Origin of the sequence: Spirosoma spitsbergense DSM 19989 (genome assembly GCF_000374085.1) — a bacterium.
Taxonomy (GTDB): Bacteria; Bacteroidota; Bacteroidia; order Cytophagales; family Spirosomataceae; genus Spirosoma; species Spirosoma spitsbergense.
The window spans coordinates 57,672-100,696 of sequence record NZ_KB893422.1 but is presented as its reverse complement, the minus strand read 5'-3'; the positions used below and the strand labels follow the sequence as shown (position 1 = coordinate 100,696).

Below are 43,025 nucleotides of genomic sequence, written 5' to 3'. Positions count from 1 at the left end.
TCTTGACAGATGAACTGGCGGATACGTATGTGCAACCAGACTTGGCGGCCCGACATATCTAGATCGCGCACTTGCCTGGTTAAGTACTGATTGAGTTGGGTGGTTTGCTTGAGACAGGAAGGGCAGGCCTGGCTGTTGGTTTGGAGTTGGCAAAATAGTGTAATTCGAGTCGGTGTATATTCGACCCGCTGCACCTGCAAATCAGGCAAGGCTAAAAGCTGTTGGTAGAAGTCGGTTTCCTGCATAGACCAAGTTAACCACAAGAATTGTCAGAGTACCACTTAATTTAGTGTGAAAAATTATTATTGGCAAAATTATTGTATATAAAAATTGTATAACGTATATTAAAAGTTTAATAAAAAGGTAAAAAGATGGGTAAACTGACGAAAGCGATCCTGCTAAGCCTATTATTGCTGAGCCGACTGGTGAGTGCACAAAATGCGCCTGCTGCGCTGGAGCAGGACCCGGTTTTTAATCAGACTATTGTCCAGTGGATACACTATCCTGCCGAACCCGCTTCCAGAGCTGTTTATGGTCGTTTCTATGCCGGATTCAGTATCGACGAAACGGGGCATATTCGGGATGTTTCCGTGCTTTATCCTAAAATGAGCACCCAAATGAGTAAGAACTATAGGTTTGATTATGAGATAGAAGCGGGACTGAAGCACATGCCGCCCCTGAGTCCTGCACTGGCCGGAAAATACATCCTGCCCATTGCTTTTTGCTTTACCCATTACCGGGAAGGGCCCAACCCTATTGTGCCGACCAATGTGCTACCCCGGAGTTATGATAATAAGGAACGAATTTTGCTAAGCGAAGTGAAGGTATTTGCGTTCAGTCCCGGCACGCTACAGGGAATCAACGCCATGCCAGCCAGCAGACAGGTGAAATAACAGGCGGTGAATGTAAACTTTGACCGCTTTACCTTTATTTATTTTTCTGGCATAAAAGTAACTATTCGGAGCAGACACTGGGATACCTACTGCGTTCTCCGAATAGTCGACTAGTATGCCGTCGAAAAGTCGTTTTTACCAACTACTATTTTTCGCTCTATTATACTCACTCCTGCCTCCGTTAGGGCCATAACGGGCCGTCGTTAATTCCGTATTCGCATAAATTAATCAACCGCTCCGGTTGGTCATTACGGCCCTGATACAACTTTATCTTACATTCATCTTCTGTCCCTTCGGTGGGAGGAGCAGAAGGTAAATAACACGAAATCATTAGTGCCGATAGCATTAAAGGAGGTTTGTTTGTACTTATTGGAAGTAACTCCGGTGCTTATGCCTTTTATCGGACAAATTCGTCGATTTTTGCAGAATAAAGCAACGAATGCCAGTATCACTTGACGAGTACTCCACCCTGATAAAGCCCTTTCTGACACTCTGCCGTTAGGATGCAGCACCGCCCGGTGACTGCTGAGCGTTCGCATAGTTTTTTGCCCGATTAACCACCTGACTGCTTCATTCTTTACCGATTGCAACCTGCCAGTGCTAACGCATGGGGGATTTCTTTCTGTTCATCCAGTGCCTTACGGCCCTGGTCTTGTTCGATACAAATATCCTGTAATCATTTCGCAGTTATTACACCCGGTAATCTTGCTATTTATTCATTGTAATTGATAAAACCAGTATGCATTCTTATCTCAATCTGTTTGATTTCAAACAGCGTGTCGACTATAAAAACGAAGTACTTTCCGGGCTTACGGTAGCACTGGCCCTCATTCCCGAAGCGGTTGCGTTTGCGCTGATTGCCGGCCTGTCTCCGCTTACCGGCCTGTATGCCGCTTTCACGATGGGCCTCATTACCTCCATTCTGGGCGGGCGGCCTGGTATGATTTCCGGGGCTACCGGGGCGGTTGCTGTGGTGCTGGTGAGCCTGGTGCTGGAGCATGGCGTTGAGTATGTATTTGCCGCCGTTATACTGGCAGGGCTGATGCAGATTGGGGCGGGTCTGCTACGCCTGGGGAAATTTATCCGGCTGGTGCCGCAGCCCGTTATGTTTGGGTTCGTCAACGGACTGGCCATCGTTATTTTTCTTTCGCAGATGGCGCAGTTCAAAACGGCCGATGCATCGGGTGCACAGCATTGGCTGTCAGGCACCCCGTTAGTTACCATGCTGGGGCTGGTTGTTTTGACGATGGGTATTATCTGGGGATTACCCCGGCTAACGAAAGCCGTTCCATCATCGCTGGTGGCTATCATTGTGGTGTCGCTGATTGCTATTGGCCTGAACATCGACACGCGCACCGTGGGCGACATTGCCTCCATTGAGGGGGGCTTTCCGCCATTCCACATTCCCGCCCTGCCATTTACGCTGGAAACGCTCTCCATCATTTTTCCGTACGCGCTGATTGTGGCCGGAGTAGGCCTGGTAGAAAGCCTGCTGACACTCAATCTGATCGACGAAATTACCAACACCCGGGGCCGTGGAAACAAAGAGTGTGTGGCCCAGGGTGTTGCCAACGTAACCAGTGGCTTTTTGTCGGGCATGGGGGGATGCGCCATGATTGGCCAAAGCCTGATTAATATTTCGTCGGGTGCGCGGGCCCGGCTGTCGGGTATTGTTGCGTCGGTTATGCTGCTGGCGTTTATCATGTTCGGTGCCCCAGTCATCGAAAAACTGCCGATGGCTGCGCTGACCGGCGTGATGATTATGGTGGCTATCGGCACCTTCGAGTGGGCCAGTTTGAAAACCTTCGGCAAAATGCCGTGGCACGATGTGATGGTGATGGTACTGGTGGCGGGCGTAACGGTTCTGTTCCATAATCTGGCACTGGCGGTGCTGATTGGTGTTATTATTTCAGCCCTGGTATTTGCCTGGGAAAATGCCCGGCGTATTCGCGCCAGAAAGCACATCGACGAAGCAGGCGTCAAGCATTATGAACTGTACGGACCACTGTTCTTCGGCTCAGTGACGGCCTTCCGGGAGAAGTTCGACGTAGCCGGTGACCCCGACGAAGTTATCATTGATTTTCAGGACAGCCGGGTGGCGGATATGTCGGGCATCGAAGCACTGAGTAAACTCACGGCCAGTTATCAACAGGCCGGCAAAACCGTTCACCTGAAACACCTGAGCCCCGATTGCCGCCGACTTCTGACGAATGCTAAAAGCCTCATTGAGGTGAATATCATGGAAGACCCGGAGTATAAAGTGCTGATCGATGACTAAGCCGGTATGTATCAATCAACAACCGTCGCAATAACGCGTCGATAACGGGTTAGGGCCGGGGTTCCTTTATCGGTCACTTCCAGAATCAGGTGAATGGTTTGCCCGGCTGACGCATCTCTAGGTACGACAAACGATGTTTTTGCCTGATCCGGCTGCTGAATCATTACGTTACCCGGGTACGAGTCCACTTCTTCATACTGCCACCACCGATAGCTAACCGGGTTGCTGTCGGGGTCGGTGGCGGAGCCGCTCAGGGTTACGCGATGCCCCGGTTTCACCCGCAGGTCGTGGGCATGCGTGAGGCTGACAACGGGTGGGTGATTCGCTTCTGTATAGGATTTCACGCACCAGTCGGCGCGGGCGGCAAAGTCGTTTTGCAGGGCCGGAATCCAGCGTGTTTGCGGGTAGGCAGCATCCTGTTTTTTTGTGTACGGGTCGTAGTCGGTTACGGTTTTGCCATCTTCCCAGCGGTAAGGATTGGTTGCTGACCGGATCATGCGCCCACCCCAGCCCCCGTACGAAACGTCTTCCTTGCTGCGAAGGCCCACATCAATCAGGTAGAAAAACGCGGGTGAATCCCCTTCCGAAATGAAGTCATACTGGTTCAGTTTGTATTTTTTGGCTTCTTCCGGATCGCCATGCGTGTGTTCGGGATCACCCGCAATTTTCTGACCATCGCCCCAGAGGTAGTAGGCACTTAGCAACGGCCCGTGGTTAAATTTGATGTGTTCGGCAAACCACTTTCCACTCAGGTAGGTCTGCAATTCGGCTGGAACAACACGGGGCCACAGGTAGGCAAAACTCCAGAACTGATCGGCATTGTACAGCACTTTGATGTGCGGCCAGTTCGGAGCCACGTATGTCTGGTAGGTAGCATCCTGGTCCAGTACGGCGTAGATGATGGCTTTGTCACTTACTTTTTTGGCGATTGTCGGCCAGTTGGGCGTATTTTTATACTGGTCTTCAATGGATTTCAGGGCGCGGGCCACGGTATTGGTGCCGCCCCAGATTTGGAGGTAAACTGGACTGGGATCATTATCGAGCAAAATGGTCTTGATAAAATCCGACCCTTCCGTATCACGGTTCATCTCGCCTTCGAAATCAATGTTGCCGATTCGTACGAGACTCAGCAGATAATCGGGCGTGGGGTAGCCTTTTGCATGTTTGGTCAGGTTAGGATACACCTCCCGGTACTTGTTGATGTACTCCTCCATCCAGGTAGTGCCGGGCCAGCGTAGCTCCGTGAGTTCGCCGTATCGTTTTACAGTACTGGCCATCTCGGAGGTGAATTTGGTGCCTTTACCATCCCCTTTGTAGTGCCACTGCGAACTACTGTACACCAGCCCCACCACATTAAACTCGTTGCTATACAGCAACATCCGGATAAACGTGTCGACATCATCGACCTCGCCATCGGTCGTAATGATAGTGCGTGGCTTGGCCGATGTTTTAGCAACCGGCTGCGCTATCAGCGATGAGGAAATGCACAGGAAGACGAAAACGGACAGGATGAGGGTTTTTATCGTCATGAGGTAACCGGTTAATTTTAGCGTACTTATTACGGATGCTTATCGGCTCAGAAAATACGCCCGGAATTCGGCCATTCCCCGCTCTTCTACCTCCCGGTATTTCCCGAATAACTTATCACCCACCTGCTCTTTAAGCGCGGAGATACCCGCGTCTATTAATCGTAAACCCCGGTCGGTCAGAAACACGTTATCGTATCGCTCACCCGTTTGGTCAGATGGGCGACGAATATCGCGGTGGACAAACCCGGCCTGATGAAGGGTACGGAGTTCGTCTTCAAATACGTCCAGAAACAGTTCCCGTATGCTGATTTCCAGACTACGAAAATCCAGCGGATAGAGCCGTTCCAGAATGAGCATATCCCAATCCTTTTCATCATCGTAATCGAGCCGAATGAAGTGAACGAGCAGCTCGTTGATGCCGTTGGCTACTTTCAGCTTCTCTGCTTCCGAACCAATATCCGAGCGCGTGTCGCCCCGGAAAACTTTGGCTACTTCGGTAGCCGATAAAGCGACTACCAGGTTATTAGCCCCGTAGGAGAGTTGATTATCGTAGCGTTCTGCCATGCTGTAAACCTACGTAAATTCGGCCTTTTTGGGCCTTTCTATACTGGAAAAAGCTGGTACAGCGTTTGATAGGAAACGTATGAACATAACCACTAACATATTATCATGACTATTCCCTACGCCGTACGTTCATTGCGTACTTCGTTACTGGCTTTACTTATTATTGGCTCGCTGACTACCGCCTGCAAAAAATCGGGCGGTGTCGATGGCGTTGACCCCCGCGATCAATACGTTGGTGTGTATGATGGTGGCTATCAGGCATCGACACTGGTCAACAATAGCCTGGAATCGAATCGTGAAAGCGGAACGGTAAAGATTACCGTCTCGAAAGCACAGGCTATGAATCAGCTTTATCTTGAATTGTTCTTTAACAATGCAACCAAACAGAATGTAACGGCTGAGCTGAGCGAAAAAACGTTTACAGTCATTGATAAACAGACTGAGTCGCTGGTCTTCGACGGTAAAACGTATGCTAATGCCAAATACACTGCCACTGGTCAGTTTATCGATAAAACCATTGTGATGAATACCACTACCGAAACCCTGCAAAGTGGTGTCACACTTTCCCGGCAGGGGAGCATAACGGGTACGATGAAATAACTAACTTCGTGCCGGTTCTTAAACTCCGGTCTTTTATGAAAATATTCGTATTAACCGGCCTCGTGGCCGGTTTTTTTAGTACAGCTACCCCACAAATTACGATTGCCCAATCAACGTCGGCAAATCCGGTTCTGAAAGAAGCAGCCGCCGAAACGGTGGGCATGAGTACGTCCCGGCTTCAGCGCATGGACGGCGTCATCAATGACTATATCGCCAAAGGGCGGCAGGCAGGAGTAGGCGTGCTGGTGGCCCGTAACGGCCGTATCGTGTATCACAAAGCCTATGGCCTGGACGACATGCAGGCCAAAACCGCCCTCAAACGCGACGCGATTTACCGGATTGCCTCCCAAACGAAAGCCATCACCAGCATCGGGCTGATGATGCTCTTTGAAGAAGGTAAATTCCTGCTCGACGAACCCATATCCAAATACATTCCGGCGTTCAAAAGCCCGAAAGTGGTGGATAAATTCAACGAAAAAGATACGACGTTTACCACCGTACCGGCCAAACGGGAAATTACGATTCGGCAACTGCTAACCCACACGTCTGGCATTAGCTATCCGGGTATTGGTTCCAAAGAAGCGGTGGCCCTGTACGCCAAATACGGCATTCCGAGTGGTATTGGTACGCCCGGTGGTACGCTGGAAGACGCGATGAACCGGCTGGGAGCGTTGCCCCTGGTGCACCAGCCCGGCGAAAAATGGACCTACGGCCTGAGCGTCGATCTGGTAGGGCGTTTGATTGAAGTACTGTCCGGTCAGTCTCTCGACCAGTTTCTGCGCACCCGCCTGTTCGATCCGCTGGGCATGAACGATACCTATTTCTACCTGCCTGCCCCTTTACAAAACCGTTTGACGAAGGTGTATACCGAAGATGCTGAAAAAGCGATTCAGCCAATGCCTGCCCAGGGGGGTATATCGGCCGATTATCCAAAACTGGCAGGTACGTACTATTCCGGCGGAGCGGGCCTATCGTCTACCCTGTACGATTACGCTATCTTTCTGCAAATGATGCTGAACGGTGGAGAATACAACGGTAAGCGGATACTGAGTCCCACCACGGTACGGTTGATTACCACCAACCAGATTGGGGAACTGAACCAGGGAAACAATAAGTTCGGGCTGGGCTTTGCCATCACGTCCGAGAAAAGTGCGGCCCAGTTACCGGTTTCGCAGGGTAGTTTTGACTGGGGTGGTTTCTTTGGTACTACGTATTGGGTAGACCCAAAAGAAGGCATCGTTGCCCTGATTTACACCCAGAAAGTGCCGAATAGTTACGGCGATTTGAGCGACAAATTCAAAGTGCTGGTCTATCAGGCCATTACGCAGATGCAAGCCCCGAAGTGAACGCCTGCACAAAGGCATGAATTATTTTCTGTTCAAAGCATAATCCCTTAAAACTATGAAAACCCTCGTTGTCCTTGCCCTGATCTTAACGGTCTCATTCGCCCGGGCGCAGACACCGGTATCACCGTCTGCGGGAGCCCTGGCGGTCAAAAAGAATAGCTCCGGCGTAGAGAAGGCCGTACTGGCAGCGGAAAAACAACGGTTCGAAGCGCAGGTGAAGAAAGACTACGCCATGCTGGATCGCGTGCTGGCCGATGACCTGGTTTACAATCACTCGAACGGAAATACCGATACCAAGCAATCGTATATTCAGTCCATCCGGGATGGAAAATCGAAGTACGATTCTATCGAGAGCCAGGAGCAGGAGGTGCGGGTGTATGGCAACACGGCCATCATCAATGGAAAATGCCTGATCAAGGCAACCAACAACGGCGAAACCATCAACACTACGCTCAAATACACCGATGTATATATCCGCAAGGGAAATCAGTGGCAAATGGTTACCTGGCAATCGTTGAAGGTGCCGAATTGAGGTAGGCGGTTTACGGTTTGAGGTATTCGGTTGGCTGACGCCCAATTATGATGCGTCAGCCAACCGAATACCGTAAACTTCAAACCTGTAAAAACTCCCGCAATTCCGTCGCATCCGTCGGGTTCATACGCCCGGCCAGTACCAGCCGCAACTGCCGTCGGCGCAGGGCACTTTTGTAGCGGGCTTTCTCATCATCGGTTTCGGGGATAACGGCGGGCACTTCGATGGGGCGCCCACTCTGATCGACCGCCACGAATGTGTAAAAAGCACTATTGGTGCTGACCCGAATACCCGCCGGAATATCTTCAGCCCAAACATCAATAAATACCTCCATCGAGGAGTTGAACGAGCGGGTCACCTGCGCCTGCATGGTTACGATATTGCCCAGGCGGATAGGCTGGGCGAAGGATACATTGTCGACAGAGGCCGTAACAACAATGCGGTTGGAATGCTTTTGGGCGGCAATTGCCGCGGCAATGTCCATGAAGTGCAATAGCCGCCCACCCATCAGGTTATTTAGCGTATTCGTATCATTGGGGAGTACCATTTCGGTCATTACCGTGGTCGACTCCCGGGCAAATTTAGGTTGGGGCATTCGTTTTACCGGGTGTTGTTGAGAAATGTATCGTACCCCGGATTTTGCCCGACGCACGATACGCAGTCAAAATAACGGAATAAATTCCAACTGACTTCCCTGTTTCTATGGTTTCTTTCGTGGATTATTCACTGGGCCAGTTCCGCGTTTACTGCGTACCAAATGGCTGACGTTTGTGGAACATATAGTTACAGGACGGGCAGGAACAGACTTTTGTCGATCAGAATTCCAGCGCTGCTGGTAACCGCTTTGGCCGGGCTATCCGGTCTACGTAAGGTAGGTACACAACGCCGTTACCAGCACTGCGCGCGTGGGAGTTTTTTCAAAAACGCCCTTGTAATCGGGCTCAAATCTGTGTAAATTAGCCAGATTATCAACGCGGCTAATGAACTTCAAATTAACCTCAGAATTTCAGCCTACCGGCGATCAGCCGAAGGCTATTGAACAACTGGTAAAGGGTACCAATCAGGGCGAACAATCCCAGGTTCTGCTCGGCGTAACGGGATCAGGCAAGACGTATACCATCGCCAACCTGATTGCGCAGACTAACCGACCAACGCTGGTAGTCAGTCATAATAAAACGCTGGCAGCCCAGCTCTACGGCGAATTCAAGCAGTTCTTCCCCGAAAACGCCGTCGAATTCTTTATCTCCTATTACGACTATTACCAGCCCGAGGCATACATCGCTACCACCGGTACCTACATTGAGAAAGACCTGGCTATCAACGAAGAAATTGATAAGCTGCGCCTGGCTGCTACGTCGGCCCTTATGAGTGGTCGGCGGGATGTGATTGTGGTGGCCTCCGTATCCTGCATTTATGGCATGGGTAACCCCGAAGAATTCAAGCGAAATGTGGTTCGGATTGGGGTAGGGGAGCGGATGAGCCGTAATCAGTTTCTGCATCAGCTGGTCAGCATTCTCTACAGCCGGACAGAAGGTGATTTTGAGCGGGGCAACTTCCGGGTGAAAGGGGATACGGTCGACCTGTATGTGGCCTACGCCGACTTTGCCTACCGGGTCATTTTCTTTGGCGATGAAATTGAAACGATTCAGCGCATCGACCCCGGCACAGGCCGCAAACTGTCGGACGAAACTCTGGTGACTATTTTTCCGGCTACCCTGTTTGTTACGGGCCGTGACACGTTGAACGGAGCTATTCATCAAATTCAGGATGACATGGTGTCACAGGTGCGGTATTTTGAGTCGGAGTTTCGCGAAATGGAAGCGACGCGCATTCGGGAACGTACTGAATTCGACCTCGAAATGATGCGTGAACTGGGCTATTGTTCCGGCATTGAAAACTACTCGCGGTATTTCGATAAGCGTCTGCCGGGTCAGCGACCCTTCTGCCTGCTCGACTATTTTCCGGATGATTACCTGATGGTTATCGACGAAAGCCACGCGACGCTCCCGCAAATTCGGGCTATGTGGGGGGGCGACCGTTCCCGAAAAACGGCACTGGTCGATTACGGTTTCCGGTTGCCCAGCGCGATGGATAACCGCCCGCTCACCTTTCAGGAATTTGAGGATTTGTCGGGCCAGACCATTTACGTATCGGCCACCCCATCGGACTACGAACTACGGAAGAGTGAAGGCGTTGTAGTAGAACAGATTATCCGCCCAACTGGTCTGCTCGATCCCGAAATCGACGTTCGGCCGAGTTTGAACCAGATCGATGATCTGCTCGATTCCATTGAGAGCCGGGTCAAGCAGAAAGAACGGGTACTGGTCACCACGCTGACTAAACGGATGGCCGAAGAACTCACCAAGTACCTGGACCGCGTGGGTATTAAAACCCGGTACATTCACTCGGAAGTGAAAACCCTGGATCGGGTTGAGATTCTGCGCGACCTGCGCCTGGGTAATTTCGACGTTCTGGTAGGCGTCAACCTGTTGCGCGAAGGACTCGATCTGCCCGAAGTGTCGCTGGTGGCGATTATGGACGCGGATAAAGAGGGTTTCCTGCGCGACATTCGGTCCCTGATTCAGACGATAGGACGCGCTGCCCGGAATGCCAACGGTAAGGTAATCATGTATGCCGACCGGATTACCGGCTCGATGCAGAAAGCAATTGACGAAACCAACCGTCGTCGGGCGATTCAGATGCAGTACAACACCGAGAATGGAATAACACCCACAACGGTACTGAAATCGCGGGAGTCTATCATGGGGCAAACCAAAGTGGCCGACTCGAAGGTAAAACACTTTTACGTGGAGCCGGAAGAAATCCGCATTGCTGCCGATCCCATCGTTCGGTACATGGGCAAGGGCGATCTGGAGAAAATGATTAACGAAACACAATCGAAAATGGAGCGGGCCGCCAAAGACCTTGACTTTCTGGAGGCCGCCCGTTATCGGGATGAACTATTCCAGCTACGGGACAAATTAAAGAAAGAAACTGCCTGAGTTGCCCTGCCAGACAGACCAATCGCTGTATAACGAACGAAGCGGCAGGAGCAATTTAATGCTCCTGCCGCTTCGTTCGTTATTTACCAACCATCAATACCCCGGATTCTGTTTGATCTTGGTGGCGTTAATGTCGATCTGACTTTGTGGAATGGGGAAAATAAGATTGTTCTCCGTGAGCACAGTTTTTATGCCGATGGCCGTCGCTTTAGCCTGAAGAACAGGCAACGCCCGTCCCGTGCGAACAAGGTCGAACCAGCGATGCCCTTCAAACGCCAGTTCCACCCGCCGTTCCTGCTCGATGGCCAGACGTAGATCCGCCTGTACGGTTGTCGTTTTATCCACCAGCCCCACCCGCTTCCGAACCTGATTCAGGTAGGGTAATGCGTCGGCTGATTTACCCGTTTCGTTCAGGGCTTCGGCATACATGAGCAGCACATCGGCGTAGCGCAGCACATACCAGTCATCGCCCGAATCACCATTGACGACTGGTGGATCGGCGTACTTTTTGATGTAGTAATAGTCGATTTTTGCGCCACTGCTATTTATGTAACTAGTCGCCAGCGACACGTTTTTGCGTGGGTCGTTTGCTTCGTAGCTTGTCGCCAGATCGGGTGTTGGGTGGTTGTTTCCGCCCCCCCCAAAAGCAATCACCGCATTACCGGAATTTTCGGGCGCGTAGGTGTTGGCATACCCGCTTCCCTCGCCAATGTTTCCTTTTTTGTACTGAACCTCGAATATCGACTCTTTGCTGTTCTTGTTGGCGGCCACAAATAAATCGGCGTAGTTCGGCAGTAGCGCATACGTGCCCAGGTCGATTACTTCCTTCAGTTTCGCAGCGGCATCGGCATAGCGCTTTTGGGTTAGGTAGACTTTACCCAGCAAACTTTTGGCGGCTCCGCTTGTAGCCCGCCCCACATCGGAAACGGCATAACTAATGGGCAGGGCTGCTTCGGCATCGCTCAAATCCTTAATAATCTGGGCGTACACATCAGCCACCGGCGCACGACCATAGTCGTATCCCTGCAGTGGGTCCGTGATTTCGGTGAGTACCAGGGGAACATCACCAAATACCCGGACCAGGTTGAAATACATTAGTGCCCTTAGAAATTTGGCTTCGCCCACGATGCGCTTTTTGATCGTTTCGTCCATTGTAATCCCGGCAATTCGCTCGATAACAGTGTTGCAGCGATAAATGCCCCGGTAACCATCACTCCAGCGGGCCAGAATGTACGGATTCGTGGTGCGGACGTAGAATTTATCGAACTCGTCCTGGTCCGTGACCGAACCCGAAAGCACCGGGCTGGTATCGTCGGATGGAATTTCGGCCACTACATACAGTTGACCGTATTGTCCGGCGAATTGTAATGCACCGTAAGCACCGTTCAGGGCCGTCAGAATATCCGACTGGGTTTTGAAAAAGTTAGAGGTGCCAACGGAAGAGACCGGAGAAAGATCCAGAAATTGCTCTTTACAGGCAGTCAGGGTGAGCGTTAGCAAGCCGACAAGAATATAGTTTGTTTTCATGGGGATCGGGGTGAAGGGTTAAAAGCCCAGGTTTAAGCCAATGGTGTAGGTACGTGCTAACGGATAGGACCCGTAATCGACGCCACCCGTCAGGGGCCCTTCGTACCCGCTTACTTCGGGGTTGTAGGCCAGGTATTTGGAAAACGTAACGGCATTCTGCACACCCGCATACACCCGCAGCGACTGTACTTTAATCTTTTGCATGACGGTACGCGGTAAGTTATAGCCTAGCGTAATGTTACGAATCCGAAAGTATGAAGCACTTTCCACCCACCGGCTCGATACCTGGTTGTTGTTGCCCGTACTACGGGTATTGGCCCGTGGCGTTTGGCCATTGCCGGGGTCTTGTGCCGAATGCCAGCGATTCAGTACGGTTGTCAATTCATTGGCATTGCCTTCCAGATTCTCGTAGAAACGACGGGATAAATTCAGAATCTGTCCGCCCTGAACGCCCTGTGCTACAATACCCAGATCGAACCCTTTGAACGAAAACGAGTTGGTGATACCATAAATAAAGTCCGGTTGGTTATTACCAATCGTTGTCCGGTCGTCGGCGGTAATCTTGCCATCCCCGTTTACATCCTCAAACTTCACATCGCCGGGGCGGCTATCAGAGAAGTGCGGATACCCGTCCAGATCGGCCTGACTCTGAAAAATGCCCAACTGCCGGTAGCCAAAGAAACTCCCTAATGGCTGCCCGATTATAGTAATGTTGGTCTCGCCCACGCCCGTACCGCTACGGATAGGATCGCCCGTGGGTCCGAGGGCCAGCACTTTGTTCCGGTTGAAAGACAGGTTGAGGTCGGTTGTCCAGGTAAAGCTGCCCGCGCCTGATCCGTTGATGTTGCGGGTCGAGAGAGAAAATTCCATCCCTTTATTTTCAACCTGACCGATGTTCCGAACAGCGTTTGAGAAACCGGTCAGCGTGGGCACCTGGACGGAAAGCAGCAGGTCTGTCGTAATCCGTTTGTAATAATCGACCGTGAACAGGATGCGGTTCTGAAAAACGCCCACATCGAGACCAACATCGGTTTGGCGGCTCTTCTCCCAACCTAACTGAGAGTTGGCAATGCTGCTGGTTGCCAGCCCGTTGGCTAACGTGTTGCCCAGTACGTAATTATCTTTACTGAGTACGCCAATGGCCGGGTAATTACTGGTAAAGGCATTATTACCTGCCAGGCCATAACTGGCTCTCAGTTTAAGTTCTGAAAAAACGGGGAGCGTTTTCATGAATGGCTCTTCGATAATGCGCCAGCCGATGGAGGCTGAAGGAAACGTACCATAGCGGCTAACGGCTCCGAAACGGGACGAGCCATCGCGACGAACGGATGCGTTGAACAGATACCGATCCTTATAACTGTACGTGACACGGGCAAAATAGGATGCCAGCGACCACTGATCCTGATAGGATGTTCCACCGATAATCGTACCCGCATTGACCGTCCGCACAATGTCGTTCGGAAAGCTGTTGGCATTCACCCGGTTTTCCTGGTAATCATTCCGCTGCGATTCAAGGCCTACCAAAGCCTCCAGATGGTGAGTTGTACTCAGGTCAAGCGTATAGTTGAGGGTGTGGTTGGTTACCCAGTTGATGTTCTGGTTGGTGTAGGATGACCCCGTGCTGACGTTTGGGGGTAATAACTGATTTAGGGGTAACGCCGAGGTCTGGTACTGATTCTGGCGCAGGTAATTCAAATCAGCCCCAATCGTGCCCCGGTAGCGCAGACTTTTCCAGATCGATAGTTCGACGTAGGCATTACCTAGTAACCGGAGTTGCGTTACTTTATTGTCTACTTCGGTAATGTTGGCAACCGGGTTCGTAATGCCGGGCCAGTCGTAGGGAGCCGCATAAAAAGCCTGAGAATTGTAGGTAACACCATCTGCCTGGTAAATGGGGATGAATGGGGGTAAAGACAGGGCGGCATTGATTACGCCGTTGCCCGCCCAGTGTCCATCGGAGTTAACTCGGTTTTCAGTCATGAACGATGGGCTGAAACTCAATCCAACTTTGAGTTTGGACGACAGCTGCGCGTCGATATTAGAGCGAACAGTGTAACGGTCGATGCCTGATTTTTTGATGATACCATCCTGTTTGAGGTAGTTGCCGGATATGAAATACTGTACTTTTTCGGTCCCTCCTCCGGCTGACAACTGATAATTGCTGATGGGAGCTTTCTGAAAAATCAAGTCCTGATAATCATAGCTGGTCAAACTGGCTGGGTTATCAAAATCAACGCCGGGAAATTCGCCCCGTGGGTATCGGTAACGCTGTCCGGACGCACGGACCGAATTCGGGTCGCTCGCCAGCGAACCCGGTACGCGCTCTAAATAGGCGGTGTTGAAGGCTTCTTTCGAGTAGTCAGCAAATTGCTGGGCATTGAGCATATCCATTTTCTTGCTGATTTCCTGCGTACCCGTGTAAAAGTCGAAATTGATACGGCTCTGCCCCGATTTACCCCGCTTGGTCGTCACCATTACTACGCCATTCGACCCCCGCGACCCGTAAATGGCCGTTGCGGACGCATCTTTAAGTACGTCGATTTTCTCAATGTCATTTGGATTAATCTGATTCAGCCCACCCGCATTAGTTGTAGTGCCTGAATTTAACGGCTGGCCATCTACAACGATTAGCGGCCCATTCCCGGCACTGATAGACCCTAGGCCCCGTACTTTAATGGAAGGTGCATTTCCGGGTGCTCCCGTATTTTGCTGGATCAATACCCCCGGCATCCGGCCCGTGAGACCTTCCACTACATTCGTAACGGGTTGGTCTTTAATGGTCTGTGTTTGTATGGAAGCCACCGATCCGGTTAACTCACGCCGGTTTTGGGTGCCATAACCAACCACTACAATTTCATTCAGGGTTTTATCATCGGCTGCCATCGTCACGTTCACCGTGTTTCTGTTGCCCACCACTATTTCCTGAGTAGCGTAGCCAATAAAGGAGAAAACAAGTGTCAGCGTGTTCGTAACATTCTGCTCGGGTACCGTAACCCGAAAATTACCATCGGTATCCGTTGTGGTGCCCCGACTCGTTCCTTTCACCACAACACTCACACCGGGTAGTCCACCACCCATAGCGCCATCGGTCACCCGTCCATTTACCGTCTGATCGGTGGCAACAAGGCTCAGTTCCTTCGTTTTGAGCTGGATTGACTGAGCAGACTCTGGTTGGTCTTTAAGGAGCAGCGCAGGCGTAGACAAACGATCTATATCGTCGGTTAGCGTTAGCTTTCTGGTCTTGTTATCAGCCAGGACAGCATAAACGCCATACCTTATTTTCGTGAACCGAAGCCCCTTTGGTTTTAGTAGTTTCGTCAGGTTTTTTTCCAGCGAGGCCGAAGGTTCGATTATATCGGGATCAATCAGGTGGTCACTAACCAGGCGGTCCTCAAACAGGATATCAACCTTGTAGCGCGTTTTGAACTGGTTCAGCACATCACGTAGTAACAGTGCCTGCGGCTGTGCGGCCTGGTACGTTGTTCGGGGAAATGTGCTGGCCTTTGCCACAAACTGTGCCAGTCCGGGGTGACCTGCCGCTACCAGCGAACAGACCAGTGAGACAGATAATAAACGTATAGTGTACAGCATGTAATTAATTGGTTTTGTGGTTGGGCATTAACTAGTGAATGAAACGTGGTCGTTATCGCGGGCATAATTTATTTGAAGCAACTGGGCTATCAGTTGTAGTATCTCATTCGCGTTTCGGGCGGTGAATGAGCCTGAAATAGTACGATTGGCTAACTGTGGATTTTCAATGACTACGGTCAAACCATAATTTTCGTGGAGCATATTGGCAATTTCCCGAAGGGATGTCAGCTCGAAAGTAAAGCGATGGTTTTTCCAGGATGCCATTGTTTCCGGATGGGCCGTCCGGGTCAGGGCCAGCCTTCCCTGCTGGTTTAGTACGGCCAGGTCACCAGGGTGCATCAGTAGTGGCCGTTCATTTTTTCGCTGACTGCTCAATCGAATACTACCCGACCGGAGTACTACCCGGGTGGCACGCTCCCGGCTGAATACCGTAAACTGCGTTCCAAGCACGAGTATATCTAACCCTTTGGGCGTCATCACGATAAAAGGCTGGTGATCGGGCAAGTGCCGGATTGAAAAGTCGGCCTCGCCGGCCAGTTCCACGGTTCTTGGATTTTGATAAGAAGCATCAGTAGGTAGTGTCCATTCACCAAAGCCGAACCGCAGGAAGCGAAGTGACGAGTTGGCGTTGAGTACGATGGTCGAACCATCTGATAAGGTCAGGCTTTGGATCTCACCAAAGCCCGTGCGAACGGTTTTATAAAACAGGACATCGCGAAACAGCCAACTGCAAACAGCCAGGGTCAGGAGTAAGGAAGCGGCTATGAGCCAGCTTCGGTTTATCCACTGCCTTAGTGTGCCTATTTTCCAGTGGTTTGGCTGTTGCTCCTCCTGAGGTTCGTCTGTCGAATCAGTCAGTCGCGACATTGTTTTTTCGTACGCATACTGCCAGTTGGCCGTTACCTGCAAACGGCTCATTTCCCATTCGTGCAGCCATTGATAGTATAATTCACGATTACCGGGCCCATCCAGCCAACTTTCAACGGACTTTTTCTGTAATGGGCTCACACGACCGGAGAAGTAATCGAACAAAACCGCTTTGTTAACAATATCGTCCATAAAGGGTGGTTGATTGTTGGACACGGGGAAGAGATTGTATGCTAGGAAAAGACGACAAAAAGGATTGATCCTATCGTCAGAAAGACTCGTCGTAGTTGTTGAAGGGCACGAGCCATATGCGCTTCTACGGTTTTGAGGGCTAAACCCAGTTCATCAGCGATCTCCTGATTTTTTCGATTTTCGAACCGGCTCATCAGAAATATTCGCTGACATTGCGGAGGTAATTCGTGAATCACTTTTTCTATCCGCTGAAACAGTTCATCATATTCAATGAGAGTCTGGGGCGTCTCGTCCAGCCGACCGTCGTCTACCTGATCGAGCGAAGAAGCGGTACGGTTACCTGTCAGTTCATCGCGCAGGTAATTGTGCGCTCTGTGTCGTACGGCTGCGTAGAGATAGGTTCGGTAGGTATGCTGAATCGTAGCATAGGCACCGGTTTTCCAGAGTTGATAAAAAACGTCGCCTACTATATCTTCGGCAACCTCCTGTGTGTACACAAAGCGTACGGCATGACTGCAAAGGGGCAGATAGTATAATCGGAATAGGGACTCAAACCCCTTTTCGGGCGAATTGGCAAAGGCCGAGCGGATAATATGCTCGTTGTCTACAACCTGAGTCGTGCGGTCATGCTCATTCACAGGCCGAATTGGGTCCCCTTGATTAAACAACGGTTGGCCTTTGGATCCAGTTATCATTGATTGGGCGGTCAGGTACTGGAATGACACGAATATAAAGACTTACCCTTAGTCTGATCTATAATTTTTTTATAAAAAATCCTGATTAGTTTATAGTCTGTAACCAGCACACAGTACGGAGATAGCCTGGTAAAGTAGCTACCTGTCTCAACGCAAGAAGCCGCCTTTGTGAAAACAAAGGCGGCTTCTTGCATTTTTGAACACGACTGTCCTGATTAGGATGGATGGCTATTTTTATTAGTACTCGTCGGTCTCCGTATCGTCCAATGCAGTCACAAAATCACGAAACTTACCTTTTGGGAGCCAATAGGCCAGCAAACCGGTATAGATGGCTGCCAGACCCACCGCCGTCCAGCCAACAACAGGTTGTTTTTTCATCTGCCGAGTGGCAATGCCCGAAAAGCCAGCCACAAAAGGCGCCATGTACCAGGGGTCGTTTAGCCGTCTGGCAATAAGGTAACCGGCTCCCGCTGTGGCTCCCAGAATACCCGCAGCAATGGGGCCGTCGTGCTCTTCGTCGGGTTTCCAGGCGTTGAGCGTCAACACGGTGTTTGGCGTTCCTACCACCGTGGCGGCTGTGAGCCAGCCAGTATACAGGCTAACGGGAATCCGCAGGTACTTTTCGGTTCCCGATACCTCTGTCTTGCCTATTTCCAGACTCTGATGCAGACCCAGCGCAGCCGGTAAATTGAGTTTCGTTGTTATATCCGAGATAACAATGCTTTGTGGATCATTCTGTGAGAAAAAACGCCCGAATAGGGCGTTCAGTGCCCAGCTGGCCCACCACCACGGCATTGCCTTACTATAGCGCGGGTTATTCTCTTCCGAAGGGAGTGACTGATGAACCATAAGGGCGGTTAGCCCGGTATAAATGGCCGACCAGACAGCCGCAAAGGTCCAGCCTGCCGGTACAATCAGGTTCTTTTCAAACACCTTTTCGTACTCAACCGGAACATCATATTCATAAGCCAGACCACCTTTTTCGGATTTTTCGCGTTCCTCGTTCTGCTGGCGTGACCGGTTGCTGGATACTGTTGTGTAAACAATACTACCAACAGCCAGTACCGCCGTAGCGATTCTCCAAAATGATGAGTTTTTCATGATGTTATCTAGTTAGGCTACTAACTCCTCTGCCTGTTCTTTTAATTTCCCCCCTTTTTCTTTCAACTCTTTGCCCTTTTCTTTTGCCTGCTGTGTAAGGTCGATAGCTTCATTTTTAGTCGATTTGTAGGAGTCGACTATACTGTTTAATAAAGTATTTGCGGTCGACGATAACGCATCCGATAGCGCATTTCCGGCCGATTTTGCTTTGCTGCCGGCTGATTTCGCTTTATACTTATAGCGGGCCTTTTTAAAATCGCTGGTGTTTTTGTACCCTATTGTCAGGGCAATACCGGCCAGCACGGCAATCCCGAACCCAACGGCCCAGGCTACTGATACGGAGTCCTCTTTTTCAGCATCAGGCTCTGGCTTCTGGGCCATTTTACCGCGCATAGCAGCCGCCATAGCCTCCTGAGGAGCTACGTAGGCCAGTATTTCATACGACTTATTTTTCAGGCCACCGGGCACGATTTTATTTTTACCGGCCATTACGGCTGCGTAGCCGTCTTTAGCTACCATGGCGGGGTCCTGAAGCTCGTCGGTTACTTTGGTGTTCTCTGCACCGGCTTTATTAAAGAAATCGGTGTCGGTAGCGTTTGGCAACAGTGCCGTAACTGTAACGTTAGTGTCTTTTAACTCATTGATGAGCGACTGCGTAAAATTATACACGTACGCTTTTGTACCGGCATACACCGCCATCAGGGGCGAAGGGGTGATGGACAACAGCGAAGCCAGGTTCAGAATCTTTCCTTCATTTCGGGCCAGCATGTCGTACAAAAAAAGCTTGGTCATCTGCGTCAGGGTCAACACGTTCAGATGAATCATAGCCTTTTCCCGCTCCCAGTCGGTATCGGTACCGAACATACCATACAGGCCAACCCCAGCATCGTTGACCAGTACATCGACGATAATATCTTTTGCCTTCACCTGGTCGTACACGTCCTGAGCTGCGTCTTCCTGCGACAGATCTTTACCGATAACGGTAATTTGCTGGGTGTCGTAATTACTTTTGAATACTTCGGCCAGCCGGTCCAGTTTATCATCACTACGGGCCACCAGCACTAAATTATAGCCATCCTGAGCAAAAAGTTTGGCAAGTTCCTGACCAATACCACTAGAGGCACCGGTAATCAGGGCTGTTTTTCCTATTCCTGCGTTCATAAAATGTAGTTGGTTGTTGTGTAAAAGTTTGTCTTTAATCAACAACAGGTAGGGAAAGTTGTTTTGACGGGGGCCGGTTTTTGATAAAGTCGGTGACCTGTTCCTGTTCGTGAAAGCATGATCTGTCGATTTACCACCGTACCGTGATCGTATAAGTGATGTCGGACAGCAGGATCTTAAATTCCGCGGATTCTTCTATTCCCCGCCGAACTGTCTGAAGCGTGGCAAAAAAGTGTGGAAAAATATACTCATATTTTGTAGAATGGTTCTACAGGTAATCACCAGTTCCTATAGACTGGAAAAAGGGTTGTTAGGAAATAAAACAGGATAATAGGTTGATAGTTAATGAATTGGTGCTTGGTTGTGGCCGGTTTGTAGGTTCCAAAAGGGAAGTGGCATAATATAAGCTATAGTGTTGGTAACAAACCAGCTACAGCTATGTGGTCTACTACACACTTTCCGGCGGCCATGCGTTCGCTAAATCCAAGTACCCGCGCCAAGGCAATAGAAATTGCTAATCAATTGACGGAGCTGGGGAAAATGGACAAGCAGCGCATTGTCATGATAAGCATTGACGAAGCTCGTCAATGGGCACGCCGGGAGTGGAACAGGCAGGACTGGCCGACTTCCAGTGTGAAACAGTACATATAGGCAGTTAAACGTAAAATCCATCATTGCTTTAGTAGAAAATCTACTCCAGGCAAAACGCATAATTCACTAATAACTGAAGATACTGGTCAGGCGTTGTCAGGTAGGCGTAACACCCGGCTGGTACGCTCTGGCCAGTATTTTTTATACCCTTATGGAAACACAATCAACAGCTAGTGAGTCACTGAAGAAAGTGCATGATATGATTGAGGACATTCGTATCGCAATGATGACAACGGTTGACGGGCAGGGAAATCTGGTGAGTCGCCCCATGGCGGTTGCTCAGGTTGACGAGCACAACGATATCTGGTTTTTTACCAAACGCTCCTCCCCCAAAGTCGACCAAATCGACCAGAACAAACAGCGGGTCAATATATCCCTGTCCGACGTTGATAACGCCGAGTACGTTTCGGTGTCAGGTACGGCGCACGAGTTGGAAGATCGGGCCAAAATTGATGAATTATGGAACCCAATGGTCAAAGCCTGGTTTCCAGAAGGAAAAGAAGATCCCGACCTTACCCTCCTTTCCGTACACATTGATATGGCCGAGTACTGGAGTGCGAGTGATAGTAAAATGGTTCGTCTATTCCAGCAGGCAACCGCTGCCGTGACGGGAAATCCGCCAAAAATGGGCGAGAACGAGAAGGTCTATAATTAGTTCTAGACTTGATAATGAAGGGGTAGTCAGACTGATGGTCTTAGCAGACAGGTCAGTTGGGCTACCCGTTTTTTGTTAGAGGTAGCTGCAAAAGAATGGACGTTCAGGTCGGCCTGAGTTCATACTGCTGTCCTGGTTGTAAACGAATCAGCCCTTCCTGTTTGTCAGGAAGGGCTGATTCGTTTACCCGTCTACTGTACCGGATCAAACCAGTCGGAACAGCATGGACGACCGGGGTTGTATCATGTAGGTCTCGCCCCCATCGAATGGATTACTGGTTGGGTGCACGGTACCCATAAACGTGTCGACCACTATTTCCCACTTCGAGTTTTTGCGACCAACTTCAGGAAGTTTAAACGGAACTTCGCCCCAATAGGCGTTCAGGATCCAGAGTAGTTGCTCGTCACCAATATCCTGCCCATCCTCTGTTCGCTCGGTTACGCGCTGTCCATCAATAAATAAGGCCAGACAGTGGGTGCGGGGGTTGTTGAAATCATCACCTGTCATTTCTCCCCCTTCGGGCAACAGGTAAGAAATCTGGTCGGTACCAAAGAAATGTCGTCGGCTCAGGAGTGGAATTTCCCGACGCAGTCGCATCAGTTTACTGGTGAACTCAAAAAGGTCTTTTTGCTTCTTGGTCCAGTTCCAGTCCATCCAGCTAAGCTCATTGTCCTGATTGTACACGTTGTTGTTGCCATTCTGCGTCCGTCCATACTCATCGCCCATCACCAGCATGGGTGTGCCCTGACTGAGCATGAGCGTTGTGAGGAAATTCCGCTTCTGCCGTTCGCGTAGTTCGTTGATTGCCGCTTTTTTGGTTGGGCCTTCCGCTCCGCAGTTCCAGCTTATATTATCGTTGCTGCCGTCCCGGTTATCTTCGCCGTTCGCATCGTTATGTTTTTCGTTGTAACTGACCAGGTCATTCAGCGTAAAGCCGTCGTGCGCCGTAATCAGGTTAATACTGTTGGCGGGGGAGCGGCCGTCATTGGCATACAGGTCGGGACTGCCCAGCAGCCGGGAAGCCGTTTCGGCGGCTTTCCCTTCGTGCGCTATCCAGAACGCCCGGATTGTATCGCGGTACTTACCATTCCATTCCGACCAGGTAACGGGAAAGCCGCCAACGTGGTAGGAATGAATGTCCCAGGGTTCGGCGATGAGTTTTACGGGAGCCAGAATGGGGTCCTGTGCCACCGTATCCAGAAAAGACGACACGCTGCCAAACTCCTCATCGGTACGGATTAGGGCCGAGGCCAGGTCGAACCGGAAACCATCAACGTGCATGTCCGTTACCCAATACCGCAGGCTGTCCATAACCATCTGCAACACGCGCGGATGGCTGAGGTTAAATGTGTTGCCCGTACCCGTATAATCCATATAATACTCCGGGCTGTCACCCACCTGGTGGTAGTACACCCGGTTGTCAATACCCTGAAAAGACAGCGTAGGACCCATCTGGTTTCCTTCGGCGGTGTGATTGTACACAACGTCCAGAATAACTTCGATACCGGCTTTGTGCAGGGCTTTAACCATCTGCTTAAACTCAGTAACCTGCTCACCATTCATTCCCGAGGAGGAATACGTATTCTGGGGCGCAAAGAAGCCGATGCTGTTATATCCCCAGTAACTTTCGTCGGAAAACTGATGAACGGGTAGCAGCTCGACGGCGGTAATACCCAGTTTTTTCAGGTAATCAATGCTTTCCGGAGCGGCTAGACCTGCATAGGTACCCCGAAGTGACTCCGGAATAGCTGTGTTCTGGTGCGTGAACCCTTTTACGTGCATTTCGTAGATAATAGACCGGTGCAGGGGAATATCGGGTAACGAGTCATCCTCCCAATCGAACGTTGTATCAACGACCACACTCTTGGGCATGGTAGCACCACTGTCTACCTCGCTTCTTTCCAGGTACACCTCCCGGCCAAACTCACGGGAAGTTGCTTTTGCAGCGTCATAACCCAGCCACGAATCATCATGATTGACCGGAGCATTGATAGCGCGCGCATACGGGTCGAGGAGCAGTTTATTCGGGTTGAAAAAATGGCCTGCCTGTGGATTATAGTCACCATCGACGCGATAGCCGTATAACTGGCCGGGGTGCAGGCCCTCCAGGTAAATATGCCAAACCAGCTCGGTCCGTTCAGTGAGGGGAATGCGGTCGGTTTCGCGGGTGGGGTCAGCGGCATCGTACAAACATAAATAAACAGCCGTGGCGTTTTCGCTGAACAACGCGAAGTTGATACCGTCACCGTCGTAGGTTGCTCCGCGTGGATAAGGTTTTCCTGGTTTTGATACTAGTTGATCCGATACTATTTGGTCAGAAGGGTCTCCTTCTTTAGACGTTTTGCTCATAAACAGCTTTGTAATTAAATTGGAATTCAGGGGGCAATAAGCTACTTCGCATTCAATGATAACGCATAGTATTCTTTAAATGTTTTTTCGCTGTGAGACACAAAAAAACCTGCCCTCACAGAGAGCAGGCTTTTCAATCCCACCATTCACTACACTGCCTGGGCCAAACGAGCCATTGTCGAATTGGCTGTGTCGATACTCTGCTTCTGGCGAAGCAACAGTTCCCGCGTACTGGCCGCTAAGTTCGTTTCCTGTAGTACCTTATTGTAGTCATTGAGTGCTTCCTGGTCACCCCGATGACATTCCCGTACTACCGTTTTATCATCATTACTGGTAAATGCCGATTTTATGTTTATCCAGGCCCGGTGCAAATCAGCCGTCAGGCTGGTGTCATTATCCGTATCGCCACCCAGAGCCCGTATTTCGCGGTCCAGTTCCTGAGCGAATTCGGCCCGCTGCTGTGATTGTTTCAGAAACAACGTTTTCAGTTCATTATCATCAACGTTGTCGGCTGCTTCTTTATAGCCTTCCTCAGCATCGTTGCTGAGCGTTAGTAATTTACCTAACTGGTCAATGATCTCTTCCCTCGTGTCATTCATGGTTACTATAGTTAAAAAGTTTAACGTGAGTGTACTACTTAATTTATGAGTTGAGTAAATCAGAAAGTGCAATTCATTATCGGCCTGCCTTTTCCACTGGTTTTATTGTTTTGATTTCGTTACTTCACTGGCCGATTTAACGATCTTTTTTTGTCCCTGTTCAATGACAAGGGCAGGCTCCTCATCAGAGCCTTTACGTTTGACTTTTGTTCCCTGTACGGTTTTTTCGACATCATCCGTGTGTACTTCGTCAATTATTCCCGTAGCTTTTCCTGTTCCGTATTTCCAGGTTACCTCGTTCCCTTCTTCCAGCTTTTCCATAGCGCACAACTGACTACTTGTTTGATAGGATTGTTTACCAGTTCGTTAAAAATAAAGGAGTAGTTAGGTAACGGTAATACCTCGCAGTCAGTCTATTCACCCAGTTTTCCATTCTTGGCATCCCGCTGCATCTTTTTACTGGCGAAGATGGCAATATCGACCCGGCGGTTTTTCTGACGGCCTACTTCCATTGAGTTGTCGGCAACGGGTTGTGATTCACCATATCCCTTCTCATCGACTCTTGATGCTTTCACGCCCTGAGATTCCAGAAAACTGGCTACGGCATCGGCCCGCTGTTTGGACAGTTTCAGGTTGTAGTCTTCAGGCCCTGTAGCATCGGCATGACCTTCAACCAGGATATCTGTCTCTTCTTCTTTGTTGAGTGTCTGCGAAAAGTCAGTCAACTGTTTCTTTGTCGCTGGCTTCAGCGCGTACGAATTAACATCGAACAGGATATCGGAGCCAAGCGAAACTTTTATGCCTTCGCCCACTCGTTCTACCTGTGCATCAGGCAGCTGCCGTTTTATCTCTTCTGCCCGTTTATCCATACGGCGGCCAATAACGGCACCGGCCGCTCCGCCAACGGTAGCACCCAGAATGGCGCCTAGGGCGGTGCCCCCCTTACTTTTACCGATCATACCACCAATAACGGCACCACCCGATGCTCCCACTATGGCACCCTTCTGGGTTTTGTTTAAGTTTTTTTCAGACTTACAACTAACTAAAATACCGCCTGAAAGTAAGCCAGCGGTTATGAGCACCGCCAGTGATTTCGTTCCGACTGATTTTAACTGATTGCCTTTGATAATCATAGTATCGTGAATGTTTGGTATTGATCAATACCACCCAAATGCTATACCAGTTTATCCCGTAGTTTTATTATTGATAAATTATTTGGTATAAAGAATTGGTATACAGTTAGTTGTGTTGCCGGAGTGTAAATCAGTTTTCAATATTAACTCAATTTAGTAAAGCGGGTTTGTAGAGTATTCGGGAATAAGGATGCCTACTAGTGTAGAATCGCTTCTACACTGATACGAATGAAAAACGCGCTCAATCAGAATGCTGTATTGAGTAATAATGTCGCTTTAAGAAGCAGGAACGGTTCAGTTTTTCGCCATTATTGACAGCAACCGGGAACCCAAATGGAGTCAAACGTAAAAAGCCCTCGTGAGAGGGCTTTCCGGTATAATGTAAAGGAGTGAAAAGGTAACGGCTATACGGCATCCACGCGGAAAGATACTTTGCAGATAACGCCGTACGAACTGATTTGCCCATCTTTTACGTGAGCCTTGATGTCTTTTACGTAAACGGAATCAATGTTGTGAATAGTTTTTGAGGTTTCAACAACGGCCATCCGTACGGCATCATCAATGCTTTTTTCTGACGATGCAATCACTTCAATAACTTTAACAATGGACATAATTTTAGGGGATTTAGGTAAGCAGGCCAGGTAGTGGGCCTGCTTACCTAACGGGCTAAAACAGTCGAATGTTTAACAACCTTCCTTTTGACAAGGGTTAGGGTAAAGGAATAAGCGACGTATTTTTAGCCCGTTGGATGGCTGAAAATACAGGTATACCGGCCGCTTTTTCGGTGTTGATGGGGTGCGCTGGCTTTTCTGCAACATTGTGTTTTAGCCGTATATTTGCGTAAATGGCTGAAATTGACAAATAGGTAAGCAAAAACTCCTCTTTTAGTTGCTATATGGCCCAATCCCTTTTCGACCAGTTCCGCCGGTCTCCGATAACGTCCTCATTTGCTCCCGCTGCCAAAGCCGAGAGCCTGCGGGTTCAGCTTTGTTTCGATGCCGACGGAAGTTACGTTCAACTCCTGAATCAACGCGGCACCGTTGTAGAGCCCGATTATCAGGCATACAGCGGGTCACTTCGGAATTTGTTACGAGCCATGCAGCAACTCCGCGAACGAAACGGATTTGTGATCGACTGGGAGAATCCGGCAGCCCAGCTATACCTGCATCAGCACGCCTATCTGCTGGACTACATTCGTAATTGTCCGGACGTTATCGACGAACGAAACCAGCCTGTAACGTTCCCCCGTGAAACCGGCCAGCTACGACTTCAGATACAAGCCACCACCAATGCATCGGCAACAGAGGCCAAGCCAGCCGATACTGTGCTGGAAGCCGGTATACGGCTTTATGTGGCGGGGCAGTATGAAGATGATTTCCTGCTGCTGAATGAAGACAATGTGCTATCGAATGGTCGCGTTGTAACGATCGATGAAGTGGGACCGGCCTTTAACCGGGTGCCCCTGTTTGATACATCTCTGGCGGTTGCCGACCTCACAAAGTACCTCTCACTGGCCCTGTCGAACCTGGATAATGTGCAGGTCGAGTACGAAAATTACCGGCTGCTGACCACCGATACCGAGCCAATTATGGCTCAGCCCTGCCTGATTTTCGAGAAAATCGACGCTGACCAGTCGCTTTATGTACGGGTGACGCAGCAACTGCCCCAAACCGATGCGGGGTTTCTGGACGAGTTCGATTTGTACCGCTATGCCGACATTAACCCGCTCGAACGAACCATTTCGGTTCGGATTGTGGAACGGCAACCGCTGGCCCGGCTTATCGATACTGTTACCCAGTTGGTGGAGAAACATACCGTGCGGGAAAAAGGTCGCCGGAAATCGCAGGGGCAGTACATCGTGGAGGGTAATTTGCTGGTGTTGCCACAGGATGTGGCGGGGGCGTTTATTTATCAGGAACTGCCGCAGTTACTGGAAACTTTTCAGTTATTCGGGGCCGAAAAACTGAAACAGTACCGCATCAGCACCTATCCCCCCCGCCTAAATCTGCAGCTGAGTCATGGTATCGACTTTCTGGAGGGTGATGCAACCATCAGTTTCGGGGAGCAGCAAGTGAGTTTGCTCGACGTAATCCGGCAGTATAATCAGCAACGCTACGTGCAATTGTCGGACGGTAGCCATGCGCTGGTGAACGAAACTTACATTCGTAAACTCGAACGGCTGTTCCAGAAAAGTAAAAAAGACAAAGTCAAACTCTCCTTCTTCGATTTACCCCTGGCCGAAGGGCTTCTGGACGAGGCTGTTGCCGAAGCGACCTTCAAAAAGTCACGCGCTTTCTTTGCGGGTTTTAACGAACTGGCCAGTAAAAAGCCCAAAACCGCTTCGGTGGAAGCTACCCTCCGGCCGTATCAGAAACGGGGTGTTCAGTGGCTCGAACACCTGCACGAATACCAGCTCAACGGTTGCCTGGCCGATGATATGGGCCTGGGCAAAACGCTGCAGACCATCACGCTGCTCTCCCGGTTTTACCCTGCAGAAACGCTCCCTACGCTGGTGGTAATGCCCAAAAGCCTGCTGTTCAACTGGCAGAAGGAGGTGGAGCGATTTAGTCCGCAGTTAACGACCTATACCTACTACGCCGATACCCGGAATCTGGATGAGGCCTGTAGCCGAAACCTTGTTTTTACGACTTACGCCCTAATGCGGAACGACATCGAGAAGTTTCGCGAACGCTCGTTCTTCTACGTCATTCTGGACGAGTCGCAGAACATTAAAAACCTACAGTCGCAGGCGAGCCGGGCGGTGGTGTTGCTCGATGCCAAACATAGGCTGGCCCTGAGTGGTACGCCTATAGAAAACAACCTGTCGGAACTGTATTCGCTGTTTCGGTTTCTGAATCCGGCCATGTTCGGATCGGCCGAGCAGTTTGGGCAGCATTACCTGAACCCGATTCAGAAACACAATGACCCCGATGTGATTGATGAACTGCGGAAGAAGATTTACCCCTTCGTACTTCGGCGATTGAAAAAGAACGTGCTGACCGAACTGCCCGACAAGATTGAACAGACGCTGTACATCGAAATGTCCGACGCGCAACGGCGATTTTATGAGCAGCGACGGCGGTTTTACAAGGAAAATATCGAGCGGCAAATTGCCGAGAAAGGGCTGGAACAAAGTCAGTTTTTTGTGTTTCAGGCGTTCAACGAACTCCGCCAGATTGCCAGTATTCCCGAAGCCAAATCGGATGGAAAAGTGGAGTCGCCCAAAGTAGAAACGCTGGTTGAACAATTGATCGACGCAGCCGCCAACGGCCACAAAGTGCTCGTATTCGTCAACTACCTGGCCGCCCTTGAACGGATCGGCGAGCAGTTGGATATCCAGGGCATCGACTACGTCAGCATGAGCGGCTCCACCCGCGACCGGCAGCGACTGGTGGAGCGGTTTCAGAACGACCCGTCCTGTAAAGTGTTTCTGATGACCCTCAAAACCGGTGGTACGGGGCTCAACCTCACAGCCGCCGATATGGTATTCATTTTCGATCCCTGGTGGAACAAAGCGGCCGAAAATCAGGCTATCGACCGGAGCCACCGGATTGGGCAGAGTCGGAAAGTGATGGCGTATAAAATGATCACGCAGGGCACCATCGAAGAAAAAATCATGCAGTTGCAGGAGAAGAAAGCCGCTCTGTTCGACGCCGTTATCAGTGCCGATGCATCGGCCTTAAAATCGTTCACCGAGTCGGATATCGCCTTTATGCTAGGATAAGTTTGTGATTATTTTGTAGTCATTCATGGTCATTGATTGTCATTTTGTAGTCATTTGCTGCGCGTCACGTATAATTATTTGTAACAGCAATGGAGACCCTCGAATGACGCGTAGCGAATGACCATCAATAACTATAAAATGACAATCAATGACTACAAAACGACGCGCAGCTAATGACCATGAATGACTTTCGTTAAAAGTTATGGAGCAAACAGAATTGATTCGTACACTGGATGCGCTCATTAAAAGCAACACCAGCAATGAGCGTAACCGAAGCAATATTGCGACCGAAATTGCCGCCAGTTATATCCGGCAAACAGGGGCTAAAATCACCCCGTCCATCATCGATGAACTAGACCGGACCTACCACAAAGAGGGCTTGCAGGCCATTGCCAAACACGCCCGTAAAGTAGTGATGACCTACCGGGATTTGCTGGATGGGCAGGCCCTCAACCTGCCTTACTCGCTGCTGGCCGAAACAGACTATGCAGCGGCCAACAAAGCCAGACTCGTTTGGGGCATCGCGTTTATTTTCAGCGACCCCGACGTCTATCTGCTGTTTCATAAGTTACTGCCTGCCGAACTCCAGAAAGCCGCCGAACAGTTGACCTGGCTTCCGCGTACCTCGGCCGATGTGCTGGGTAACATGATTGGCCATTCTATGACGACGCGCGAGGGCAGGAATGCTTATTATGGCGGGACGGTCAATCTGAACAGCCAGTTTAAACTACTTCCTCATAAAGGCGAGGGATGGAATGGGACGATTATGCTGGAGTGGCCCCCCAACATCCGGACTTTCCTGCAACAGACCTATCCGCAACCGGCTAATTACCAGCTCCGGGTATCGCCGGAGCCGCCCGCTGGGCTATTGCGCTGGGAAGATGGCGAGACCATTATTTTTGAAGAAATACAGAAGCTGCTGGCCTACCGCATCCAGGATGGTATTGTGGTTAACAACTCCGGTAAGGTGGCCACTAATGGTCTGAAAAAGATGCGGAAGTTGCTGGGGCTGCGGGAGTTTTTTCCTGAAACCACTCCCTTTCCACTGGCACGAACCGCTTGTCTGGCGCAGATACTGGCGTCGTATCAACCCAAAAAAAACGATGTAAGTCCCGATTCCTTCGATGCGCTTCGGCGGTTGCGGAAGACGCTGGACAAACAGTTCAAAACGTTGTTTTTGCTCAATGATCTTAAAAATCACGGCCACATTCAGTTTTATCAGTACAAACAGGATGCCGAACAGGCTCTGGTGGAGTGGATAAACCGGTTGCCGGTCGATAAATGGGTGTCGGTAGCGAACATCCTGGATTACGGACAGATTCACGACCTGCCTGTGTACCCCTGCCGGCCGGGCGAATACACTACGCTGGCTTACGAGGGTGAGTCGTCCTGGCGGGCTGGGGTGATGAACAAAGAAAACGTGACGACCTCCAATGGGTATCTGTTCGTCGAACGGCCCGCGCTGCTGGGTGGCTTCTTCCTGTTTGCCGCACTCGGCTGGCTCGATATTGCCTACGAAGTTCCAACTGGTAAACTGGGGAAAGACTATTACTCGGTCTACGACGGCCTGCGGTATGTAAAACTTAATAACCTGGGCGCATCTATTTTCGGACGGACCACGCAGGCCTACGTTCCTAAAGTGAACACGGCCACGCAGGAACTGCGTTTCGACGATCAATCCCTGCTTATTTTCTGCGACCCGGAGCACGTAGTGGCCGAAACTATTCTGGCCAACTACGCCGAACGAGTTAGCCCGACCCGGTTCCGTGTTACGCCCGATACGTTTTTGAAAGACTGCCGAAGCAAACAGCAACTACTCTCGAAGATCAGCTTGTTCTGTACGTCGGTAGCCCCAAACCTGCCGCCCAACTGGATGGTTTTCTTCGATGACCTGACCGGTAAGGCCGACCCGCTGACCACCGTTTCGGATATGGTGACGTACCGAATCGCGCCGGGTAACCAGCCGCTTATCCGCGCACTGGCGCAGGATTCCGTGCTGAAAGCGATGGTTGTCAAGGCCGAAGGATTTCGGATTCTGGTGGCTACCGACCAACTTACCCGTTTTCGGGGTCGCCTGCGTGAACTGGGCTATCTGGTGACGTAATAACAAATGAAATCAGCTGTTCTCACTAAGATGTGATTGGCTTTTAACCCTATATTTGCTAAAAACAGGAAGGGTATGATTGATGTGAAATGGCAAGAATATGTTACGGCCGATCCGGCCATTATGGTAGGAAAACCCATCATCGAAGGGACGCGAATCACGGTAGAATTAGTCGTTGAAAAATTAGGTTACGGCGAAACTGTAGACGAAATTCTGGAAGATTATCCGCACCTGACCCGCGAACAGATATACGCCTGTTTACGGTTTTCGGCTCACACCGTGCATAGCAAACGGAGCCGCAAACTAGCGGTATGATTCAGCTATTAGCCGATGAAAACGTAGAGGGGCGAGTGATTCGTCTACTGCGCTCAGAAGGATACAGCGTAACGTCTATTCAGGAAACACAAGGTGGCGTGGCTGATGCAAGGGTGCTGGAAACATCCGTTTCATCAGCTACCGTTCTATTAACTAGTGATAGTGATTTCGGGAAACTACATTTTCAGCAGGGGCACATTCATAGCGGCATATTGTTTTATCGGTTACCGCGAACGACTACGGAGGAGAAAGGGCAGATTATTCTTAGAACCCCACGTGACTATGGTGATAAGTTGATAGATGCCTTTACGGTCGTTACAGTAAAAAAAGTACGTCTTCGGAAAGTATACTAGTGCGTCAACTTCTCCCTGGTTTCCTCTTTGCGGCCCTCTGGGCCTCGGCCTCGGTAGCTACTAAATTTGGGGTTCAGTCAGTACACCCGCTCATTCTGGCCAATGTGCGGTTTTTTATTGCCGGTGGCGGCATGTTGCTCTTCGCCTATGGTATCCAGCGTACACAGAACGCCTGGCCTACCCGTATCGAGTGGCGGCAACTTACCCTGTTCGCTTTGCTGAATACCACTATTTATCTGGGTGCGTTCGTGCTGGCTCTCAAGCAGGTTTCGGCGGGTATCGGTAGTTTATCGACGGCTACCAATCCGCTGTTTATTGCCCTGCTCTCGGCCTTATGGCTTCGCCGGATGCCGCGCTGGAACGAAGCGGGTGGGTTAACGCTGGGCTTACTGGGCGTGGGTATTGCTACTTATCCGCTGCTGCAGAACAGTTATGCAACCGTATCGGGCCTGCTGATTTTACTGATCGGAATGATTTCCGTTTCGGCAGCTACGGTTTACTATGCCAGTATTCAATGGCGGTTGCCGAATCTGGTCATCAATGGCTGGCAGGTTTTTATCGGTGGCCTGTTGCTGTTACCGTTCACGCTGGTATCGGGTGGATTTGCTGAATCACAGTACGACGGTCGATTTTGGGCATCGGTATTCTGGCTGATTCTGCCCGTGTCGGTGGCGGCTTTGCAGTTGTGGTTCTACCTCATCCGGCAGGACCCCGTCCGGGCTTCGTTGTGGCTATTCCTGTGCCCCATTTTCGGCTTTGCGTACTCGTATGTGTTGATGGGGGAGCCAATCACCCTGTACACTATCATTGGCACAGCTTTCGTGATTGGTGGCTTATGGCTGGGCAGGAAAAGGTAAGATTTAGTTTGTGGTTCAGGGTTTATGATTAGCCAGCCATAAACCCTGAACCACAAACTAAATCTTACTGCTTCACTACCGTCATTTCGACCCGTCGGTTGAGTTGTCGGGTGGCTTCGCGGTTGTTGCTGGCAATAGGGCGCGTCGGGCCGTAGCCACGCGTAGTAATCCGATTGGCGTCAATGCCGTTTTTCACCAGATACGCTTTCACTACCTCCACGCGTTGCTTGGAAAGCTGTAGGTTCTTGTCAAAATCACCCTGATTATCGGTGTGGCCTGCCAGTTCAATTTCTGCCGTTGGATGGTCGCGCATGAACCCTAATAGCTGGTCCAGAGCGGGCTGTGCGTCGGGAAGTAAGTCTGGCTGGCTCTGCACAAACTGGAGGGCCTGCAGCTGGGTTGCTTTGCCCACAGGGGCCACTACGAGGGGTGGCGTGTAAATCACCTTCGCATCGAGCGTTTTGGGCGGCACTACCCGGGCATTATCGGAACTGGAACCGCTGGAAGCCATAGATTGACTGGGTGCCTGTGGCGTTGCGGGAGGTGCCGCTCTGGGTGCTGGCGTTGACGCAACCTCGGGCGTACCGGGGGCAGGCGAAGAGGGGGCTATTATTTTCTGAACCGAAGACGCACTCTGACGAAATAAAAGCGTGGGCTTTCGTTTTAGCTGGTAGGCCTTTTCAGACGTAAACATCACTTGCTCGTCCAGCGTAATATAGCCCGTTGCCCTAACGGTAAAAATGTAAGACTTCCGGGAATCCAGCGTCAAAGAGTAATCCCCGTTTGCATTGGTGACCTTCTGGTCCCGGACAATTCCATCTTCACTCTTGGCCAGAATGGTGGCCCCCATAACCGGTGTTTTCGTCTGAGCATCCTGAACGGAGCCATCTACTATTGTTCTTCCTGCTACGGGCGCAACCTGCTGGCTCGTTTGTCCTGAAACGACAGAGGCAGCCATGTTATTCAGGCATAGTGCCCCGCCAATTAATACGTATTTTGTCCAATTCATACTGTAAAGGCAACGTAAAGAGGGTGCTTAAAAGTGCCTCTGGCGCCTTAAAAGTTGACCTCCCGGCTACGCCTGAATAGGGGGGATTTTAAGGCATTTTTTGGTAGATAAAATTTGCCATTAATCGGTTGATAGTCAGTGTGTTTAGGTAGGTAAAATAATTGCTGAAAAATGAACGCTGGAAGCACCTTTTTCGTTAATAAAATATGACACAGATAACCAACGCATCGATGCACTCCCCGACCGCTCAGGCATACCCTGCACCGGCTTCTACGGGCACTATGCCACTTGATGACAACTGGCGGAAATCTATTCCGGCGCAGGTGTTTCTGAACCATTTTTTTGCGATGGACTACCACATCCATAACCAGCACGACCTGTTCGATATTGTCAAATTTCCCGTATTTAAGCAGTTCTACGGGCGCGTTACGGATGAGACGCGGAAGGCGCTGGAGAAGTTGTTACTCAATAGCTGGAGTGCCGAGTACGCACTTCGTATTACGCCCGTTGTCAATGACGAGCAATACCTGCAAAGTTCCCTGCACTGGACTTTTCCGCAGGCTTACTATAGTGCGCTTTTTAGCGCACGGGCTTTCCTGGCCGTGCAGGGTATTACCGTTAGTAACGAAGAGCTGATTCGTAAACGGGTAGGCAACATGGTAGTACGGGGCTATTATCCCACTTCCATTGGCTACTACGCCCTTGGCCCAATCAACAACTACCGCATTCAGCGGTTGCCAATGGCCAAACGGTTCAGCGTAGCGGCTAAAATCGATTTGTTTCTGCCCTCGCGGGAGGGTTCCGTACAGGCCGAACTGGCACAGTTCCTGAAAACCACCCGCGACCAGCGTGTGAAAACCCTGCGGAACGTGATTCAGAATAACCCGAAAACGGCGCTGCGCAGCCCAAAAACCGGTGAGATCCTGCAAAAATTCAGCGTGGAGCAGTACAAGCAGCTGGCCAAACAGATTGGGTACACAACCTACTTCGATATGCTGAGCCGCTTACGAATTTCGTCAACGAATCGCGAGATTGAACGCTTTGTCGACTCGGAGATTGATGTGAAGCTATTCCACCAGAGCCTGGTCAACATAGTAGCCCACGTCAATTCCGTACACGAGGCATACATTGCCAAAGCACTGGGTATTCAGGGCTACCGACAGCTGGTGGCTAAGCTTCCCGCCTATTTGCAGGAGAGTTTCGTTCGGGATAGGATGAATACAATCATCGCCCCCATGCTGACGCCGGAGCAGTCGCTGCCAACCGACATGCGCATGGCTGCTTAACGGACAAAATGAGGAGGTATTTAAGCCCGGTTAACACACAGTTAACCGGGCTTTTTTGTGAGAAGTTGGCATTTTTTTTTACCGTTTATACATTTTTCGGGCTTCTAAGAGGCTAAAATTATAAACTTGCTTAAAAACCTCCTCAAATCGATGACGAAAAAAAGACTCCTAAAACTAGCTCTCGGCATCATTGCCGGGTTCGTACTGCTTATCGGCATTGCGCTGGCTTACGTAAAATGGGCGTTGCCTGCTGTTGGCCCCGCTCCCGAATTAACGATTCATCCGACGGCGGCTCAGATAGAACATGGCAAGTATCTGGCGCACCACGTGGCGGCCTGCGTCGATTGCCACTCAACCCGCGATTTTACCCGGTTTGCCGGTCCCATGGTGGTGGGAACGGAGGGGAAAGGCGGAGAGAGATTTTCCCGTGAAATGGGTTTTCCCGGTAATTTTTACGCCCGTAACCTGACCCCCGCCAGCCTGGGTACCTGGACGGATGGCGAAATTTTCCGGGCTATCACTACGGGTGTCAGCCGCGATGGAAGTGCGCTGTTTCCGGTGATGCCGTACCAGCGTTATGCTCAGATGGACCCAAATGACATAAAAGATATCATCACCTACCTGCGAACGCTGAAGCCGATTCCGAACGACATACCCTCGCCAGAACCTGATTTTCCGATGAATTTTATCCTCAACACAATTCCGGCTAAAGTTGACGCCAGTAAACGGCCCGATACGACGGACCGAATCGCCTACGGCAAATACATGGCTACATTTGCCTCCTGTGGGGAGTGCCATACGCCCGTGAACGACCAGGGGCAAGCGCTACCGGGTATGGCTATGGCGGGTGGTCGCGGGTTTCCGATGCCAACGGGCCTGGTACGCTCCATGAATATCACGCCTGCCAACTCAGGCATCGGCACCTGGACGAAAACGGCATTTATTGCCCGTTTCAAAGCGTATTCCGGTAAAAATGACGAGCAGCCTACCGTTCATGATGACGAATTTAACTCCATCATGCCCTGGACCATGTACGCCGAAATGACGGAACAGGACCTGGGGGCTATTTACGATTACTTGCGCACGGTGGCACCGGTTGAAAACAAGGTAGAGCGGTTTACGCCCACCAATAAAACTGTGGCCAGCCGGTAGTGTCCATACGCTGCCTATCGGGTCAGTAACCCGGCGTCGAGTACAAACTGAGCACCGGTAACGTAGCGGGCACCATCCGATACCAGATACAGCACCATAGCTGACACGTCCTCCGGTTCTACCCACGGAACGGGTAGCAGATTGCCCGCCGAGCGTTCGGCAATGGCCTGCGTGGTGGTACATTCCAGCGCGGCCAGTCCATCATTCATTGGCGTATTTACGCCGGTCGGATGGATGGAATTGACACGAATGTGGTACGGAGCCAGTTCGATAGCCCACGATTTGGTTAGCCCGACCAGCCCCCATTTAGATGCTGCGTAGTGACTCAGGCGGTTCATACCCCTTAAGCCCGCAATGCTCGAATTATTAATAATGACCCCCGACTGTTGCTGAATCATAATGGGGATTATCCGGCGTGCCACCAGCCAGGCCCCTTTCAGGTTGATATCCAGCATACTATCCCATTCTTCTTCAGTGAGTTCGTGAGCCAGCCCGTACGCGCAAATGCCCGCATTGTTAAAAAGAATGTCGATTCGCCCGAAGGCGGCTATGGCCTGCTCTACAGCGTTACTCACATCGGTATCCCGCCGAACGTCGCCTTTGATGGGGAGGCAGCGGGCACCGAGTGCTTCAATGTCGTGCTGCAACGAGGTTAGTTCGTCAGCTGAACCGAACGAATAGGCTGGATATGGTAAATCTTTGGCCACATCGAAGGCCAGTATATTAGCCCCTTCTTTGGTTAAGGCCAGGGTTACGGCACGGCCCTGCCCGTGAGCCGCTCCGGTGATGAACGCTACTTTTCCGGTTAAATCAGCCATGCGTTGTCGGTTGGGTTAAGGGTAAATAAGGGGCGAGGTAATCATCCACCGTCACCTCAAGTACATTATTGAACAGGTTTGTGGCAATCATTTGTCCGGCAAACGCCACCATCACCACAACCTCGGAGTCATTGAAACGCTGCCGCATTGGGGCGAAAAACTCATCTGAAACCTCGCCCCTGTTGCGGGCAATTTCGGCTCCGAAGTTCAGCAGGTGCTGCTCGTCATTAGTTAGGTGCAGGTCTTCAGGTCGTTCGCCGTGTTCGATGATGATTTTTCGGAAAAACGTGGTGCAGACCGGGCACTCACTCGCTTCCGAAACGGCGTGGGCAAACAGATACGCCGACCGTTCCCCCACAATCCGGATAACTTCGTGATAAAGCGGATACCACTGCATATACACGGCAAACCCCAGTGGCGAGTGGCTCAGTGTGGCTTTCATGTTGGTGATACGCGAGCCGGGGTAGGCGGCAATGTGCTGTGCCCAGGCCACTTTTAAATCGTCGGAAGCCTCAGCGTCAGGAAGGGGATTGATACGGGGCATAGGGGAAGGCCGTTGGAAAGGTTACTGATTGAGCGACCAGCGGGTGAGTCGTTCACCTGCCTGTACGAGCGTTTCATCATCTTTGGCGAAACAGAAGCGCAAAGTTTTATGATCGGTTCGGTCGTGGTAAAACACCGAAACCGGAATAGAGGCCACCCCAATGTCGCGGGTCAGGCGAACGGCCAGGTCGTAATCCGGTTCACTGGTGATGCCGGCGTACGATACGTTCTGGAAAAATGTGCCTTCAGAGGGGACGAACTGGAAGCGTGAATGGTGGATTGACTGTAGAAATAGATCACGTTTGCGCTGATAAAACGCTGGGAGTGCCTCGTAGGGTGCGGGATTCCGAAGGTATTCGGCCAGCGCGTACTGCATGGGTGTTGATACGCTGAACGTGACAAACTGGTGTACCTTCCGAAACTCAGCCGTAAGGTCGGTGGGGGCCAGGCAGTAGCCGATTTTCCAGCCGGTCGTGTGGAATGTTTTACCGAACGAGCCAACCACAAAGGTTCGTTCGCGCAGCAACGGGTGTTGCATTAGTGAATGATGCACCCGTTCATCGAAGATAAGATGTTCGTACACTTCATCGCTGATAACGAACAGGTTGTGCTTTTGTACCAGATCCGCCAGTTGATTCAGGTCATCGGTCGTCCAGACATAACCGGTCGGATTATGGGGCGTATTGACGATAATGAGCCGGGTGCGGTCTGTAATTTTTCCCCGAACCACATTCCAGTCGATAGCCGAACCAGGCGCATCCAGTGATACGAATACGGGCTTCCCGCCCGACAACTCGATGGCGGGTACGTAGCTATCGTAGGCCGGTTCAAACACAATAACTTCGTCCGGTCCGGCGCTCCGGTCTGGCTGCACCACGGTTGTAATAGCCGCGTAGATGGCTTCGGTCGCCCCGGTGGTTACGGTGATTTCCGTTTCCGGATTATAGGCAACGTTGTAACACCGGGCTGTTTTCTGCGCAATGGCTTCCCGCAGGACCGGTACACCCGGCATGGGCGCGTATTGGTTATGCCCATCCCGCATGGCCTTCGCCACCAGCTCAATCAGCACCGGGTCCGTGTTGAAATTAGGGTACCCCTGCGAGAGATTCAGCGCCCCCGTATCGGCCGCTAATTTCGACATGACGGTAAAGATGGTCGTGCCGACGTTGGGAAGTTTGGACGGAAATGCCTGCGTAGTCTGCATAAAAAAATCGGGGGTCGTTCCTGTTCAGCAAAGGAAGTAAGGCACTGAAAAGCCCGCTTTCTGTTCAAAGAAGCGGGCTTAGGATAATAAAAATCAGGTCAGGCCTGGGTGACCAGGTCAACCAGGGTTTCAATCCAGATAGGGCTGTCGTTCAGGCTCTCGACGAGCTGCCAGTGCTTTCCTCCCGCTTCTTCGAACAACTCTTTGTACTCCACACCTACTTCAATAGTCGTCTCCAGACAATCGGCGACGAAAGCGGGCGAAAAAGCCAGCACGCTGTTGATGCCTTTACCCGGCATGGTTTTGATCATATCGTCGGTATAGGGCTTAATCCAGGGGTCGTTCCCCAGCCGCGACTGAAATGAGGTGGTGTATTTGCCTTCGGGGATGTTCAGTGCGCGTACCAGTAGCCGGGTGGTTTCAAAACATTGCGCCCGGTAGCAGTGCTGATTCATGGCGTGCAGGGTGCCGCAGCAGTCGCCAAGCTGGCAAACCGTCTTTGTCACATCCCCCTTCCGAATTTGCCGTTCGGGCAGGCCGTGGTAGCTGAACAGAAAATGGTCGTAATCGTAAGCGGCCATGTACTTACGGGCAATCTGGGCAAATCCTTCTATGAAGCCCGGATGGTCCAGAAACCGGTTAACGAACCGAATAGCCGGTATAACCTGCCAGTCTTTCACAATAGTCATTACCTTCTGGTAAACGGAACCCGTTGAGGCAGACGCGTATTGTGGGAAAAACGGCACCACCACCAAATCCGTTAGCCCCATTTGCTGAAAGGCATCCAGACTCGCGTCGATACTAGGACTTTGGTAGCGCATGGCCAGCTTCACCACGTAGTCTTCGCCCAGTGCTTTCTGCAGATCATGCTCGACAATATGGCCGTAGTACTTCAGCGGGGAACCCGTTTCCTGCCAGAGCTCCCGGTAAATTTTGGCCGACTTCGGTGCCCGAAACGGGGCAATAATGCCGTTCACAAGCGCAAAACGCGGAGTGGCTGGTATGTCGATTACCCGGCCATCCATCAAAAACTCACGCAGGTATTTACGAACATCCGGCACCGAGGGACTATCGGGCGTGCCAAGATTTACGATCAAGACGCCCGTTTTTCCTACTGATTTTCGGGCAGCAACCGGCGGTTTTAAAGCAGAAACTTCCATGAAAAAAGGAACAGTAATTTGAACGGCTTGGTTTGAATTAAACCTATAAGGGCTTTAAAATCTTATAGGTTTATAATTATTTCATCTGACTCTGGTCGGGGCGGGTGAGTTCGCTGAAAACCGTGCCGGGGAGTTTTTTGTACACCTGAATGTCGGTCAGGTCGCGCTCACCGCGTTCGCCGGAGAGCAGGATACCGCCCATCTGTTTGTAATCGGCCCAGGGCAGCGTGAAGCGGGGTTGTTCATCGGTATACTTGGGGTAATGTGCCCACTGCGTAACCAGGTGGGAATCCTTATCGACCCATATTTTGTACTTGTTGTCGGGCGTGTTACCTACGTTTTTAAAGGTCATCTGAAGCACATCGGCGGCCTTGCCTTCCTGAGTTTTGTCTTCGCCAACGTATTTCAGCGTTACGCCCGAATCCTTGAGTTTGAAAGGCATCACGAGCCAGTACGAATCGTTGATCCAGGCTCCTTTTGCCGCCTTCACATACTTGGCAACGGAATCTGGATTGGTCACTTCCGCTCCCTTCTGAAACACCCGGCCTTTGTCGGTGTTGATGTTCAGAATTACGCTCTGGTCGTCGCGCACGTTATCCACCCGCACATCGCCCGACCATTTGTCCCAAACGAGTTTACGAAAGCCGAAGAAGTTCCAGCTGATGTAGTGGGTATTGTCCCAGGCTTTGCGGCCACCCATGGCCTGCATGACCTGATCGGCAATTTCGATGGCTTTAGGGTCTGAACCAGCCATGTCGAAGCCATCGGCGGCAGGATTTGCTGATTTTTTTGATTGAGCGCAACCTATTCCACTGAATGTTAACAGGATAGCGACCGCAAGGATACGTGTGTACATACGATTACAGGGGTTTATGTAACAAAAATAAGATATAAGGAGGATTGTTGGCTCTAATATGATTTAGATTTGTATAGATTTTATTGATAAATAGGCTACACCGTCTATGACCCTCTCCCAACTCGATTATATCGTGGCCGTTGATACCTACCGGCATTTTGCCACGGCGGCAGAAGCCTGCCACATTACGCAGCCCACGCTGAGTATGCAGATTCAGAAACTGGAAGATGAATTGGGGGTATTGGTGTTCGACCGGTCGAAGCAGCCGGTAGTGCCCACCGAAACCGGACAGGCCATCCTGATTCAGGCGCGGGATGTACTCCGAATGGCCCGGCGCATACCCGAAATCGTCAGTGAATCGAAAGATAATTTTCGGGGCGACTTCCGTATTGGCATCATTCCAACGCTGGCTCCGTACCTGTTACCGTACTTTATCGGCGAATTTATGGCGAAGTACCCCGCCGTATCCATACAGATTCAGGAGATGGTAACCGAGCAGGTGGTTGAACGACTGCGCAACGGATTGATCGACGTGGGCCTGGTAGTAACGCCCTTATCCGAAAATGGCATCACGGAGATTCCGCTGTTTCAGGAACCCTTTGTTCTATACGCGGCTGAGTCCAACCCGTTGCTGGCCAAAACAACGATTGCGCCAACGGACCTGCCTGCCGACGGGCTGTGGTTGCTGACAGAAGGACATTGTTTCCGCAATCAGGTCATGAATCTCTGCGGAGCCGACCGGCAGGCCAATGGAACGAGCGCACTGCGTTATGAGACGGGGTCGCTGGAAACGCTTATCAAACTGATTGACAAACAGGGAGGCTATACCCTGTTGCCTTACCTGGCAACGCCCGATATGGATATACAACGCCGAGCACGACTTCGACCATTTACGGCGCCCCGTCCCGTGCGCGAGGTGAGTCTGGTTATGCACCGGAGTTTCCTGAAGCGTAAACTAATCAATACATTCAAGGCGGAGATTCTGGCTCACTTACCCGAAGAACTGGGTGACCCGACGGGGCAGGTAGTAGGGATGAAATAAACAGAAAACAAGTTGTTCTGGTTACACTCTATAAATGATGTTTTGTTTATGTTTGAGTGAAATTTAACCACTTAAAATGCGTATTTGTTACCTATTTTATTTTGTATTTATTGCTAAGTGATTGATAATCAGTGGACTGTTTTTCTGGAACTATCTTTGCTCTATTCCCTGTAGGCGTAAATTAAAGCAAAAGCCAGCTTTGTATAAAGCTGGTATCGGGAGTGAGTTTTTGTTGAATAGAAATCAAATAGAAGCCACATCTGTACGTCATTGCTAATCTCAACCCTCATTAACCCATACGTATGGATTACTCTTTACGGTACTACAATCAACTCATACAGCGCCCTGGCAATAGGCTATTCAAACTGGTTTTACTGCTCACTCCAATCCTGTGGAGTGCTCAGACAAGGGCACAACTCAGTACAGAGCCATTAACGGTCACTGCCGTTTGCTCCGGTGCCCAACTGGACGTAACCGGTTTCAGAAGTGGAACGGCCGACAGCTATGGAATCGAATTGTCGGGCGATGGGGCTACTTACTTTGAGGTTCCTTCCACCGTTGTCAGTACGTCGGGGCGTTACGAAATCACGTACCGGGCCACCATCCCGGCTAACACCGCCCCCGGAGCCAGTTACCGGGTTCGGTTCATATCGACAGGTCCTGATGTGAAAGGAAGTCCCAGTTCGTCGTTACTAACGGTAAAAGCCCGGCCTGTTCCGCCAACAGTTAACGACATTCAGCCGGATTGCCAGCGACGAACGGCCAATGATATCTATACGTATATCTATCTGGGAATCAATGCCGGTGCGACAGCATCCCTGTACAACAGTAATTTAAGTTTGAACACTGGTGGGTCGTTTAATGGGAGCAATCCGGTGAATTCATATTTTTCGTTGGGCAAGCCCGTTGCAAATGGTGACGACGGCTATAAATATCCTATCAGTGAAACAACTTATTTTGTTACTCAGACCGTAAATGGATGTGAAAGCAGCACGGCCCAAACGATAGTGAGGACCTTATATACACCAAGCGGAGGCCCCAATCCTGTTAACCGGTTCAATGAAAATTATGGCAGATTGAGTTATTGCCAGGGCGATAAGTCCTATCCACTCAATGTAAACGGACACAGTGCTCCGCCAGAAAACTATCAGACTGGTTATACCCTACAGGGAGCCAGCCCAGCGTTTACGACTACTCCACCCATACCTGATACAAGTGTGCCTGGTAGTCAAACGTATAAACTCAGTTTAGTACCGGTAGATTCTAAGAAGGGGTGTCCAAGTCCGGCAAATCCAAATGGTCCTTACCTGGTAGTAACGGTAAACGCCCGCCCTGGA

38 protein-coding genes (1 of these 38 only partly in view) are annotated in these 43,025 nt (G+C 50.7%); 17 read left to right on the top strand and 21 right to left on the bottom strand.

What is annotated here, in order from left to right; translation table 11 throughout:
* A partial coding sequence (locus B157_RS37275; protein ID WP_169521678.1) for a transposase family protein occupies window positions 1–245 on the bottom strand: 245 nt, incomplete at its 3' end.
* 126 nt (window positions 246–371) lie between these two features.
* Between B157_RS37275 and B157_RS0106020 the strand changes: the two genes are divergently transcribed.
* Both B157_RS0106020 and B157_RS0106015 read left to right on the top strand, forming a co-directional pair.
* Complete coding sequence (locus tag B157_RS0106020; RefSeq protein ID WP_020602468.1) at window positions 372–893, top strand: hypothetical protein; 522 nt, start codon at window positions 372–374, stop codon at window positions 891–893.
* 739 nt (window positions 894–1,632) lie between these two features.
* A complete protein-coding gene (locus B157_RS0106015) occupies window positions 1,633–3,171 on the top strand; it encodes a SulP family inorganic anion transporter (RefSeq protein ID WP_020602467.1) in 1,539 nt (512 codons plus the stop codon).
* Window positions 3,172–3,182: 11 nt separating this feature from the next.
* On the opposite strand, the gene B157_RS0106010 is transcribed toward B157_RS0106015, so the two are convergent.
* The gene (locus tag B157_RS0106010; protein ID WP_020602466.1) at window positions 3,183–4,700 is read right to left on the bottom strand and encodes a DUF1593 domain-containing protein; all 1,518 of its coding nucleotides are present in this window, start codon (window positions 4,698–4,700) and stop codon (window positions 3,183–3,185) included.
* 39 nt (window positions 4,701–4,739) lie between these two features.
* Window positions 4,740–5,264: a protein kinase family protein gene (locus B157_RS0106005; protein ID WP_020602465.1), complete on the bottom strand. Its 525-nt coding sequence runs from the start codon at window positions 5,262–5,264 to the stop codon at window positions 4,740–4,742.
* 105 nt (window positions 5,265–5,369) lie between these two features.
* Here B157_RS0106005 and B157_RS0106000 point away from each other — a divergent pair, with 105 nt between their 5' ends.
* The 3 genes from B157_RS0106000 to B157_RS0105990 are packed head-to-tail and all read left to right on the top strand — an operon-like array spanning window position 5,370 to window position 7,742.
* Window positions 5,370–5,864, top strand: coding sequence for a hypothetical protein (locus B157_RS0106000; protein WP_020602464.1), 495 nt, complete (start codon window positions 5,370–5,372; stop codon window positions 5,862–5,864).
* A gap of 35 nt (window positions 5,865–5,899) precedes the next feature.
* On the top strand, window positions 5,900–7,210 hold the full coding sequence (locus B157_RS0105995) for a serine hydrolase domain-containing protein (RefSeq protein WP_020602463.1): 1,311 nt from the start codon (window positions 5,900–5,902) through the stop codon (window positions 7,208–7,210).
* Window positions 7,211–7,265: 55 nt separating this feature from the next.
* Window positions 7,266–7,742: a nuclear transport factor 2 family protein gene (locus B157_RS0105990; protein ID WP_020602462.1), complete on the top strand. Its 477-nt coding sequence runs from the start codon at window positions 7,266–7,268 to the stop codon at window positions 7,740–7,742.
* Window positions 7,743–7,821: 79 nt separating this feature from the next.
* On the opposite strand, the gene B157_RS0105985 is transcribed toward B157_RS0105990, so the two are convergent.
* Window positions 7,822–8,337, bottom strand: a complete 516-nt coding sequence (locus B157_RS0105985) for an acyl-CoA thioesterase (RefSeq protein ID WP_020602461.1) — start codon at window positions 8,335–8,337, stop codon at window positions 7,822–7,824.
* A gap of 385 nt (window positions 8,338–8,722) precedes the next feature.
* Here B157_RS0105985 and uvrB point away from each other — a divergent pair, with 385 nt between their 5' ends.
* On the top strand, window positions 8,723–10,744 hold the full coding sequence (uvrB, locus tag B157_RS0105980) for an excinuclease ABC subunit UvrB (RefSeq protein ID WP_020602460.1): 2,022 nt from the start codon (window positions 8,723–8,725) through the stop codon (window positions 10,742–10,744).
* 93 nt (window positions 10,745–10,837) lie between these two features.
* On the opposite strand, the gene B157_RS0105975 is transcribed toward uvrB, so the two are convergent.
* The 6 genes from B157_RS0105975 to B157_RS0105950 form a co-directional block, all read right to left on the bottom strand.
* Window positions 10,838–12,271 (bottom strand): RagB/SusD family nutrient uptake outer membrane protein, encoded by a 1,434-nt coding sequence (locus tag B157_RS0105975; RefSeq protein WP_020602459.1) that lies wholly within the window; start codon window positions 12,269–12,271, stop codon window positions 10,838–10,840.
* 18 nt (window positions 12,272–12,289) lie between these two features.
* On the bottom strand, window positions 12,290–15,862 hold the full coding sequence (locus B157_RS0105970; protein WP_020602458.1) for a SusC/RagA family TonB-linked outer membrane protein: 3,573 nt from the start codon (window positions 15,860–15,862) through the stop codon (window positions 12,290–12,292).
* A 27-nt stretch (window positions 15,863–15,889) separates the two neighbouring features.
* Complete coding sequence (locus tag B157_RS0105965; protein WP_020602457.1) at window positions 15,890–16,921, bottom strand: FecR family protein; 1,032 nt, start codon at window positions 16,919–16,921, stop codon at window positions 15,890–15,892.
* A gap of 41 nt (window positions 16,922–16,962) precedes the next feature.
* Entirely contained in the window at window positions 16,963–17,559 is a 597-nt protein-coding gene (locus B157_RS0105960) for an RNA polymerase sigma-70 factor (protein ID WP_245565033.1), read from the bottom strand.
* A gap of 294 nt (window positions 17,560–17,853) precedes the next feature.
* Window positions 17,854–18,717: a tryptophan-rich sensory protein gene (locus tag B157_RS0105955; protein ID WP_020602455.1), complete on the bottom strand. Its 864-nt coding sequence runs from the start codon at window positions 18,715–18,717 to the stop codon at window positions 17,854–17,856.
* Between the two features lie 12 nt (window positions 18,718–18,729).
* A complete protein-coding gene (locus B157_RS0105950; protein WP_020602454.1) occupies window positions 18,730–19,878 on the bottom strand; it encodes an SDR family NAD(P)-dependent oxidoreductase in 1,149 nt (382 codons plus the stop codon).
* Window positions 19,879–20,316: 438 nt separating this feature from the next.
* Between B157_RS0105950 and B157_RS0105945 the strand changes: the two genes are divergently transcribed.
* Together B157_RS0105945 and B157_RS0105940 are read left to right on the top strand one after the other, a co-directional pair.
* On the top strand, window positions 20,317–20,529 hold the full coding sequence (locus tag B157_RS0105945; protein ID WP_020602453.1) for a DUF2188 domain-containing protein: 213 nt from the start codon (window positions 20,317–20,319) through the stop codon (window positions 20,527–20,529).
* A gap of 151 nt (window positions 20,530–20,680) precedes the next feature.
* A complete protein-coding gene (locus tag B157_RS0105940; protein ID WP_026308524.1) occupies window positions 20,681–21,184 on the top strand; it encodes a pyridoxamine 5'-phosphate oxidase family protein in 504 nt (167 codons plus the stop codon).
* Between the two features lie 204 nt (window positions 21,185–21,388).
* Here the strand turns inward: B157_RS0105940 and glgX are convergent, their stop codons facing one another.
* The 5 genes from glgX to B157_RS0105915 form a co-directional block, all read right to left on the bottom strand.
* Window positions 21,389–23,533 carry a glycogen debranching protein GlgX gene (gene glgX / locus B157_RS0105935; protein ID WP_020602451.1) on the bottom strand — a complete coding sequence of 715 codons (2,145 nt, stop codon included), beginning with the start codon at window positions 23,531–23,533 and terminating at the stop codon, window positions 21,389–21,391.
* A gap of 149 nt (window positions 23,534–23,682) precedes the next feature.
* Window positions 23,683–24,132 carry a ferritin-like domain-containing protein gene (locus B157_RS0105930; protein WP_020602450.1) on the bottom strand — a complete coding sequence of 150 codons (450 nt, stop codon included), beginning with the start codon at window positions 24,130–24,132 and terminating at the stop codon, window positions 23,683–23,685.
* Between the two features lie 102 nt (window positions 24,133–24,234).
* A complete protein-coding gene (locus tag B157_RS0105925; protein WP_020602449.1) occupies window positions 24,235–24,453 on the bottom strand; it encodes a hypervirulence associated TUDOR domain-containing protein in 219 nt (72 codons plus the stop codon).
* Window positions 24,454–24,545: 92 nt separating this feature from the next.
* Entirely contained in the window at window positions 24,546–25,265 is a 720-nt protein-coding gene (locus B157_RS0105920; protein WP_020602448.1) for a YiaD family glycine zipper/OmpA-like lipoprotein, read from the bottom strand.
* 404 nt (window positions 25,266–25,669) lie between these two features.
* Window positions 25,670–25,876 carry a dodecin family protein gene (locus B157_RS0105915; RefSeq protein WP_020602447.1) on the bottom strand — a complete coding sequence of 69 codons (207 nt, stop codon included), beginning with the start codon at window positions 25,874–25,876 and terminating at the stop codon, window positions 25,670–25,672.
* 284 nt (window positions 25,877–26,160) lie between these two features.
* Between B157_RS0105915 and B157_RS0105910 the strand changes: the two genes are divergently transcribed.
* The 5 genes from B157_RS0105910 (at window position 26,161) to B157_RS0105890 (ending at window position 32,618) form a co-directional block, all read left to right on the top strand.
* Window positions 26,161–28,989 carry a DEAD/DEAH box helicase gene (locus B157_RS0105910; protein WP_020602445.1) on the top strand — a complete coding sequence of 943 codons (2,829 nt, stop codon included), beginning with the start codon at window positions 26,161–26,163 and terminating at the stop codon, window positions 28,987–28,989.
* A gap of 202 nt (window positions 28,990–29,191) precedes the next feature.
* Complete coding sequence (locus B157_RS0105905) at window positions 29,192–31,093, top strand: hypothetical protein (protein ID WP_020602444.1); 1,902 nt, start codon at window positions 29,192–29,194, stop codon at window positions 31,091–31,093.
* A gap of 75 nt (window positions 31,094–31,168) precedes the next feature.
* Complete coding sequence (locus B157_RS0105900; RefSeq protein ID WP_020602443.1) at window positions 31,169–31,408, top strand: DUF433 domain-containing protein; 240 nt, start codon at window positions 31,169–31,171, stop codon at window positions 31,406–31,408.
* Complete coding sequence (locus B157_RS0105895) at window positions 31,405–31,761, top strand: DUF5615 family PIN-like protein (protein ID WP_020602442.1); 357 nt, start codon at window positions 31,405–31,407, stop codon at window positions 31,759–31,761. Before B157_RS0105900 ends, B157_RS0105895 begins: the two co-directional genes overlap by 4 nt.
* Complete coding sequence (locus B157_RS0105890) at window positions 31,761–32,618, top strand: DMT family transporter (RefSeq protein WP_020602441.1); 858 nt, start codon at window positions 31,761–31,763, stop codon at window positions 32,616–32,618. Before B157_RS0105895 ends, B157_RS0105890 begins: the two co-directional genes overlap by 1 nt.
* Window positions 32,619–32,682: 64 nt before the next feature.
* Here B157_RS0105890 and B157_RS0105885 read toward each other — a convergent pair whose 3' ends face one another.
* Complete coding sequence (locus B157_RS0105885) at window positions 32,683–33,627, bottom strand: OmpA family protein (RefSeq protein WP_026308523.1); 945 nt, start codon at window positions 33,625–33,627, stop codon at window positions 32,683–32,685.
* A gap of 206 nt (window positions 33,628–33,833) precedes the next feature.
* Here B157_RS0105885 and B157_RS0105880 point away from each other — a divergent pair, with 206 nt between their 5' ends.
* On the top strand, window positions 33,834–34,913 hold the full coding sequence (locus B157_RS0105880; protein WP_026308522.1) for a hypothetical protein: 1,080 nt from the start codon (window positions 33,834–33,836) through the stop codon (window positions 34,911–34,913).
* Window positions 34,914–35,063: 150 nt separating this feature from the next.
* Window positions 35,064–36,065 carry a c-type cytochrome gene (locus B157_RS0105875; RefSeq protein ID WP_020602438.1) on the top strand — a complete coding sequence of 334 codons (1,002 nt, stop codon included), beginning with the start codon at window positions 35,064–35,066 and terminating at the stop codon, window positions 36,063–36,065.
* A gap of 14 nt (window positions 36,066–36,079) precedes the next feature.
* On the opposite strand, the gene B157_RS0105870 is transcribed toward B157_RS0105875, so the two are convergent.
* From B157_RS0105870 to B157_RS0105850, 5 genes are all read right to left on the bottom strand, one after another.
* A complete protein-coding gene (locus tag B157_RS0105870) occupies window positions 36,080–36,883 on the bottom strand; it encodes a mycofactocin-coupled SDR family oxidoreductase (protein WP_020602437.1) in 804 nt (267 codons plus the stop codon).
* The gene (locus B157_RS0105865; protein WP_020602436.1) at window positions 36,876–37,427 is read right to left on the bottom strand and encodes a carboxymuconolactone decarboxylase family protein; all 552 of its coding nucleotides are present in this window, start codon (window positions 37,425–37,427) and stop codon (window positions 36,876–36,878) included. Before B157_RS0105865 ends, B157_RS0105870 begins: the two co-directional genes overlap by 8 nt.
* Window positions 37,428–37,448: 21 nt before the next feature.
* Entirely contained in the window at window positions 37,449–38,630 is a 1,182-nt protein-coding gene (locus B157_RS0105860) for a methionine aminotransferase (RefSeq protein ID WP_020602435.1), read from the bottom strand.
* Window positions 38,631–38,728: 98 nt separating this feature from the next.
* A complete protein-coding gene (hemH, locus tag B157_RS0105855; RefSeq protein ID WP_020602434.1) occupies window positions 38,729–39,790 on the bottom strand; it encodes a ferrochelatase in 1,062 nt (353 codons plus the stop codon).
* 76 nt (window positions 39,791–39,866) lie between these two features.
* Window positions 39,867–40,646: a hypothetical protein gene (locus tag B157_RS0105850; RefSeq protein WP_026308521.1), complete on the bottom strand. Its 780-nt coding sequence runs from the start codon at window positions 40,644–40,646 to the stop codon at window positions 39,867–39,869.
* A 106-nt stretch (window positions 40,647–40,752) separates the two neighbouring features.
* Between B157_RS0105850 and B157_RS0105845 the strand changes: the two genes are divergently transcribed.
* Window positions 40,753–41,688: a hydrogen peroxide-inducible genes activator gene (locus B157_RS0105845; protein WP_020602432.1), complete on the top strand. Its 936-nt coding sequence runs from the start codon at window positions 40,753–40,755 to the stop codon at window positions 41,686–41,688.
* Window positions 41,689–41,990: 302 nt separating this feature from the next.
* Window positions 41,991–43,025 carry the 5' portion of an Ig-like domain-containing protein gene (locus B157_RS0105840; protein WP_020602431.1) on the top strand. The gene runs 3,468 nt beyond the window's last position, so 1,035 of the gene's 4,503 nt are visible here — the first part of the coding sequence; its start codon is at window positions 41,991–41,993; the stop codon falls past the right edge of the window.

Excerpts from the sequence above, each read along its gene's own strand:
- B157_RS0106020 (WP_020602468.1), top strand. The coding sequence starts at position 372 with ATGGGTAAACTGACGAAAGCGATCCTGCTAAGCCTATTATTGCTGAGC.
- B157_RS0106015 (WP_020602467.1), top strand. The coding sequence starts at position 1,633 with ATGCATTCTTATCTCAATCTGTTTGATTTCAAACAGCGTGTCGACTAT.
- B157_RS0106010 (WP_020602466.1), bottom strand. The coding sequence starts at position 4,700 with ATGACGATAAAAACCCTCATCCTGTCCGTTTTCGTCTTCCTGTGCATT.
- B157_RS0106005 (WP_020602465.1), bottom strand. The coding sequence starts at position 5,264 with ATGGCAGAACGCTACGATAATCAACTCTCCTACGGGGCTAATAACCTG.
- B157_RS0106000 (WP_020602464.1), top strand. The coding sequence starts at position 5,370 with ATGACTATTCCCTACGCCGTACGTTCATTGCGTACTTCGTTACTGGCT.
- B157_RS0105995 (WP_020602463.1), top strand. The coding sequence starts at position 5,900 with ATGAAAATATTCGTATTAACCGGCCTCGTGGCCGGTTTTTTTAGTACA.
- B157_RS0105990 (WP_020602462.1), top strand. The coding sequence starts at position 7,266 with ATGAAAACCCTCGTTGTCCTTGCCCTGATCTTAACGGTCTCATTCGCC.
- B157_RS0105985 (WP_020602461.1), bottom strand. The coding sequence starts at position 8,337 with ATGCCCCAACCTAAATTTGCCCGGGAGTCGACCACGGTAATGACCGAA.
- uvrB (WP_020602460.1), top strand. The coding sequence starts at position 8,723 with ATGAACTTCAAATTAACCTCAGAATTTCAGCCTACCGGCGATCAGCCG.
- B157_RS0105975 (WP_020602459.1), bottom strand. The coding sequence starts at position 12,271 with ATGAAAACAAACTATATTCTTGTCGGCTTGCTAACGCTCACCCTGACT.
- B157_RS0105970 (WP_020602458.1), bottom strand. The coding sequence starts at position 15,862 with ATGCTGTACACTATACGTTTATTATCTGTCTCACTGGTCTGTTCGCTG.
- B157_RS0105965 (WP_020602457.1), bottom strand. The coding sequence starts at position 16,921 with ATGGACGATATTGTTAACAAAGCGGTTTTGTTCGATTACTTCTCCGGT.
- B157_RS0105955 (WP_020602455.1), bottom strand. The coding sequence starts at position 18,717 with ATGAAAAACTCATCATTTTGGAGAATCGCTACGGCGGTACTGGCTGTT.
- B157_RS0105950 (WP_020602454.1), bottom strand. The coding sequence starts at position 19,878 with ATGAACGCAGGAATAGGAAAAACAGCCCTGATTACCGGTGCCTCTAGT.
- B157_RS0105945 (WP_020602453.1), top strand. The coding sequence starts at position 20,317 with ATGTGGTCTACTACACACTTTCCGGCGGCCATGCGTTCGCTAAATCCA.
- B157_RS0105940 (WP_026308524.1), top strand. The coding sequence starts at position 20,681 with ATGGAAACACAATCAACAGCTAGTGAGTCACTGAAGAAAGTGCATGAT.
- glgX (WP_020602451.1), bottom strand. The coding sequence starts at position 23,533 with ATGAGCAAAACGTCTAAAGAAGGAGACCCTTCTGACCAAATAGTATCG.
- B157_RS0105930 (WP_020602450.1), bottom strand. The coding sequence starts at position 24,132 with ATGAATGACACGAGGGAAGAGATCATTGACCAGTTAGGTAAATTACTA.
- B157_RS0105925 (WP_020602449.1), bottom strand. The coding sequence starts at position 24,453 with ATGGAAAAGCTGGAAGAAGGGAACGAGGTAACCTGGAAATACGGAACA.
- B157_RS0105920 (WP_020602448.1), bottom strand. The coding sequence starts at position 25,265 with ATGATTATCAAAGGCAATCAGTTAAAATCAGTCGGAACGAAATCACTG.
- B157_RS0105915 (WP_020602447.1), bottom strand. The coding sequence starts at position 25,876 with ATGTCCATTGTTAAAGTTATTGAAGTGATTGCATCGTCAGAAAAAAGC.
- B157_RS0105910 (WP_020602445.1), top strand. The coding sequence starts at position 26,161 with ATGGCCCAATCCCTTTTCGACCAGTTCCGCCGGTCTCCGATAACGTCC.
- B157_RS0105905 (WP_020602444.1), top strand. The coding sequence starts at position 29,192 with ATGGAGCAAACAGAATTGATTCGTACACTGGATGCGCTCATTAAAAGC.
- B157_RS0105900 (WP_020602443.1), top strand. The coding sequence starts at position 31,169 with ATGATTGATGTGAAATGGCAAGAATATGTTACGGCCGATCCGGCCATT.
- B157_RS0105895 (WP_020602442.1), top strand. The coding sequence starts at position 31,405 with ATGATTCAGCTATTAGCCGATGAAAACGTAGAGGGGCGAGTGATTCGT.
- B157_RS0105885 (WP_026308523.1), bottom strand. The coding sequence starts at position 33,627 with ATGAATTGGACAAAATACGTATTAATTGGCGGGGCACTATGCCTGAAT.
- B157_RS0105880 (WP_026308522.1), top strand. The coding sequence starts at position 33,834 with ATGACACAGATAACCAACGCATCGATGCACTCCCCGACCGCTCAGGCA.
- B157_RS0105875 (WP_020602438.1), top strand. The coding sequence starts at position 35,064 with ATGACGAAAAAAAGACTCCTAAAACTAGCTCTCGGCATCATTGCCGGG.
- B157_RS0105870 (WP_020602437.1), bottom strand. The coding sequence starts at position 36,883 with ATGGCTGATTTAACCGGAAAAGTAGCGTTCATCACCGGAGCGGCTCAC.
- B157_RS0105865 (WP_020602436.1), bottom strand. The coding sequence starts at position 37,427 with ATGCCCCGTATCAATCCCCTTCCTGACGCTGAGGCTTCCGACGATTTA.
- B157_RS0105860 (WP_020602435.1), bottom strand. The coding sequence starts at position 38,630 with ATGCAGACTACGCAGGCATTTCCGTCCAAACTTCCCAACGTCGGCACG.
- hemH (WP_020602434.1), bottom strand. The coding sequence starts at position 39,790 with ATGGAAGTTTCTGCTTTAAAACCGCCGGTTGCTGCCCGAAAATCAGTA.
- B157_RS0105850 (WP_026308521.1), bottom strand. The coding sequence starts at position 40,646 with ATGTACACACGTATCCTTGCGGTCGCTATCCTGTTAACATTCAGTGGA.
- B157_RS0105845 (WP_020602432.1), top strand. The coding sequence starts at position 40,753 with ATGACCCTCTCCCAACTCGATTATATCGTGGCCGTTGATACCTACCGG.